The organism is Mixta sp. BE291 (assembly GCF_031457955.1).
GTDB lineage: Bacteria > Pseudomonadota > Gammaproteobacteria > Enterobacterales > Enterobacteriaceae > Mixta.
The window spans coordinates 1-56,189 of the sequence record NZ_JAVDXN010000010.1; the positions used below are offsets into that span (position 1 = coordinate 1).

Here is a 56,189-nt window from a genome sequence, read left to right on the forward strand (position 1 = left end):
TTTGAGGCATCCCTTTTCAGGCTATGTTGTCGCGTTTGGATGACTTACAGCGTTAAGTGCGTTTATGCGCCCCGCCCGCTTTACCCTTCGCCCTGGCCTCCCGTCACCTTAGCATTCGGTGTTTGAGGCGTCCTTTTTCAGGCTATGTTGTCGCGTTTGGATGAATCACAGTGCTACACATATTTCTGCGCCCCGCCCGCTTTACCCTTCGCCCTGGCCTCCCGTCACCTTAGCTTTCAGTGTTTGAGGCGTCCCTTTTCAGGCTATGCTGTCGCGTTTGGCTGATTTACAGCGTTACGCCGCTTTTAAAGATCGCCAGTTCGCGGAAATCGTTGCGCTCGTTGTTGGTGGGTTTGCCGTTCGCCACCTCCACGATATAGTCGACAAAGCGATCCAGCAACGTCTCCATCGGCGTATCCAGAACCAGCGGACCGGCATTGAAATCGATCCAGTGCGGTTTGCGTTCCGCCAGCTCGCTGTTAGTGGCGATTTTTACCGTTGGCACAAAGCCGCCGTAAGGCGTGCCGCGTCCGGTGGTAAACAACACCATATGGCAGCCTGCCCCCGCCAGCGCGCTGGTCGCGACCGCATCGTTGCCCGGCGCGCTCAGCAGGTTAAGCCCCGGCTGACGCAGACGCTCGCCATATTTCAGCACATCCACCACCTGGCTCTGCCCCGCCTTTTGCGTACAGCCCAGCGATTTCTCTTCCAGCGTGGTAATGCCGCCCGCCTTATTGCCCGGCGACGGGTTTTCATAAATAGGCTGCTGATGCGCGATAAAGTAACGTTTAAAGTCGTTGATCATCGCCACCGTTTTTTCAAACGTCGCCTCGTCACGACAGCGGCTCATCAGAATGCGTTCGGCACCAAACATCTCTGGTACTTCAGTCAGCACGGTGGTGCCGCCGTTGGCAATCATCCGATCGGAGAAGCGTCCCAACAGCGGATTAGCGGTAATACCAGAGAAGCCGTCCGAGCCGCCGCACTCCAGCCCGAATTTCAGCTCGCTTAACCGTCCCGGCTGACGTTGATCGTGGCGCATGGCTTGATAAAGCCGATGCAGCTGTTCCAGCCCCGCTTCGACTTCATCTTCCTGCTGCTGACAGATCATAAAGCTGACGCGATCGCTGTCGTAGCCGCCAAGCGTATCGCGGAACGCATCGACCTGATTGTTTTCGCAGCCCAGGCCAATCACCAGTACCGCGCCCGCATTGGGATGGCGCACCATGTTTTGCAGCATGGTGCGGGTGTTTTCATGATCCTGCCCAAGCTGCGAGCAGCCAAAGGGATGACTAAACAGATGCACGCCATCGATACCGGCGGCATCGTCGCTTTCGCGTAAAAAGCGTTGCAGGATTTGCCGCGCGATACCGTTGACGCAGCCCACGGTTGGCAGGATCCACAGCTCATTACGAATGCCGACTTCACCATTGGCGCGGCGGTAAATCTGCACTTCACGATCGGCGGCCTGCGGCGGTAGCGTGATGAAATCGGGTTGATAGTGATATTCATCCAGATCGCTGAGGTTGGTACGCGCGTTTTGTGCATGGACATGCTCGCCCGCCGCGATCGGCTGCGTGGCATGGCCGATCGGCAGGCCATATTTGGTCACATGCTCACGCACGGCGATCGGCCTCAACGCAAACTTGTGTCCACGAGCTACCGGCTGACGCAACGTGACGGTAACGTCATCCAGCGTCAGCACGCTACCTTCGTCCAGATCGCTGAGCGCAACGGCGACATTATCGCGCGGCGCTATTTTAATCGCTTGTTGCATAGCCGGTATTCCTCATTGTGGTAGTGCCGCCCGCATGCCGTGAGCGGTGATATTTTGCAGGTGTTGGGTAACGGCATCGACCAGGCCAGGCTGCTGACTGAGATCGCTCTGCCAGTGCTGTTCGTCGCTCAGCACCGCCTGCACCAGCTGTTGCAGCGAAATAGCCCCCTGCGCCTGCTGTGGCCAAAGAGTGGCAAAACGATCCAGCCACTGGGCATCATCCTGTAGGGGATAACGCTCGCCGTTGCGCTCGCCGCGGTAATAAGCGATCAGCGCCGCCAGCGCAAAGGTGATGCGCGTCGGCCAGCGGCCATTTTGCTGATATCCCGCAAGCAGCTGCGGCAGCAGACGCGTACGGAATTTGGTCATACTGTTTAACGCAATGGCGGAAAGCTGATGACGAATAAAAGGATTGCGGAAACGGCCCAGCACCGCATCGGCGAAGCGATGCAGATCGTCCGCAGGCAGATCCAGCGTGGGGATCACCTCTTCGCGCAGCATGGCGTCGATAAACTCAGCGACAGGCTTATCGTTCATCGCCTCGCCCACGGTATCCAGCCCGGAAAGCCATGCCACCGGCACCATCGCCGTATGCGCGCCGTTCAGGATCGCCACCTTTTGCTCTTTCCAGGGTTTGATATCCTCTACCAGCCGAATATTCAGTGGCAGCGACGACAGCCGCAGCTCATCGGCGACCTGTTGCGGTCCCTGAATAACGAACTGATAAAACACCTCGCCCGCCACCAGCAGCGGATCGCGGTAGCCCAGCGTGGCAAACAATGCTTCCGCCTCGGCCGCCGGATAACCGGGCACGATGCGATCCACCAGCGTGTTGCAGAAAATATTGTGCTGCTGAACCCAGGTAATAAATGCCGCAGGCAGCTGCCAGCACTCGGCGTAGCGCAGCACCAGTTCACGCAGCGCGTCGCCGTTATTATCGATCAGCTCGCAGGGCAGAATAATCCAGCCCTTGTCCGCCGCGCCGGAAAAATGCTGCCAGCGCGCCCACAGCAGCTGGGTGACTTTGCCCGGGAACGAATTGGCGGGCCGATCTTCCAGCCGATCGTCCGCGTTAAAGGCGATGCCCGCCTCGGTGGTATTCGAGAACATAAAGCGAATCTGCGCGTCCTGCGCCAGCGCGACAAATTCGTCAAACTGCCGATACGGCTGAATTTCCCGATTTATCGAGCGAATCAGGCGCGGCTCGCTCACCACCTCGCCTTCGGCATTCAGCCCGCGGATCAGCGCGGTATACAGCCCGTCTTGTTGGTTAAGCGTATAATCGACCTGACGATCGATCGGCCTGACCACCGTCACGCCTGCATCCAGATCGCTGTGGGCGTTCAGCAAATCGATCTGCCAGTCGATAAACGCCCGCAGAAAATTACCTTCGCCAAACTGGATGATGCGGGTGGGATAGCGCGCCCCAGGGAAAGTCTCGCGATTCAGTGTTTGCATAGCCTTTCCTCGGTTTACAGCTCAATGCCAAAGTAGTCGCGGGCGTTGTTGAAGCAGATGTTTTTCACCATATTGCCCAACAGATCGATATCCGCAGGCGCTTCGCCGTTTTCCACCCAACGTCCGATCATCTGGCACAGCAGACGACGGAAATATTCATGGCGCGTATAAGAGAGGAAGCTACGGCTGTCGGTTAACATGCCGACAAAGCGGCTCAGCAGGCCGATCTGCGCCAGCTGGGTCATCTGACGCTGCATACCATCCAGCTGATCGTTAAACCACCATGCGGAACCAAACTGCATCTTGCCCGGCTCGCCTTCGCCCTGGAAATTGCCCGCCATGGTCGCCAGCACTTCGTTGTCGCGCGGGTTAAGGCAGTAAAGAATGGTTTTCGGCAGCGCATTATTGCGGTTTTGCGCATCAAGCAGGCGCCCCAGCGGCTCCGCCAGCGGGCGGTCATTGATGGAGTCGAAGCCGACATCCGGCCCCAGCAGCTGTAGCTGGCGGCGGTTATTATTGCGCAGCGCGCCGATATGATATTGCTGCACCCAGCCGCGACGCGCGTACTCCGCGCCCAGCCAGACCAACACCGCGGTTTTAAACTGCGCCATTTCCTGCTCGGATGGCAGCGCGCCCTGCAGACGACGCGCCAGAATCTCATCCAGCGTGGCGTCATCCGCTTCGGCAAACAGCACTACATCCAGCGCATGATCGGATACTTTGCAGCCGTGCGCGGCAAAGTGATCCAGACGCTTGCTCAGGGCGCGGCGTAAATCATCAAAGCGGCGGATATCGGTATCCGCTACCGCGCCAAGCTTATGCATATAGTCGGCGAAGCCTTCGGCTTCGATATTAAACGCTTTGTCAGGACGCCAGCTCGGCAGTACCTTCACGCTAAAGCTTGTATCCTGCGCCAGACGCTGATGATGCTGTAAATCGTCTACCGGATCGTCGGTGGTGCCCACCATACGCACGTTCATCTGCTGCATGATGCCGCGCGCGCTAAAGTCATCCTGCGCCAGCAGCGCATTGCACTCGTCCCAGATGCGATCGGCGGTTTTTTCCGACAGCAGCACCTCAGTGATGCCAAACGGGCGGCGCAGCTCAAGGTGCGTCCAGTGATAAAGCGGATTGCCGATGGTATGCGGCACGGTGCGTGCCCAGGCGTTGAATTTTTCGCGGTCGCTGGCGTCGCCGGTACAGAGTGCTTCCGGCACGCCGTTGGCGCGCATCGCCCGCCATTTATAGTGATCGCCCTTCAGCCAGATGTCATACAGATTTTTAAAGCGGTAGTTGTCTGCAATCTGCTGCGGCGGCAGGTGGCAATGGTAATCAAAGATCGGTTGATCGGCCGCGTAGTCATGATACAGACGGCGGGCAAACTCACTATCCAGCAAAAAATCTTCGGTCATAAAACGGGACATTCCGATCTCCTTTTACATGAACGTTATCGATACGTTCACCTGATGGCAGAAAAGTTATCATACCAATTACAGCGACCGCAGCGATTATTTTGCGATATGGCTCACATATCAGACAACATCGCGCCGGTTTTCTGACGGCCAAATGCGCTGCAAGCCAGTAATCATCTGATGTTTCTGAGTTTTAAGTATCCCATATTACAAAAATGGTTTTTGTGATGGCATTCAACTTTTAAATCGGTATGACAAGTTATCGTCTGGCGGTCAGATTTTGATGAGCAGGATGTTCTCTCAAAGGTAAGGAATGGATAAAGGGTAAAGGCAGGGTTTTGCTCCCGGATGCTTTCTGTCCGCAGTCGGCTGCGGCAGACCCGCAATAAAAAACAACAGCGGCACGGCCGCAAACAGAACTGGAAGAGGTATGACATGCGTAAAATAAAAGGGCTACGCTGGTACATGATTGGTCTGGTGACCATCGGTACCGTGTTGGGTTACCTGACGCGTAACGCCATTGCCGTCGCCGCGCCCACGCTGGAAGCCCAGCTTCATATCACCACGCAGCAATATTCCTATATCGTAGCCGCCTACTCTGCCTGTTATACCGTGATGCAACCGGTAGCCGGTTATATTCTTGATATTCTCGGTACCAAAGTCGGCTATGCGGTATTTGCCATTATGTGGGCGTTATTCTGCGCCGCCACCGCGCTGGCGAACAGCTGGGGCGGCCTGGCCATTGCCCGTGCCGCCGTGGGTGCAGCCGAAGCGGCGATGATCCCCGCCGGTCTGAAAGCCAGCAGCGAATGGTTTCCGGCCAAAGAGCGTTCTATTGCGGTGGGCTACTTTAACGTCGGTTCCTCTATCGGCGCGATGATTGCGCCGCCGCTGGTGGTCTGGGCTATTGTCGCCCACAGCTGGCAAATGGCTTTTATCATTACCGGCGTGCTCAGTATGATTTGGGCGCTTTGCTGGCTGGTGTTTTATAAGCACCCTAAACAGCAGAAAAAACTGAGCGACCAGGAGCGCGACTATATTCTTGGCGGTCAGGAAGCGCACCACCAGATCGGCAACGGTAAGAAAATGAGCGCCGGTCAGATCCTGCGTAACCGCCAGTTCTGGGGCATCGCGCTGCCACGCTTCCTGGCGGAGCCCGCCTGGGGCACCTTTAACGCCTGGATCCCGCTGTTTATGTTTAAGGCGTACGGCTTTAACCTGAAAGAGATTGCGATGTTCGCCTGGATGCCGATGCTGTTTGCCGATCTGGGCTGCATTGTCGGCGGCTACCTGCCGCCGCTGTTTCAACGGCTGTTTGGCGTTAACCTGATTGTTTCACGTAAGCTGGTGGTGACCATGGGCGCGGTGCTGATGATTGCGCCCGGCACCATCGGTTTGTTTACCAGTCCTTACGTGGCGATTGGCCTGCTTTGTGTCGGCGGCTTTGCTCATCAGGCGCTCTCCGGCGCGCTGATTACGCTCTCTTCCGATGTCTTTGGTCGCAATGAAGTCGCTACCGCTAACGGGCTGACCGGCATGGCCGCCTGGACCGCCAGCACCATGTTTGCCCTTGTAGTGGGCGCGCTGGCCGATACGCTGGGCTTCAGCCCGCTGTTTGCTGCGCTGGCGGTATTCGATCTGCTGGGCGCGGTGGTTATCTGGACGGTACTGAAAAACAAACCGGCCGCCGAACTGGAGCCGACGCCAGCCGCGCCAGCCTCTGAGCCGGTACGCAGTTAATCCCGCTTAAGGCGTGCAGCATCCGCTGCGCGCCTTGCTGTTGCTTCCCTTCCTGTTTTGCTGACGGACCGCGCATTTCCTGCTTGTTACCTCTCCGGAGTCATTGGCCTTAACGCGGCTAAGTGGTATAACAACTTATGGAATATCGCAGCAGGAAACAAACCTATGGAAATCAGCGAACCACGCCGCCTTTATCAACAGCTGGCCTCAGAACTGAAAAACCGCATCGAAGCCGGACAGTATCAGGTCGGCGATAAGCTGCCTGCGGAACGCCTGATCGCGGAAGAGATGCAGGTCAGTCGCACCGTGGTGCGCGAGGCGATCATTATGCTGGAGGTAGAAGGCTACGTTGAGGTGCGCAAAGGCTCCGGCATCCATGTTATTTCCAGCCAGCAGAATCATCCCGTTATTACCAACAGCCAGCTGGAATTTGCCAACTTTGGCCCGTTTGAACTATTGCAGGCGCGTCAGCTGATTGAAAGTAACGTGGCGGAATTCGCCGCGACGCGCGTCACCCGGCAGGACATTGTGCAGCTGATGGAGATCCAACAGGAAGCGCGCAAAGAAGATCGCTTCCGCGATTCAGAATGGGATATGCGTTTTCATGTACAAATCGCCATGGCGACGCAAAACAGCGCGCTGGCGGCTATTGTTGAAAAAATGTGGCTGCACCGCACGCACAACCCTTACTGGCTGAAGCTGCATGAACATATTGACGAGCGCGCGATCGGCAGCTGGTGCAACGATCACGATATGATCCTGAAAGCGTTGATGCGCAAAGATCCCGCCGCCGCCAAACTGGCGATGTGGCAGCATCTGGAGAACACCCGACAGATGTTATTTAACGCCACTACCGACGATTTCGAGTTCAATGTCGATCGCTACATGTTTGCTGAAAACCCCGTTATTCTGCCCGATACCTCCTCTTCTCGCTAAAAAACGACGCTTTGGCTAACAAAGCGTCTAAAGTCAGCTAAGTTACTTTAGTGTCAGCCAGTGTAAAACTCCTTTCTGCCAGCCTTTTTCAACGGTAAAACTCTCAGAGAGTGGTAACTTTCCCTGTCTCATAAAGGTGGATTTTGTTACAGTTATCCGCCTTTTCTTACCCTTTCGCGGCGGGAAAGAAGAATGTATCGTTTTTTAACGGCCAAACAGGCAAAAGACGATCACCCGAGCTGCGGTAGCGGCGACTACAATTAACAAAAACTGCCTGCCTGCTCCCCCGGCCTCTTGATTGATGAGCCAGTGTTAACAATGAAGTTCAGGAACAATGAATGGATATATTAAAAGCGCTGTTGCAAGCCTTATGGCAACAAGATTTTGAGACCCTGGCCGATCCCACGTTGGTTTGGGCGATTTATGGCGTGTTGTTTATGATTCTGTTTCTGGAGAATGGCCTGCTGCCCGCCGCCTTTCTTCCCGGCGATAGCCTGCTGATTCTGGTCGGCGTACTGATCGCCAAAGGCACCATGAACTTTCCGCTTACGCTGTTTATTCTTACTACCGCCGCCAGCCTTGGCTGCTGGGTAAGCTATATTCAGGGACGATGGCTGGGCAATACGCCCACCGTGCAAAAATGGCTATCCCACCTGCCCGCGCAATATCATCAGCGCGCCCATCAGATGTTTCATCGTCACGGCCTTTCAGCGCTGTTAATTGGCCGCTTTATTGCTTTTGTTCGTACGCTGCTGCCAACTATCGCTGGCCTTTCCGGCCTGAGCAATACCCGCTTTCAGTTCTTTAACTGGGTAAGCGGCTTCCTGTGGGTATTTATTCTGACGGTCATGGGCTTTGCGCTGGGCAAAACGCCGATCTTCCGCCGCTATGAAGATGAGCTGATGTTCTGCCTGATGCTGCTGCCTCTGGTGCTACTGGTGTTTGGCCTGGTGGGATCGCTGGTGGTGCTGTGGCGTAAACGCAATGCTAATGGCAAGCAAAAAGGTCAACCATAATGCAATGGTTACAGCCTCTGTTACGCCAGCCGCTGCGCTGGCTGCTGGTGGGGTTGCTGGCGATTATCGCTTTTGCGCTGGTTCCCGCCCTGTTTCGTCATGAAAACGCCCTGCAAATCCGCGCGGCCGAACAGGGCGTCACCTTGCCGGATGGTTTTTATGTCTGGCAGTTGCTGAATGCGCAGGGCATTCAGGTGAAAAGCATTACGCCCGCGCAGGATTCGCTGGTGCTGCGTTTTGAGTCGCAGGAGCAGAGCGTGGCGGCCCAGCGCGCCCTGCTTAAAATATTGCCGCACGGTTTTGATATCGCCCAGCTGGAAAATAGCGACAGCTGGCTGAACAAGATTTCGCTGCGCCCGCAATCCGTTGGCTGACCGCGCGACGCCTCTCCTGAAACCGGCTTTCTTCAGCAACACTTTTGAGCTTTCCGCAAAGAGTGTCTATTCTTACAAAAGGTTATAAGGCGGCATGGTAGCCAGCCTTATAACGCTGCATCTTTACCGTTCACAGGGAACGGCTGAATTTAACAATGGAAGGTCATGACCGAATGAAATTTCGTACCTCGCTTTTAGTGGCTCTTTTTTCCCTTTCCGGCTTTACCCACGCCGCGGGCGTCCTCTGTCTGCAGAAAGAGAAAAATATTGAGCACGAAATTGCAATGGCTAAACAACATGATAATCAACGCCGGGTGAACGGCCTGGAGCGCGCTCTGACAGAAGTACGGGCCAGCTGCACCGATGAAAAGCTGAAAGCGGCTCATCAGGAAAACATCAACGCGAAAAAGCGGGAAGTGGCAGAGCGTGAGAAAGATTTAAAAGATGCTGAAGGTGATGGCGATAAGGAAAAAATCGCTAAACGCCAACGAAAATTACAGGAAGAGCGCGAAGAGCTGAAAGCGCTTCAGTCTGCTCCCTGGTAACCCATTTACAGCGTACATTGCCTGAGAATAAAGGAGTGTTTCATGTCAAAAGATACCACGTCAGAACACCTGCGCGCCGAGCTGAAGAATCTGGCGGATACGCTGGAAGAAGTGCTTAGCCATTCTACCGATAAATCAAAATCAGAAATGGACAAGCTACGCAGTAAAGCCCGCGCCGCACTGGATGAGTCGCGCCAGCGTCTTGGCGAAACCGGCGACCGTCTGTCGCAGACCACTCGCGAAGCGGTGAGCCACGCTGACGATTATGTGCGTGAAAACCCGTGGCACGGCGTAGGGATTGGCGCAGCCATCGGGCTGGCCATCGGCATGCTGATTTCGCGTCGTTAATTATGGCCGATTCTCAGCAGAGCCACGGCCCAGCCAAAGGGGTCATAAACATCGGACAGCGTCTCGTTACAACGCTGGTTAGCATGGTAGAAACCCGTGTGCGCCTCGCTGTGGTCGAGCTGGAAGAAGAAAAGGCCAATCTGATACAGATGCTGTTGATGATTGGTCTGACCATGCTGTTCACCGCATTTGGTCTGATGAGCCTGATGGTGCTTATTATCTGGGCGGTCGACGCGCAATATCGCCTGATGGCCATCGGCGTTACCACCGCCGTGTTGTTTGTACTGGCGCTTATTTTCGGCTTGTGGACGCTGCGTAAATCACGTAAATCCACGCTGCTGCACCATACGCGTAAAGAGCTCTCCTCTGACCGCCAGATACTGGAGGATCGCCACCCATGACGCGTGCTGACCGTGAGCAACGTAAAGCGGACCTGTTGATAAAAATTCATCAGCAGCGCCTCGATCTCTCTATGGCGCGGCGTGAATGGCTACTGGAAACTGCCCGTTACGATCGCGGTTGGATGACGCTGCTTAGCCTGCGTAGCTATCTGGCTATCGGCAGCAGCGCCCTGGCGCTCTGGTCGGTACGTAACCCCAACTTTTTAATGCGTTGGGCGAAACGGGGTATGGGCGCATGGAGCACCTGGCGGCTGATAAAATCAAACCTGCCGCGCAGGAGTTAGCGCCGCCGTGATTGCCTGCGTTATGCGCAGGCAATCAATATCAATTTTCTTGAACTTCTCTGACAGTTTATCTCGCTTACAAATCTTCCCGCCTCCACTTATTATCTTCCCCAGTTACCGAGAACAGCCGCTAACGGCTTGCAATCTCACTGTTTACTCGCTCAGGCACCTTCGCCTGAGGAAAAATCAACACCGGGGAAAACCATGAAAAAATTAGAAGATCTTGGCCTGTTAGTGGCGCGTATTTTAATGCCGATCCTGTTTATCGTTGCAGGCTGGGGCAAAATTACCGGCTATGACGGCACCGCGCAGTATATGCAGGCGATGGGCGTTCCGGCCTTTATTTTACCGTTGGTTATCTTGCTGGAACTGGGCGGCGGGCTGGCGATTCTGTTCGGCTTCCTGACGCGCTTTACCGCGTTGTTTACCGCGGTGTTTACGCTGCTGACCGCGTTTCTGTTCCACAGCAATTTCGCTGAAGAAATTAACGCCATGATGTTTATGAAAAACATGTCGATCGCGGGCGGCTTCCTGCTGCTGGGCATCACCGGTCCGGGCGCATACAGCATCGATCGCCTGCTTGGCAAAAAGTGGTAAGCGGTAGCTATACTTAACCTATCTGAGGGCGAGAAGCATTGATTCTCGCCCCTTTCATTTTGGAGGCTTTATGGGACAACTGGTTGATGGTGTCTGGCAGGATACCTGGTATGACACCAAATCGAACGGCGGCCGCTTTAAGCGCTCCGAAGCGGCGTTTCGTAACTGGGTAACCGCGGACGGCAGCGCAGGCCCAACCGGCAAAGCGGGCTTTACCGCCGAGCGCGATCGTTATCATCTTTATGTTTCGCTCGCCTGCCCGTGGGCGCATCGCACGCTGATCATGCGTCAGCTAAAAGGGCTGGAACAGATGATTTCGGTTTCGGTGGTGCATCCGCTGATGCTGGAAAACGGCTGGACCTTCGCCACCGATTTCCCGGCGGCGACCGGCGATACGCTTTATCAGCACGATTTCCTTTATCAGCTTTATCAACATGCCGATGCGGACTATAGCGGCCGGGTAACGGTGCCGGTGCTGTGGGATAAGCAGCAGCAGACCATTGTCAGCAACGAGTCTGCCGATATTATTCGCATGTTAAACTCCGCTTTCGACGCCGTTGGCGCCCGCGCGGGCGATTACTACCCTGCGGAGTTGCACGCGCAGATCGATGAGCTGAACGGCTGGATTTACGATACGGTGAATAACGGCGTGTATAAATCGGGCTTTGCCACGTCGCAGTCAGCCTATAACGAAGCGGTAGAAGCGCTGTTTCGTTCGCTGAACCGTCTGGAGCAGATCCTCGGCCAGCATCGCTGGCTGACCGGCAATCAGCTTACCGAAGCGGATTTGCGCCTGTGGACCACGCTGGTGCGCTTCGATCCAGTCTACGTTACCCATTTTAAATGCGACCGGCATCGCATCGGCGACTATCTCAATCTCAATGGTTTCTTACGCGATATCTGGCAGATGCCGGGCATTGCCGAGACCGTGGATCTGAAGCATATTCGCCATCACTACTATTGCAGCCACAAAACCATTAACCCCAGCGGCGTGATCTCCGTGGGCCCAGCCTTTGACTGGGATGAGCCGCACGGGCGTGACGAACGCTTCTCCTGATTCGTCACGCGTTACCCGATAAATGGCCTGTCGCCTGTCTGGTTACCCTTTTTTAGCCAGCAGGCGCGGGATTTCACGCAGACACCAGGCCTTGGCTTCGCCCATGCTGTCGCGACGCCAGGCCATAATAATATCAATTTCACGCGTGTTTTCCGGGCTGACCACGCGCAGGCGACCTTCGGCAATATCCTGCTCCACCAGCGGATAAGGCATGCTGGCGACGCCTAACCCTGCCAGCAGGGCGCGACGTTTATCATCTATGCTGCTAAGCGTTAAACGCTGCTGCTTATCCAGTAACTGCACCGTTAATACTGGCCTTTCCCGCGCGGTATCCGCCACCGCGATACCGCGATATTTTACCCGCGTGGTTTCAGACAGCGGCTCCGGCTCCTGATGTATAGGATGATCCGGGCTGGCGACGATCACGCTCATAAAGCTGTAAAGTTTGCGGGTGTTGATCTCGGTTGAAGCACGGAAATGCAGATCCGGCGCTACGACAATATCCGCCCGCCCTTGCTCCAGCCGCTCCCACGCGCCAGCCAGCACCTCGGTCACTAATGAGATTTGCGTATTGGCCTTTTCCGATAGCTTTTCCACCAGCGGAAACAGCAGTTCGGTTGGCACCAGCGCCTCGGCGACAATGGTCAGATGGGTTTCCCAACCGCGCGCCAGCGCTTCCGCATCGGTGGTGAGTTTATCCGCCGCTTCCAGCAACACCCGGCCGCGCTCCAGCAGCATGCGCCCCACATTAGTGAATTTGGTGCGATGACCCGAGCGATCAAACAGCACGACATCTAACTCTTCTTCCAGTTTTTGCATGGTGTAGCTCAGAGCGGAAGGCACGCGACCCAATTCATCAGCGGCGGCGGCAAAGCTGCCGCGCCGATCGATAGCGTCCATCACACGTAGTGCTTCCAAAGTCAGGGCCCGATCTTTTGCCATAGCACGTCTCTGTCAGTAATTTTGAATATGCCTGGCAGATTAACTGGCTAACAATCCGCCGTCCAGATATTTACCATAGAAACCTGACCGGTGGCCTGGCGGCATTCACCAGCGCTGAAGAGGTAATCTAACAATGATGACATCACGCACTGCGCAACAGTGTGGTCAGGCTGATTACGGCTGGCTGCAGGCGCGTTACACATTTTCCTTTGGGCACTACTTTGATCCAAAACTTCTGGGCTATGCCTCGCTGCGGGTATTGAATCAGGAGGTGCTGGCTCCCGGCGCCGCTTTCCAGCCGCGCGCTTACCCGCAGGTGGATATTCTGAACCTGATCCTGCGCGGTGAGGCGGAATACCGCGATAACGAAGGCAATTACTGTCAGGCGGGCGATGGCGATCTGCTGCTGCTGTCCACGCAGCCTGGCGTGACCTGGAGCGAGCAGAACGTCAACCGCAATGCGCCGCTGACGCGTATCCAGCTCTGGCTGGACGCCTGCCCGGAACGTGAAAATCCGCTGGTACAGCAGCTGAAGCTGGCCCAGGATCATCCGCACCAGCTGATCGCCTCGCCCGATGGCGAAGACGGCAGCCTACAGGTACGTCAGCAGGTCTGGATCCACCATATTACGCTGGAACCCGGACAAGAATGGCAGCAGCCGTTAAAAGGCTCACGCGCCTGGCTACAGTCGATTCATGGGCAGTTTCAGGCGCTGTCGGCCAATGACGAACGGGAAGAGTTAGGCTGCGGCGACGGCGCGTTTATTCGCGATGAAAGCGCTATCTGCCTGAAGGCGCAAACGCCACTGCGGGCGCTGGTGGTGGATTTGATGAGCTAGTAAAAAAGGGGCGACATCGCTGTCGCCCCTGACGGTTTATTGCAGAATAGTAAAGGCGGTGGTGACATGCTTCACGCCGCTGACCCGGCTGGCGATATCTGCCGCCGCGCTGGCTTCTTTTTGGGTAACCAGCCCCAGCAGGAACACTTCACCGTTTTCCGTGGTGACCTTCACATTAGACGATTTCACCTGATCGCTACCCAGCAGCTGAGAGCGAACTTTGGTGGTGATCCAGGTATCAGACGAGGCGGTGCCCAGCGTCACTTTCGGCCCCTGGCGGATTTCGTTATAGACTTCCGTTGCGCCATCCACGCCCATAGCGATCTGCTTCGCGCGATCCGCCACGTCAGCGCCCGGTGCCTGGCCGGTCAGCAGCACCTTGCCCTGATAGGCGGTCGCCACGATATGCGCATCTTTTTTAATTTGCTGATCTTTTGCCAGCGCGTTGCTGACACGTAGCTCCAGCGTGCCGTCATCCACCTGGGTGCCGACGGTACGCGGATCGGTTGCCGTCTTGGTCGCTACCGCCGCGCTGCCCACCACAACGGCGGCACAGCCCTGTAATAACAGGGCGGCAAAAATGATTGCCAGTGCAGATAATGCCTTCATTACATCTCCTTGTTTATTCCTGATGAGGGAACAGGGTGTTATCAATCAAATCACACAGGCAGTTCACGGTCAGCATATGCATTTCATGAATCCTGGCGCTTCTGTGTGATGGAATGCGAATCTCCACATCCTGCGGGCCCAGCAATCCAGCCAGCTCGCCGCCGTCATAACCTGTCAGAGCGATGATGGTCATATCACGCGTTACCGCCGCTTCTACCGCTTTCACGATATCGCGGCTGTTGCCGCGCGTGGAGATCGCCAGCAGCACATCGCCCGTCTGGCCCAGCGCCCGCACTTGTTTCGCATACACTTCCACGTGCAGCCGATCGTCACCAATCGCGGTCAACAGAATATTGTCCGCGCTCAGCGCCAGCGCTGGCAGGCTTGGACGCTCTGCTTCGTAACGGTTAATCATGCTGGCGGCAAAATGCTGCGCATTGGCCGCCGAGGTTCCGTTGCCGCAGCAGAGGATCTTGTTGCCGTTCAGCAGCGATTGCACCATGGTTATCGCCGCGCGCGAAATGGCGTCGGGTAACGCCTCCGCGGCGGCTATCTGCGTCTGTATACTTTCCGTAAAACAGGCTTTTATTCTTTCCAGCACACTACCACCTGGTTCTATATGTGGGCTTGAAACGCATCGGGCAGCCAGCTTAGCTGCTGCCCGGTAATCGCGACAATGTCGAAACGACAGTCTACCGTATCAAAGCTGGCGTTGCGCGCCGCCAGCCACAGCGCGGCGCTGCGTAACAGTTTCTGCTGTTTACGCCAGGTCACGCTGACTGCCGCGCCGCCAAAACGTGCGTCGCGACGATAGCGTACCTCGACAAACACCCACTGTCGCCCGTCACGCATAATTAAATCCAGTTCGCCAACGCGATATCTTACGTTGGCGGCCACAAACACCAGCCCTGCCTGCTCCAGGTGACGACGCGCGATCTGTTCATAACGCGCCCCCTGCTGCTGGCGGTTTAGCTGGCCGGGACCACCTGCCCCTGACGATACTGGCTCCATGTCAACTTCCTGTTGATAACACAATCATCCGTGGCGCTCAGCTGTCCGGTATTGCCGTCAATACGGAAACCCGGCGTCTGACGCACTTCGCTAAAGTGGTTAGCCAGCGTCCAGGCGTCAATGCCCATTGCGTACAGGCGAACCAGCGAGAAATCGTTATTAAAGCTGCGTGCGGCCTGCTGCATCAGCCCTGGATTCGCGCCTGACAGCAGCGGAATATCGCTAAACTGCAGCCCTTCCATCTCCAGACGGAAATCAGGACCGGCACCCGCCTGGAAGCTGCGCGAGCTGGCATAGAGCGCGACATTGCTGCGGCTGCTGATGCGCATGGCGATCATCGGTTTGATCAGCTGTAGCTCACTCTGCGTCGCCAGGATATACACCGCATCCACCGCGCCACCGCTGGCCTCAGCCGCTGGCGGCGTGTTGCTTTGCGGCGCCGGAATGGTTAAACCGGCAATGGTGATGCCCTGCGGCTCATTCACGGCTGGCGTGACCGGCGAGCCGCTCAGCCTGATGCCCGCACCGCTGTTGATGCCCTGCTTCAGCTCGGCAGCGGAGCCGAACCCTTGCTGTAGCACTGTGGCACCGCCCAACGTTTGCCACTCCTGCGCAAAGGCTTTGCTGACGCGGTCGCCCAGCGCGCTACGCGGCACCAGCAGCAACGGCATGCGTTTGCCCTGCTGCCAGATATGATGCGCAGCATCTCGCGCTTCGTCTTCAGGAGAAAGCGCAAAGTAGCAAAGATTCGGATGGTTCTGGATTTTTTCCGGCTCGTTAAGCGCCAGCACATTCAGCGGCGTAGAGGCGTCCGCCAGCTGTTGCACTTTGTCTTTCAATAGCGGCCCGACTACCAGCGTCGCGCCATCCTGCTGCGCCTGGGCCAGCACCTGCTGAATCGGCTGTGAACTGGTGTCATACACTTTTATCTCAGCGTTGCTGGCCGGTGCGGTGGTGACGCTGGCAGCAGGCTGGGCCGCGGCAGTCGCAGGCTGGGCGCTATCTGTCGCGTCAGCGGGCGTTGAGGCTGCGCCATCAACAGGCGCGGCGGAAGGACTCACCACCGCATCCGCGTCCTGCGACGGCTGGCTGGCGTCTGGCGTCGCGTTGTTGCTTTCGCTGTCGCCGGATAAGCCGACCGGATTTTGCGCGCTGCCAACGGCTGGCGCCGGTGCGGCGTTCAGCAGGCCGTTTTTGGCATCGTTAAAGCCTTTCTGGATGGCGCTGGCGAACACCTGCGCCTGGCCGCTCAGCGGCAGCAGCAGCGCGATTTTAGCAGTGGAGGCGGGTTGCAGATTTTGCACCACGCCAAGCGCTGTCGGTGGGGTTTTCGCCGCCGGGTTTTGCGGATAGCGCGCCTGCCAGTCGCCAATCGCTGCTTTCAGCATATCGGGATCGTTACGGTTCGCTTTGTAAACATTCAGCAGATCAAGCCAGCCCTGCAGCGTGTTTTCATCTGCATTGATCGCCAGGCTGCGCATCTGTTCCGGCGGCAGCTGGGTAAGCGTTTGCCAGGTGGCATCGATATTATCCTGATGCGCTTTATCGGCTAACAGCGGCTCCTGGGCGATCAGCATACGCACCAGATCCAGTGACGGCCGCCCCTGATTCGCGGCAATCTTCAGGCCGTAGTAGCGCAACTGTTGATCTTTTGACATGGAAGAAATATCAAGCTTCGCCAGAATCCCCTGCGCGCTGGGGAAATCCTGCGTGCCAAGCCGCAGCTGGGCAGTCAAAAGCTGAAGCTCCTGGCGCTGTACATCGCTCAGCGGCTGCGGCAGTTGGTTAATCTGCTGGTATGCCTGGGGATACTTCCCTTCGTTAAGCAGCGCACGTATCGCAAGTAATTGCCAGTCAGCCTTGTTATCATCTGGGCTTTGCTGCACCTGCTGCAGGTAGTAGCTGGATGTGCCCGTTGCTGGCCCCTGAATATTCACAGAGGGAGCCTGCGGCGTCTGGCCGGTACAGGCTGCCAGGATCAGCCCCGCCAGGAGAACAGGCACAAAGCGCCCTGCTTTTTTTCGAACGACTTTTGAAGGAAGCATACTGTATCCAGTAAGTTTTTTTCAGGATGCTCAATATTAAATCGGCAATTCGGATGAAACAATGAAACAACACGATCGGGCAGAGATTTCTGCCAGCACGCTCTACATTGTACCCACCCCGATAGGCAACCTGGGCGATATCACCCAGCGTGCGCTGACGGTGCTGGCAAGCGTCGATCTGGTGGCTGCGGAAGATACACGTCATACCGGACTGTTGCTACAACATTTCGCCATCAATGCGCGACTGTTCGCATTACACGATCATAATGAACAGCAAAAAGCGGAACTGCTGCTGACGAAACTGCAAGAGGGCCAGAGTATTGCGCTGGTTTCCGACGCCGGGACGCCGTTAATCAACGATCCCGGCTATCATCTGGTGCGCCGCTGCCGCGAAGCCGGCATCCGCGTAGTGCCGCTGCCGGGTGCCTGTGCGGCGATTGCCGCCCTGAGCGCCGCCGGTTTGCCCTCGGACCGCTTTTGCTATGAAGGCTTTTTGCCCGCCAAAAGCAAAGCGCGCTGCGATGCGCTGCGTGCCGTGGCGCAGGAGCCGCGCACGCTGATTTTTTATGAATCAACTCATCGCCTGCTCGATAGCCTGCGCGACATGGTCAGCGAACTGGGTGCGGATCGTTATGTGGTGCTGGCGCGGGAAATCACCAAAACCTGGGAATCGATTCACGGCGCGCCGGTAGCGGAGCTGCTCGCATGGATTGAAGAAGACGAAAATCGTCGCAAAGGTGAAATGGTGCTGATTGTTGAAGGCCATCATGCCGATGAAGAGGCGCTGCCGATCGAAGCACTGCGCACGCTGGCGCTGCTGCAAAAAGAGCTGCCGTTAAAGAAAGCGGCGGCGCTGACGGCGGAGATTCACGGCGTGAAGAAAAACGCGCTGTATAAGTATGCGCTTGAGCAACAGGACGCGTAATTTAACCGGCCCGGATCGTCTCCGGGCCCGTTGCCAGAATACCGCGCGTTGGTGGCATCAGCCACAACGCGCTGGTCGATGAGAACGCGGTGTTGTGGTTATCATCAGGCTTCGGCGGGCAGCAGCAGGCGCGTTGCCGAGCCGCAAACGGTAATTTTGTCCTTCACCACTTTTTTCATCGCCTCCATGCCGACGCGCATGTAGTAACGCGGATCGTTGCCCTGCGGGTTTTCAGCAAACCACGTCTTCACGGCGGCGGCGAAGGCGATCTTTAGCTCCGTAGCCACATTCACTTTGCAGACGCCAAGCTCAATGGCGCGGCGCACATATTCATCCGGCACGTCGCTGGCACCGTGCAGCACCAGCGGGACATCCACCACGTCACGAATTTCCGCCAGGCGCTGGAAATCGATTTTTGGCCGTTTGGCGTAGAGGCCGTGTGCGGTGCCGATAGCGACCGCCAGGCTATCCACGCCGGTGAGATCAACAAAACGCTTCGCCTCCTGCGGGTCGGTCAAAAAGGCGCTCTCCTCATCGACGCTCATGTCATCTTCTACCCCGCCAAGGCGGCCCAGTTCGGCCTCAACGCTACAGTCATGCAGATGACAAAAATCGACCACTGATTTTACCAGCTTAACGTTCTCTTCAAAGGGAAAATGGCTGCCATCTATCATGGCGCTGCGTACGCCCGCATGAACTTTGCAGCGAATATCCTCCAGCGACTCGTGATGATCGAGATGCAGCGCCAGCGGCATCTCGTAGCTGACAGAGTAGGCGTTGCACAGGGCGTAAATCTCTTCAAGCGCGATATGTTTGAAGGTGCCCGGCGTTCCGGCGAGGATCACCGGCGATCGCATCTCGCTGCACACTTCAAGGATCGCCTGGATCGTTTCGGCGTTGTGGATGTTAAACGCGGGGATCGCATAGCCTTTTGCCTGCGCATCCTGCAGAAGATATTTGGTTGAGATAATGCTCATGTCGCGATCCTCTTATGCCTGCCATGGATGAATAACAACGCCCTGCACCACACGATTTACCGTGCCGCTGGCGGACGGGGTATCTGGCGTATTGCCCACGCTGATGGATTGCGTCAGCGCGAACGCCTGCGCATACATCAGAAAACAGAAGGCCAGTTCGGTATCAAAGAAGTGGCGGGAAGGCGGCAGCAGGATATGTGGCCCGGCTTCAATGATGCCATCACTGTCGGCGGCGATAGCCACAACGCGCATCGCCTGCCCGTCACGGCGCAGCTCCGCCAGCAGGTCGAGATCGTACTGGCGGGTATAGGGATGGCTGGAGACGAACACCACCACCAGCGTTTCGCTATCCACCAGCGATTTCGGGCCGTGGCGGAAACCGGTAGCAGAGTCGTAAAACGCGGCCAGTTTGCCTGCCGTCAACTCCAGCACTTTCAGAGCCGATTCGCGCGCCACGCCCTGCAACCCGCCGCTGCCGAGATAGACAATCCGCTTCCAGGGCGCGTTGCCAAATATGCCGTCGCTGAAATCGCCCAGAGACGTGATGATCGCCTGGCAGCGATCGGCGACATCGCGAAAGGTGCGGCTGTTGATCGCCTGCGGCGCAAATACTGCCAGGCAGCTCGCCATCATGGTGGTAATACTGCTGGTCATGGCAAACGCGCGATCGTGCGTTTCCGCAGGCATCAGCAGCGCGCAGGCGTTATCACTGGTAACGGCGGTTTGATACAGGCTGCCCGCTTCGTTGCAGGTGATGGAAAGATGGTAACACTCCGGGACAAACTGATTGGCCAGCTCGACGGCAGCCACGCTCTCAGGGCTGTTGCCGGAGCGGGCAAACGAAACCAACAGTAGCGGCTGCGTTGGGTTCAGGTAATCCATCGGATTAGTGACCAGGTCGGTGGTCGGCACCGCGCTGAAATGTACGCCGGTATGGCGCGAGAGCCACGGCGCGATGATATCGCCGATAAACGCCGAGGTGCCCGCGCCGGTAAGCACAATGCGTAGATCGTTTTTGCGCAGCAGCGGCGTAAGAAAAGCATCAATCGCTGAGCGGCAACGATCGATATTGTTGAGCGAACGCATCCAGCTGGCGGGCTGCTGGCGGATCTCTTCTTCTGTCCAGGTGCCGGTTACGGCAGGGGAAGCGGTGTAGGTTTCTGGCATAACGCAATCCTTGGTCGGGTAAACTCCACTTCAGACACTGATGAAGGTATTACTGTCTTTCGTTTCGTTTCACTTGTTCACATAAGCGGTTGAATAAAATCTATAGAAAAGGAATTGAAACTTCAATGAAAGAAAGTGAAATAAAAAGAAAAATGAGAAGTTGCGCGGGAAATGACATTAAATCTCTAATTTATAAATAATTAATTATTACATAGTGCAGCACAGTCTACTTTTCGCAAGGAAAAGAAAGGCCTTACGGCTTAGCACCGCAGGCCAATGTTGCACATAATGAAAGTTCTACAGTGAGAGGGCCTGACCCTGAATCCAGATCCGCTGAAGATGCAGCCCGCTATCCAGCGCAATGAGGCTGGCGCGCTTGCCGACACTCAGCGATCCCAGCTGATTATCGATGCCCAGCAGCCGTGCAGGATGCAGCGATGCCATATGGATCGCCTCTTCCGGCAACACGCCCGCATGCTCCACCATGTTGCGCACGGCAGCATCAAGCGCCAGCGTGCTCCCTGCCAGCCCGCCGGAGGCGGTGCATACAATGCCACCGCGCATGGTAACCTCTTCGCCGCACAGGCTATATTGCCCGTCGGGCTGACCGGATGCCTGCATCGCATCGGTGATCAGCACCAGCCGCTCCTTTGCGCAGCTGCCGCACAGCCGCATCGCCGCGGGATGAACATGATGTCCGTCGGCGATAAGCTCCAGCCAGGCGCGTGAGTCGGTCAACCCCGCCCCCACCATGCCCGGCTCGCGATGATGTAATCCGCTCATGCCGTTATAACAATGCACCAGCCCGTTCGCGCCCGCGTCAAAAGCGGCGCGGGTTTGCACCCAGCTTGCGGCGCTGTGGCCCAGCATCACCCGCACGCCTTGCCGTCTGAGATAGCGGATCGCCTCCAGCGCGCCGGGTTTTTCCGGTGCCAGCGCCACCGTACGCAGCGTACACTGCGAAACGGCGATCAACCTGTCCAGCTCGGCAATCGCCAGCTCGCGGAACAGTTCCGGCGGATGAGCGCCTTTATTCTGTGGCGTAAAATAGGGCCCTTCCAGGTAACTGCCAAGCACCTGCGCGCCGGGCCCGCCGGAGAGGCAGCGCCGGGCGATGCGCGCCAGCGCGCTATGAATCGACGCCAGCGGCGCGGTAACGGTGGTCGCCAGCCAGCTACCCACCCCTTCACGCGCTTTGTGCATCGCCAGTCTGTCGAGCGTATCCGGCGCTTCATCCATGACGTCAACGCCTGCGCCGCCGTGAACATGCGTATCGATGTAGGCGGGACAAAGCAGCTCGGCGTCCCAGGTCGTCACGCCCGCCGGAACAGGCTCTATCGCCGCGATCAAACCCTCTTCGATGCGTAGCTGGTGGTCATCCAGCCAGCCACGTTCGGTAAGCAGACGTCGTGCGCGCAACAGCGTGCTCATATTCCTTCCTCTACGGGCGCGTCTTCGCGACAACGTCCCAGCTCATCCACCAGGCTCGTCAGGCCACGGTGACCGCACTCCAGCGCCTGCAGGCGGAACGCCTCACTGCTCAGCCCTTCCCGCTCCAGCACCATCTCCAACAGCAACTGCAAATTCGTGCCGGTAATGACTTCGCTTCCTGGTTTCTGCATTGCCAGCTGGGAAGCCACGCGAAACGGCGTACCGCCCAGTAGATCGGTCAGGAAGACAATATCGTGCTCAGCGTCCAGCTCGCGCATCGCCTGCTCCAGCTGCGCAGTCAGCCGCGCGGTGGTGGAGGTTTCTGGAAAGTCGATAGCGATAAACTGCTGCTGCTCGCCAAGAACCTGCTTCATTGCCTGTTCCAGACCGCTGGCAAACCCGCCGTGACCCGTCAAAATAATCCCTAACATTGCACACCTCGCTTTTTCACAGGAAATGACAGAATTTGCCGACCACGCCCAGCAGCACCGTCAGGCCGATCAAACGTAGCGGACTCCAGCCGCGGCGCACCAGCCAGTACATGGTCAGGGTATAAACCAGCGGCAGAAACGCAGGCATCAGCTTATCGATAACATCCGTTTGCAGTTTCACCACCGCATCGCCTGCGGTAATTTCCAGCGTGGTGTTAAGGCGTACATAGGTAGCTACCAGCGCGCCAATAACCATCATTCCGACCACTGATGCCGCATGGCCTACTTTTTTGGTATTGGCTTTAATCAAAGGAATTGCCGCCACGCCCATGCGGTAAGCATAATGCGCCAGGCCAAAACGCAGACCGAGGTGCACAATGTTGAATAACACGATAAATACCACCGCGCCAAGCAGCGATCCCTGTAGCGCGAGGCTTGCGCCGATACCCCCGCAAATCGGTAGCAGCGTTAGCCAGAACATTGCATCGCCGATACCGCCGAGCGGCGCGCCCACGGCGATTTTGGTGCTTTGAATACTGTTTACATCCTGTTTAGAGCGCTCCATCGCCAGAATGATGCCGATAACAAAGGTCACCAGAAACGGATGAGTATTAAAGAAACCCATGTGCCCTTTCATCGCGCGGGCTAAATCGCGCGGGTTGGTATGGATCTTTTTCAGCGCCGGTAGCAGACCGTACAGCCAGCCGGAAGCCTGCATACGTTCATAGTTAAAGGATGCCTGCAGCAGCATGGAACGCCAGGCCACGCGGTTGATATCCTTTTTCGTCAGCTCCGCGCCGACCTGCTGATCTTCATAGACATTTTCATTTACGCCGGTCAGCAGCGTCTCTTCCCTGTCGGAGACGTTTGGCACAACGGTTTGATCAGATGCCATCTTCGAATTCCTCTTTCTGGGCTGCAGATACGGTGGGTTCAGGTGATTTACGCAGCAGGTCGATCAGCGCCATCGCCAGCGCTGCGGCCGCAATGGCCAGTACCGGCAGCTTGAGCCAGGCGGCGGCCACGAAGCCGATAATGAAGTAAGGGATGTAGACATTCTTCATCATGATTTTCAGCAGTACGGCGAAACCAATGGCAGGCATAATGCCGCCCGCGACGCCCAGGCCATCAATCAGGCGCTCCGGCAATACATCAATCGCCGTTTTCGCATGTTCCGCGCCAAAGTAGATCGGCAAGAAGGCGCACAGGAAGTAGAAACCACCCAGCGCCAGCAAGGCCAGATAGTTAACGCGCTCAATGCCTTGCGTATCGGCATTGGCCGCCATGCGGTCGCAGCGGGACATGACGCCGGACATAATGGAGAACAGGAAAGTAATCCCCATCTGCACCGCCACGGCGAACGGGACGGCGACGCCAACGGCGACATCGGGCTTCACGCCGGTGGTAATCGCAAAGGTGGCGCCGACGATGGTGCCGATAATCACATTCGGCGGCTGCGCGCCCGCCAGCGGGGCGAGCCCCATCCAGACCAGCTCCAGCGTACCGCCGGTGAGGATCCCGGTTTGCAGATCGCCCAAAATCAGGCCGACCAGCGGCCCAAGCACCACGGGACGGTGCATATGCGTTAATCCGTTGAACATGTCGAGGCCAGCAATAAAGGCGAGGACACCCAACGCAAAAGCTTGCAACAAGCTGATTTCCATCGTGAACCCCTCAAAGCAGTTTAAAGAGATCCAGAGCGGGTTCCGTCGGAACGCCCTGAACAAAACAGGCCACCCCGGCGGCCTTCAGGCCGTTAAAAGCCGTGATATCGTCAGCGTCAACGGAAACCGTTTTGGCAACCTGCCGTTTGCCATCAACGTAATGCATATTCCCGACATTGATACGGGTAACGGGAACGCCGCCCTCCACCAGCCGCAGAAAGTCAGCGGGCGTTTTACAAACCAGCAGGATTTTTTGCCGATCGGCGGCGCGATGGATATTTTCGATAACCTTTTGCAGCGACCAGAAGCGTACGGCAATCCCTTCAGCCAGCACCATTTCCATTAGATTTTGCTGAACCGAATCTTCCGCCACCTCATCATTTGCGACCAGCACCAGATTCGCCCCGGCAAATCCGACCCACTGAACGCCGACCTGGCCATGAATCAGACGTTCATCAATACGGCTTAAGACAATGTTTGGCATAGCGTTTTCCTTTTCGTTGTTATGCGTTACAGGCGGTCATGCCCACGCAGGCGGCGTGGTACTGACGCAAAATGTCCTGAATGTGGTCGATAATCAGGTCTCGCGGCGTGGCGTTAAGCGCTCCAGCGCGCACTTTCCGGTATTGCAGCGGCAGATACTGACTAATCAGCGGCAGTGGAATCGGCTCATCGGCCAGGTTTTGCACCAGGCGCGCGAAAGCCTCGTCGATTTGGCTGTCCGGCCAGTAGTAGCGCACGCGGTCGGAGTAGCTATAGCCACGCGCCAGCCGACGCGCATGACCGTCGCCGTGGTAATGGTTTTGCCAGTATTCCGGGCGGTCGAGCATCACGCTTTCCAGTACGTGACGCAGACCGGAGCAGGCTTTGGCCGACAGCAGCTCTTCTTCTATTGCCGCCAGCGCAAACAGCGCTTCGCGCAGCGCAAAGGTAAGCGCCGGGCCAACTTTTAAAATGGCGAAGTGATCTTTTACCAGCTGGCGCAGCGCCTGCGGCGTCTGGTAATCCGTGGAGTGCGCTTCAAAGACCAGCGTGTCATACGCCTCTACCATGGCGCTCAGCGCGGTGGCTTTTTGCGGCTGGTAGTCAATAACGTTAGCGTGGTCGAATTCAACGCCCGGCTGCACCACCAGCCCAATGATGCGTGGCCAGATCGCGTTTAACCCCTGTTTCTCAAAAGCGTGGCGGTGCGCTTCCAGCGTGGCACGTGCTGCATCGGGCGTGGTCACCTGCAGCGCCGCCAGCGTTTCGTGCGCTCCGCCGGGTACCGGCACTTCGGTGCCGATGACATACACCAAATCCGATTCGCCAAAGCATTCGCCACAGGTGGCTTCAGCAATTTTCGCCAGCCGCGCCGCACGTTCAGCAACGATTTCATCGGTTAGCGGCACCGGATCGTCCGCGCACGACATGCTGCAATCGAGGTGAATTTTTTTAAAGCCCGCCGCGACATAGGCTTTAATCAGCGCATCCGCATTAGCCATAGCCTCAGCGGCCAGCAGATGCTGCCAGCGGTTAGGGCCTAAATGATCGCCGCCGAGAATAAGCAGTGACGATGGAAAGCCGAGCGAATCGGCCAGCCCGCAGACGATGCTACGAAAATCAGCGGGCGTCATGCCGGTATAGCCGCCGAACTGATCCACCTGATTAGACGTTGCCTCAATCAACAGCGGCGTGCGCTCGGCGTGGGCATGACGAATTGCTGCTTCAAGTACCAGTGGATGCGCGGAGCAAACGGCGTAAATCCCGTTGCTTTGCCCGTGCTTGTGCTGTTTCGCCATTGTTGTGAGATATTTCACTTTCCTCTCCATTCTGGATAGTCATGACCATAAACTTTCGTTTTGTTTCGCTTGATACTGCATCATGGCGTTATAAAAATAAAACGAAAGAAAATGGTTTTCCGATCCGTTTCACAAAAGAAACATAATGAAAAGGTTTATGGCGATATATACAGATTTATCCAGTGTTAGCGGGGTTGCATTCTGGTAAAAGAAAGGCCTTAATATGTAAAAAGAAATGAAACGAAAGTCTTAACCAAAGGATTTCTCATGAGCAGCAGCGACCCTTCCTCAGAAAAGCGTGTGCCTGGCACCAGCGAAAGGCGAGAGCACATTATTCAGCGGTTGCGGCAGCAGGGAAGCGTGCAGGTTAACGATCTCTCCGCCCTGTTCGGCGTTTCGACGGTGACGATTCGTAACGATCTGGCGTTTCTTGAAAAACAGGGGATCGCCGTACGCGCTTACGGTGGCGCACTGATTTGCGACAGCAATACGCCGGGCAGCGAGCCGTCCGTAGAGGATAAAAGCGCTTTGAATACCGCGGTGAAACGTAGCATTGCGCAGGCGGCGGCGGCGCTGGTTCATCCGGGGCACCGCATTATTCTCGATTCAGGCACGACCACGTATGAAATCGCCCGCCTGTTGCATCAGCATACCGATGTGATTGTTATGACGAATGGCCTGAACGTCGCCAACGCGCTGCTGGACGCTGAAGGCGTGGAGCTGCTGATGACCGGCGGCCACCTGCGGCGTCAGTCGCAGTCGTTTTACGGCGATCGGGCGGAGCAATCTTTGCAGAATTACCATTTCGATCTGCTGTTCCTGGGCGTCGATGCCATCGATCTGGAGCGCGGGGTAAGCACCCACAATGAAGACGAAGCGCGTCTTAATCGCCGGATGTGTGAAGTGGCGGAACGGATTATTGTCGTGACCGATTCCACGAAATTTAACCGCTCAAGCTTGCACAAGATTATTGATACGCAACGCATCGATATGATTATTGTTGATGACGGGATCCCGGCGGAAAGCCTCGAAGGATTGCGTAAAAGCGGGATCAAGGTGGTTTTGGTTCAGATGAAGTCGTGAAGAGTGACAGCGGCGCGTAAAACCTCTATACTGCGCGCCGAAGCTGACCAGACAGTCGCCGCTTTGTCGTCGTCCTCTTTCGGGGGGAGACGGGCAGAGGGGAGGAAAGTCCGGGCTCCATAGGGCAGGGTGCCAGGTAACGCCTGGGAGGCGCAAGCCTACGACCAGTGCAACAGAGAGCAAACCGCCGATGGCTCATTCGTGAGCACAGGTAAGGGTGAAAGGGTGCGGTAAGAGCGCACCGCGCGGCTGGTAACAGTTCGTGGCACGGTAAACTCCACCCGGAGCAAGGCCAAATAGGGGTTCACAAGGTACGGCCCGTACTGAACCCGGGTAGGCTGCTTGAGCCAGTGAGCGATTGCTGGCCTAGATGAATGACTGTCCACGACAGAACCCGGCTTAACGGTCAGCTTCACTCTTTATCAAACCCCGCTTCGGCGGGGTGATAGCGAACAGCACCAGCTATTGTTCGCCTTAAAAATAGCAGCGAGTCTCGCAAGAGACTCTCCGCTTATAGCAAATAAGCAACTACCCGCCGCGATTTAATCCTGTTAGCAAACCGAAAAAACCGACACCAATTCTTTCATTATCAAAACTCGTTTCGTTAGTATCCGGCACTTTTATCATTCCTTCTGATTTATTTTTTACTTAACGTCTTTATACGCGTCCACAAAGCGTTTTGTTGTGTGAAGCGGATGCTGGATGACTTTTTTTTGAAAGTAAATCCGGAAAAGAAATGTTATATACACCGTTTAACCCTGTAAATTTAGGGTGCTTATTAGAGCTATTAATATAAAACAGGATGCAATTTCCATGAAAATTATAAATTCCGCCGCAGCACGTAACCTTTTTGACCTTAATATTTCTACTCGTGAATTAAAAAAGCTCCAAAAATTGAGCAACGTTGGCCTCTCTAATTTGACCCTGCGGCGCTTACATAAAACGATAGCGACATCAGATAACGAAATTAAAAAAAACGCAATTAAACAACTGCTGAATAAATTAACGTATTCAAATTATAATCCTTCAGTAACAGGCGATCACAATCAGGAAAGAAAAATCCTCGAACAGCAGTCAGCTAATATCGCTTTGCAAAATAAAAAGGCTAAAGAAGAGGAGCAACAGGTTGTTCTCAGGCAGCCTGATTTCCGGCCCGTTGGCGCTAATCAAAAAGCGATCGCCGTCAAAAAATTAAATATGCTGGGGGTAAATATTACCGCATTACCCAAAAGCTATGGTGAGTTACTGTCTGCGATCAAGCGTGATTTACCAGCGGATGTTTCAACTGCGCTGGAAAAACGTTTTAAAAAGTTCAGTGATGAACGGAGCCTCAATCCAAAAAATACGCAGCGGATATTGCGACAGTTGATCAAATCCCCCGTTTGCCTGCAAAACTTCACTGAACAGTTTGGGGGAAAACATAGCACGGCATGGTCACAGACTGAAACTATTTTGTCTAATGTTCAAATTGGTCAGGACGGGCTATGTGGCAGCTTATCGTTTAAATGGTGTGGCGATAAATTTCACAGGATTAGTTTTTTTAGCGATACCGCATCGCCGGAAGGCTTAAATGAAGTTCTAACGCTAAAATTGTCTAACCCGCGCCTGATAGAGGAATATTTACTGGATCGCGGCTTACGGCCCAGATTAAGCGTGCCGGACGGAATAGATGTCCAAAATAGCATATTTAGTTTAATGATGCTGGACCCTAAAGAGGGAACAGGACACGCGATAGCTGCACAATGTTATAAGCAATCAAACGAGTACCGTTTTTTTGATCCTAATTCCGGTGAGTTTTCATTCTCCAACCCTGAAAATATGGAGCAGTTTATTATTACGTACGTTAACATCCTTTATCCAGATTTCCTGAATATCAAAACATTTCACTTTAATCGGATCGATTAGTTAATCGCGATGCTGAAAATGATGATTTTATGCTCAGTAAGCAAAAGGTCATAACCATATTCATCAAGCTATTTCTCCCGGCTCTGGGTTATAGCCGACTTAAACAGTCCAGCGCCACGCTTTTAAAGCTGGCGAAATCACTGCTGTCGCGCAGGCGCGTCATGGCGCGCTCGCGCATAAAGGTAACAAACAGATCGTAAATCGCCATCGCTTCCTCATAATCATCCTTGCTGATGGCGAGCAGGAAAATGACATAGGCGGTCTCCTCGCCCCAGACAATGCCTTGCGGCGCTAACACGGTATAGACCACGCTTTTTTTCGCCAGCAGCCCCAGCGAGTGTGGCAGCGCTATCCCCTCGCCCAGCATGGTGCTGAGGATCGCCTCGCGCTCTTCAACCGAGGGATAAAAGGTCTCATCCACAAATCCTTCCTGCTCCAGCTGCTGACACAGCAGGCGGAACAGCTGCGCCTGCTCCATTGGCCGATCGATAATGCAGAAATGACGCTGGTCGAAAAAGCGCTCCAGCATATAGGGTTTGGTGCGATCCACCAGCACCTGTTTCCCCAGCTGTTCCAGCTGATAATCAGTAGGAAAAGGCGACATCACGACAATCGGCTTGCCCTTCTCGCTGAGCCGCACGGTGGAGATCACAAAATCCTCTTCAATGCTCTGCTGCATCTCATACTCACGCAGCGAAATAATGCGCGTCACCACAATTTGTGGATACTTACGCAGCAGCATGGCCTGAATCATGCGTACGGTTGAATTGCCGGTATCGCACACCAGCATCACCTGCGGATGACGCTGATAGCCTACATTATAATGGCGCTCCAGCCCAACGCCGATATGCAGCACCAGAAAACCGATTTCGTTTTCGCTGATCACATACGGCGTATATTTACTCCAGCTGGAAACCGCCGCCAGCGTCACGTCATAGGCCATGGGATAGTGTTGTTTGATATTGGTCAGCAGCGGATTGGGAATGGTGATCTGATAGCGGACGCGGGTGATCATGGTTTTAATATGCGTCAGCAAGTCGGCGCGCAGCTGCTGGTCGTTTTGCAGATTATAGTTGTAGTGCGTATTGATATAGCTAAGGATATAGTCCACCAGCGAATCGCCGTCGTCAGCGCTGATAGCGCTGGGCGCGATCTCTTCTACCCGCCGGGCGGCGATGTTGAGCCGCAGCCAGGCCTCTTCCGCGGGGGCAATCACTTTGCCGGTAATCGGCCGCATCAGATTGATGATATGGCGCGCCGCCGCCTGCACATCGCTGTCTACTTCGTCGGCGCTGAAATCGGAGAGCGGATAGCCTTCGCTGATACGGCGTACCGCAACGGCGCAGTAGAGGCGTAAATAAAGCTCGCCCTCGTCGGTCATGCGGATATTGAAGCGCGCGAAACACTGTAATAGCAGCGGCTGCAGCGTCAGCAACATGCCGCTATTGAGCGCTTCCATCTGCAACAGTGGGTTTTCACTGTTTTCCTGCGCAATCTGATAAAGCAGATCGGTCAGGCAGGTGCGGATCGCCATCTCGCTGCCGAACAGCTTCATGCCGTAACGCGGACGCGCCTCAATAGTGAGCTGATAGCGGCTGAGCCACTCCCTGACCTCCGCCATATCGCTTTGCAGCGTGGCGCGGCTGACAAACCACTCTTCCGCCAGGTCTTCCAGCTTGATCGCCCAGGCCGACGTCAGGAAACGCGTCAACAGATAGTGAATACGCTCCGTTGAGGTGCGGGGAATACGCAAATGTGCCGGAGACTGCTGCGTCAGGCGCTGATAGCGCGCCGAATCCAGGATGCGCAGCTGATAGCCTTCGCCGCGACACAGCACAAACAGCGCGCCGTGCTCGGCCAGCATCTCGTTAAGCATATTAATGTCGGTGCGCACGGTGCGCGTCGAAACCGCAAAACGCCGCGCCAGCTCATCCTGCGGCAGCGTCTCTTTTTGCAAAGTATCAAATAGCTGAGCCAGTCGCTGGTTTGGAAATCTCACGGCATCTCCCCGGTTGGCAGCGCATCGGCGCGGCAAATTAATTCGCTATCATGGCACAATCACCATCTGAGACGGCGCGCCAATCGCGGTGTAATCATCGCTAAAACGCAGCTTTCCGCTGTCGCTGTCGATATAAAATCGCGTGATGTTGTCGCTGCGTTGATTAAGGATATAAAGGGTTTTGCCATCTTCAGATAGCGTCAGCGTGCGCGGATAGTCGCCGCGCGTCCAGACATGTTCAATCGGCGTCAACGTCCCGCTAGTTTCAATCTGGAAATGACCAATGCTGTTATGCAGGCGATTCAGCACATACAGATGCTTGCCGCGCCGATCTATCGCCAGGCCGGATGCAAAGCTGGTGCCTTTATAACCCGGCGGCAGAGAAGAGACGGTTGCGCCCTCGGTCAGCGTCCCCTGCTGCGCATTCAGACGATACCAGGTAAGGGTCGACGCCTCTTCATTGATCAGCCACAGCCCTTTGCCGTCTGGCGCAAAAACAAAATGGCGTGGCCCTGCGCCCGCAGAGGAGGCGGCCAGCCACGGCGGCGTATTTGGCGTCAGCTTGCCCTGCTCGAGGCGATACTGATAAAGACGATCTAACCCTAAGTCGGTGCTGAACACATAGCGCCCCTGCGGATCGCTGGCGATCATATGGGCATGCGGCCCGTCATGATCGCTGCTGGCAAAGCTGCCCTCAACGGCGGCCTGCGGCTGGGCGGCGCCCGGCGCGCCCTGATGCTGATGCCAATCGCTGGCCTGCTCCAGCCCGCCGTCTGTGCGCACCGGCAGCACGGCAACGGAACCGCTGACATAATTAGCCACCAGCAAATGTTTGCCATCAGGCGTCAGCGCAAGATAAACCGGCCCGCTGCCAACAGAGCTGACCTGATTGATCGCCGTCAGGCTGCCATCCTGCGCCAGGCGGTAAGCGGCGATCGTCCCTGGGTCGCTTTCACTGGCGACATACAGCACGTTTTTCTGCGCGTTCACCGTCAGCTGCGCGGCGTTATGCAGATTACTCACCAACGTTTTATCATGCAGCGAGCCATCCGGGGCGATCCTGAAACGATAAACGCCCTCACCGTGCGGCTGGTAAGTGCCGACAAAGGCAAAAGAAGCCGCCGCAGCCAGCGGCGCAACGCCAAACAACGCGACAGACAAGGCGGTAATCAGCTGTTTTCGCATAGTGTTATCCCGTAGTAAATTGCCGTTACGCCGCTTTGCCGCGACGTTAGCCCACCAGCTTTTTGGTTATCGCCAGCAGTGTTTTGACATCCTCCGGCCGCGTATCGCCAGAGGCTTTATCGATAATGGAACTGTAAATATGCGGAATGATTTTACTGACGCCCGCGTCCAGCGCGATCTGTAAGATCGCTTCATAGTTATCCAGATCGATACCGCCGGTCGGCTCCAGCCAGAAATCGTGTTCGGCGCAGGCCTGCGCCACTACGGTAAACTCTTCCCGCGCTTGCAGGCCGCCCATGGGAAAATATTTAATTGAGCTGCCGCCCATATCTTTCAACATGGCAATCGCAGTTTCAACCGGCACGATCGCATCTGCTGCCTGCGCGCTTAACGGTCCGGTGGAAATTTTCACCTTGCCCGGCGTGCCGGTGGGTGAGACCAGACCGTTGACTACGGTTTGCTGCTGCCCCAGCAGGGCGCGGCTGGTGGCGACGCCGGTAAACACCTGGTTGACGTGCTGCGGCTGCACTTCACGGGCGATCTCGCTGACCATCGCCGACTGACGCGGATCGCCCGCGCCCAGGCCAACGGAAAGCGCGTTATCAATCAGCGCAGCGTACTGACGCATATCTTCGACGGCGCTTGCCACGCTGGCGTAGTTTTTCGATAGTACGCCAACCAGCACATGGCCTTCAGCCGCCTGCCAGATCGCCTGCGCGTTATCTTTTGATCCTGCCAGTACGTTCAGGCAAACCCGGTTATGGTAAAAATCAGGCGTCAGCGTCATGCGTGTTTCTCTCCTGTAAGCAAAGCTTTGATGCTAAGAAAAATGGTGTTCAACTGCTCCGGCGTTACGCTGCGCACATCCGCTTCTACGATGCCTTCATTGGCTTTGTAACCACGGAAATAGATAGCGATCGCGCCGTTTTTCAGCGCCTGTACCAGCTCGCCGGTGGTCTGACCGATAGCCGCTTCGTCAAAATGGATCTCCGCGCGGGCAATATCGCGTCCGGCGGCGTCCCAGACCACACGGGCGTTAACGCCATTCAGGCCGTTAAGATGGTCGATAAAGGGCGTCATTTTTTCCACCATCTGCGCCCCGCTCTCTTTCTCGCGCGTCAGATAGTTTTCAATCGCCTGCGTCAGGCCGAGAATGCCCTCTTTACCCACCTTCATCGCGCGGCCGATACCGGACGACTGGCGTTTAACCCACTCAACGTACTGATGTTTGCCGACCACCAGACCGCTGGTCGGCCCTTCAATCGCCTTAGCGCCGCTGTAGATCACCAGATCGGCACCGCACTGGTAGTAACGCTGCAAATCTTCTTCCGCGGCGGCATCGACAATTAACGGCACCTGGTGTTTACGCGCCACCACCGCCGCCTGCTCAACGCTCAGATGGCTTTTCTGCACACAATGATGCGATTTTATATAGAGAATCGCCGCCGTTTGCGGCGTTATCGCCGCAGATAGCTGCTCCGGCGTACATTCATTGGCATATCCCGCTTCCACCAGACGGCCGCCGCCCAGTGTCACCATGGTGCCCACCGGCGCGCCAAAGTTCACGTTATGCCCTTTCGGCAGCACAATTTCATGCGGCACGGTCAGCGGCGCGGCGTGTAAATTATCCAGCAGCCAGGCATTATCTTTAACAATCACCGCCGCTACCGACTGCGCCATACCGGCGGAGGCGCAGGAGACCACCAGCGCATTTTCTGCGCCAAGCAGTTTCGCAATATAGGCGCCGGTTTTATCCACCAAATCTTTCATTTCAAAATAGTGGTTCAGGCCATATTTCACCGTATCCACCACGTCCGCCGCAGGCGTAGAGACGCCAAGAATCGTCATGCGCCCGGAAGCGTTGATCACCTGTTTCAGGTGATATTTTTCATAGATCGAAGACATTTTTTGCTTTCCCTTCCTCGGTAACATTCCACTGCCCGGCAACCACCGCCGCCAGCGGGATAAAATGCCGCTGGCCCTGTACGGTTTCACCCTCTGAATCGCGCTGCAAACGCTCCTCATTGCTCAGCGTAAACAGCGTAAGATCGGCATCAAAACCTGGCTCCAGCCGCCCTTTATGCGCCAGACGCAGCCCATCAGCCGCTTTCCAGGTCACGCAGTCGATAATCTGCGGCAGCGTCATACCGAGACTGAAGAACTTCGACATCACGTGCGCCAGGTTCTTGACCGGCCCTTCGATGCGGTTACGGCAGTAGATGTCGGAGCTGATGGTATCGGGCAGAATGCCCTGGGCGATGGCGCGCCGCGCCACCTCAAAACTGAAGCTGGCGCTGCCGTGGCCGACATCCAGCCGCACGCCGCGCTGCAACGCGTTTTTCACCGCCAGTCGCAGTTCGCCTTCCGGCGTCAAAATACGGTTCGGTTTGCCGTTATAGCAGTGGGTAATGATGTCGCCTGCGGTCAGCTGTGCGGCGATCTCATCCAGATGCGGCGGGTTATTGCCGATATGCACCATCAACGGCAGGCCGTGGTTCTCTTGCTGAATCTCTTTTGCCAGCTGCAACGGACGGATGCCGTTCTCCCCCACGACGCTGCTGCTGATGCGCGCCTTAAGCCCGATGATAAAATCGGGCAGGCGCTGCAATGCTGCGCTGACGGCGGGCTTATCAATTTGGCTCAGATCGGCCAGCTCATTTTGCGTAGTGATGCCGGTGCGGGCGATATTCAGCAGCGCATAAACCTGGGTTTGCGCCTTACGCGTGAGCTGATGGAGATCGTCAACGTCAGTCGCGCCGGTGCTGCCCGCATCCACCACGGTGGTAACGCCGGTGGCGACGCCAATGTTGTCCGCCTCATCATGATAAATCGGTGATTTGGGATAGCAGTGAACGTGTGAATCAATCCAGCCTGCGCTGAGGTAAACGGTGCCATCCAGTCGCCGTTCCTGTTTTGCGCTGCCTGATACCTGCCCAACCGCAGCGATTTTCCCATCCTGAATGGCGATATCAACCAGCCGTTCATCAACCAGTCGGGCACGGCGAATAATCAGATCGAACATAACAACTCCTTTGACGGGCCAGCCTCTGGGGCAGGCCCGTTACGGTTTACAGCGCTACCGGGAAGATCGCGCCCAGCACCATTGCTCCCAGAATCGCACCGCCGGTGATCGGTTTATTCCACAGGTAAAACACCAGCGCGCCGACAAGCGATCCCAGGCCGATAGGAATCGATGCGCCCATCGCCGAGAGGATAATCAACGGGCCGAGGAAGCGCCCGGAGGTGTTGCCCGCGCCCATCATCACGTCTGCGCCGTAGGTGGAATCGCTCTGGTTGATGGTGAATTTACGCGCCAGAATAATCACGTAGCCAATCGCCAGGCCGATAATCAGGCCGGTGACCAGTGAGGCGGCAAAATTAGCCACCGGAAAGATAATGCCTGCGCCCAGCAGCAGCGCCGGAACGCCCAGCCCAACGCCGGTTTGAATCGCGCCGCCGATATCCAGAATGCCGACCAGCGAGCCTTCGATAATGCGCGCAAACAGGAAGCTGGCGCCAAAGGCGGCTACCGCGCCATAGGCACCGGTTTCCATTCCGGCGCGCAGCATGGAGACAAAGGCCACTTCGTTAAAGGCGCCGATGCCGTACAGGTAATACATATGCGTCCCGGCGAATACCCCGGCGGAAAGCAGGCCAACAAAGATCGGGAAGGACCAGTCGGCGTACCAAAATCCACTTTTCGTCTCGTTCATCGTATGCTCCCGCTTATTTTCCGCTCAGGCCGTTGTGAATCATCTCAAGCCAGCCCGGCACGCCCAGCTGGAAAGATTCCAGCAGTTTCATGTCGAAGCCGCGGAAGAAACCGCTCAACACAAACAGCAGCACAATGGAGACCATCATCACTTTGGTGACTTTGTTCCAGCCGCTCTCTTCCACGCCTTTACCGATCAAAATACCCAGCACCAGGCCCGGTACGGCGTTGCCCATGATCAGCTGCGCCAGGCCGCCGAAAATCGTCGCCCAAAAGCCCGATTTTTTACCGGCATCGATCGCCGCCAGCCAGAAAATCACCGGCATCACGGTGTTAACCAGCAGGTTAGCGGCCGGCACCAGCACCTTCACCGCCGTAACCTGTAGCGCTTCCGGTACCGCCGAGGCGGTTGAGTTCAAAAAGGCCACCACAAACATGCCGATAAGACCGCAGGCGATCGCCATTTTTTTCGGATCGTGCAGCGTTTCGGCGACGTTACGGTTTTTGATCATTAACGCTGCCGCGCCCCAGTTAGGGATAATGCGGTGGTCAACGTCCTGGGTAAAAGAACCGGCGGCCACGGAAGAGGCCCAGGCGTTAAAAAAGAAGCCGAGGCCAAAAGAGAAGTGAGAAGCGGGATCGCCTTCACAGGAGTTAAGTTCGCCCAGTGTTCGAAATGCGCCCATGCCTTGAGAGGTTGGCGCATGGAACATACGTGCGGCACCTGCGCCGACGCCCACGCCTACCAGCCCGCCAATCACCAGCGACTTAAGCAAAATAATTAAAAACATCAGTCTTTCCTTATGTCTTATCGCCTAACGTTTTTATTACACGACGGTAAAATCCACCTTGTCGGTATCAATCACGGTCACGTTGACGGTAATGTCCAGCTCTACGCTGTAATTCCGTCGTTCACGCGGCAGAAAGAAAAACAGAAACCTCTCTTTTCTGACGCTCTGCTGCGCACGAATAACCTTTACGTCCTGTGGCTCGATGCGTAGCAAGACTTTCTGAGTGGATTGCAGCACCTTGTGCTGCACATGGCTGAGCGCATCGGCAAAGGCTCTGCTTTGCGTATCGCCTTTGCCGCTGACCTGAACGGAGGTGGTGTATTGCTGTTTCATACTTAGCTGCCGTACTTTTTATTCCAGGCCAGCACCAGCTTCTCGCCCAATTCCTCTTTATCCATAAAACCAAATCCCAGTACGTTGGCGCCTTCGTTAATGGCCGTTACGCCTTCATCAATCGAGCGCATACCGTGTTTGGCCTTATAGCCATATTTGTTTTGCGCCGTAATCGCGCCCGCGCCGCCGCTGCCGCAAAAAGAGATGCCGAAATCAGCGTTTTCCGCTTTCATGACATCGCCCAGCTTCATATCCGCCGCCACGCCAGGCACCACTACCGCGCGTCCGCCCGCTTTTTCAATGCCGGCCGCGACTTTTTGTCCTTTACCTAAACGATCGCCAATCACTACGGTTACCATGTTGCGTTCCTTCTGTTGAGTTTGCTTACTGCGGGCGGGCGCTGGCCTGCCGCTGATTAATTTGATTTCGCTACTTCAAAATGCACTGAAAGCAGCCATGCCTCTTCACGCGGCAGGTTGCCAAACAGATCGACCACCTGCTGCGCCAGCCGCATTGATTCAGGCGAGATATCCTCAAACAGTTCGGCCTCCACCTCCGGCAGCGGCTCGCCGGTTAATGAACGCAGCGCCATCGCGCGTACGTGGGAGGCCAACATTTGCTGCTGCACCGCATTGGGATAAATAGCCTCTGCCGCAAAGAGCTGGTCTATCTGTTGCTTTACCCGCTCGGCCAGCGCGTCGATCTCTGCGTCGCTAACCGAATTTTGCACCGCACTGTTATTCACCTTTCCCACTCCTGATTGCCTGAATGTCCATTTATTCGTGTTGAAAACAAAGTAGCGCTATCCCCACAGGGTTTGTAGCCCGACTTTTTCCGCCACAAAGTGGAAATAACCGCGCGTTCGCTGCGCGAGGTCGCAAAAAAGTTATTTTGCGCGTAATAAGCGGCAAAGGACGCCATTTGATTCGGCGATTAGCCAGCATTTACGCATAAACGCGCAAATAAACCGGGAAAATCCCAGCCAAAAGTAAATGATTTTTGATCAACAATAAGAAAAGGTTATGAATATCTATAGAGGGAAGGAGGCGGAGGCGGTGAATAAAATGCTGAGAGAAAAATAATAAGGTTGTTCAGAAAAAGAGATAAAAAAAACCGGGCACGCTAAGGCGCCCGGTGATTATATTTTGCCGTTATTGCCCGGCGATACTCATTTCCGGCAGCAGCACGGAACCGCACTGAATATTACTGCGCGTTTCAATATCGTCGCCAACGGTGACAATATTACGCCACATATCTTTTAAATTACCGGCAATGGTAATTTCGCTTACCGGATACTGAATTTCACCGTTTTCTACCCAGAAGCCTGCCGCGCCGCGTGAATAGTCGCCGGTGATGCCGCTTACGCCCTGGCCCATCAGCTCAGTCACCACCAGCCCTTTGCCCATCTGCTTAAGCAGGTCGTCAAAGCTGCTGCCCTGACCGGCAATGCGCCAGTTATGAATGCCGCCAGCGTGACCGGTGCTTTGCAGGCCCAGCTTACGCGCGGCGTAGCTGGTCAGCAGCCAGGTTTGCAGCACGCCCGCTTTAACGATTTCACGATCCTGGGTGCGCACGCCTTCGCTGTCGAACGGCGTGGAGGCCAGCCCTTTCAGCAGGTGCGGTTTTTCTTCAATGGTCAGCCATTCCGGCAGGATCTGGGTGCCCAGCGCATCCAGCAGGAAGGTGGATTTGCGATAAACGCTGCCGCCGCTGATGGCCCCCACCAGATGACCAAACAGGCCGGTAGCGACTTCCGATGCAAAGATCACCGGCGCTTTCATCGTTGGCAGCTTGCGCGGCGCCAGGCGTGACAGCGTACGCCGTGCGCACTCTTGTCCAACCCACTCCGGCGACTGCAGGTCGTCTAAAGCGCGGCCGATGGTATAGGCATAATCACGCTCCATATCGCCTTCCGCTTCCGCGATCACGCAGCTGGAGAGCGAATGACGGCTGGAACTGTAGCTTTGCAGCATGCCGTGGCTGTTGCCGAACACTTTGATGCCGACGTGGCTGTTAAAGCTGCCGCCTTCGGTATTGGTAATACGCGTATCCGCCTGTAGCGAAGCCTGCTCGGCACGCGCCGCCAGCTCGATCGCTTTGTCCGGATCGATCTCCCACGGATGGAACAGATCGAGATCCGGCGCGTCAAAGGCCAGCAGCTCGCGATCGGCCATCCCGGCAAAAGGATCGGGTGAGGTGTAACGGGCGATATCTACCGCCGCCTGCACGGTGCGCTTGATCGCGTCACTGCTCAGATCGGTGGACGAGGCGCTGCCCTTGCGGTTTTGATAATAAACAGTAATACCCAGCGCGCCATCGCTGTTGAACTCAACGTTTTCTACCTCACCATAACGGGTACTGACGCCAATACCCGTGGTTTTACTGACCGCTACCTCAGCGCCGTCGGTACTTGCTTTCGCCAGCTCCAGCGCCTGGGCGACTGCCTGCTCCAGCACTTTACGTTGTTCTGCAACCTGAGTGAGTATTTTCATTGATCTACCATAATATGATGAGTACGGTCTGCCTCTGCTGGCCGCAGCCATTACAAGGCAACGCGCGAGTTGTATCCTTATCTGGAGTCTAACAGAGTCAGAGAACAATTTCGCAGTAGCCGCGTAACCTGATAGCATTAGCCTCTTTTTCAGGAGCCTGATAATGACGAAACACCCCGAAGAGTGGCTCGACGACGTACCCGATAATCAAGAAGAAGAAGATGAAGAGATTATCTGGGTCAGTAAGAGTGAGATTAAACGTGATGCCGAGGAGCTAAAACGCCTGGGCGCGGAGATGGTTGAGCTGGGGAAAAACTCCCTTGATCGCCTGCCGCTGGATGAAGAGCTGCGCGACGCGATCGAGCTGGCGCAGCGCATTAAAAAAGAGGGCCGCCGCCGTCAGCTACAGCTGATTGGCAAACTGCTGCGCGCGCGCGATCCCGATCCGATCTACCAGGCGCTGGATAAGCTGAAAAACCGGCATAATCAGCAGGTTGCGCTGTTCCACAAGCTGGAAGCGATGCGCGATCGTCTGGTGGAACAGGGCGATGATGCGATGGCTGAGGTGCTGAACCTCTATCCCCATGCCGACCGCCAGCAGCTGCGCAGCATGATCCGCAATGCGCAAAAAGAAAAGGCCGCCAACAAGCCGCCGAAGTCCTATCGCCAGATCTTCCAGTATCTGCGCGAACTGGCTGAAACCGCTTAAGTTGTTGCCTGCAGTAACCGCGCTACGCTCTCTAACCTGAGCGTAGCGCGGGCTTTTCACGTCCGCCGCGCTTGCGCGCGCCATCAAGCGTTACTTCGCTAAGCGATCCAGCAGTTTCTGATGAATCCCACCAAAACCGCCGTTACTCATCACCAGGATGGTATCGCCCGGATGCGCATGTTTGGCAATCAGCTCCACCAGCGCATCGATATCGGCGCTCCAGAACGCGGGCTGAATACAGGCATCCGCCACTTCCGCTACCTGCCAGGGGATATGGTGCGGCTGGAACAGAAACACCTCATCGGCACGGGCAAGCGCTGGCGCAAGATCGTCTTTGCTGACGCCCAGCTTCATGGTGTTGGAGCGCGGCTCCAGTACGGCAAGAATGCGGGCGGTGCCGCCCACTTTGCTGCGCAGCGCAGCCAGCGTCGCCACTATCGCGGTAGGATGATGGGCAAAGTCGTCGTAGACGTTAATGCCGTTGGCCTCGCCGCGCAGCTCGAGGCGGCGGCGCGCATTGATAAACGCATCCAGCGCGCGTCCGGCATCGTCCGGTTTCACGCCAACGTGACGCGCGGCGGCAATCGCCATCAGGCCGTTATGCATGTTGTGTTCGCCCACCAGCGACCAGTTCACTTCCGCGACGCGTTCGCCATCCAGCCAGGCTTCCCAGCGAGAGGCGTCCGGCGTCAGTTTTTTCGCCTGCCAGTGGCCGTTTTCGCCGACCGTTTCCTGCTCGCTCCAGCAGCCCATCGCCATTACCTGTTTCAGGTTGGTATCGTGCTCCGGCAGCAGAATTTTGCCCTGCCCCGGCACGATACGCACCAGATGATGGAACTGTTTCTGAATGGCGCGCAGGTCGTCAAAAATATCGGCGTGATCGAATTCGAGGTTATTCAGAATCAACGTGCGCGGGCAATAATGCACAAACTTGGAGCGTTTATCGAAAAAGGCGCAGTCATACTCGTCAGCTTCGATCACGAAGAATGGGCTTTTTCCTAAAGTTGCGGATACTGAGAAATTTCCCGGCACGCCACCGATAACAAACCCCGGTTCCAGCCCGCAGGCCTGTAAAATCCACGCTGTCATGCCTGCGGTGGTGGTTTTACCATGGGTGCCCGCCACGGCGATCACCCAACGGTCGCGCAGGACAAAATCATGCAGCCACTGCGGCCCTGACATATAGGGAATATTGCGCTCCAGCACCGCTTCCACACAGGCGTTGCCGCGCGTCATCGCATTGCCGATAATCACTAAATCAGGCGTCGGATCGAGCTGACTGGCATCGTAACCCTGAATCAAATCAATGCCTTGATTCTCCAGCAGCACGCTCATGGGCGGATAAACGTTGGCGTCAGAGCCGGTAACTTCATGGCCCATCGCACGCGCCAGCATCGCCAGCCCGCCCATAAAAGTGCCACAGATACCAAGGATATGAATACGCATAAAAGATCCGTTTTCGAAAAGTTTCGGGGCACAGTGTAGCGCCGAGCGGCGCGGGAAGAAACGGATTTGACCTATGGTCTTTGCGCTTCATTCCGTTAAACTGCGATGGCATACGTTGCAGCTTTGTACCCTATGCTGCCACTCCATCGTAGATTCAGGGATTGTGTTATGAAAACATTAGGCGAATTCATCGTCGAGAAGCAACACGACTTTCCGCATGCCACAGGTGAACTGACGGCGCTGATCTCCGCTATTAAGCTCGGCGCTAAAATTATCCACCGCGATATTAATAAAGCCGGGCTGGTTGATATTCTGGGCGCCAGCGGCGTGGAAAACGTTCAGGGCGAGCAGCAGATGAAGCTCGACCTGTTCGCTAATGAAAAACTGAAAGCGGCGTTAAAAGCGCGCGGCATCGTAGCCGGTATCGCATCGGAAGAAGAGGACGAAATCGTTATCTTCGAAGGCGTGGAAAACGGTAAATACGTGGTGTTAATGGACCCGCTGGATGGCTCGTCGAATATCGATGTTAACGTCTCGGTCGGCACGATTTTCTCTATTTATCGCCGCGTGACGCCGCCTGGCACGCCGGTTACCGAAGCAGACTTTATGCAGCCGGGTAATAAGCAGGTTGCTGCTGGTTATGTGGTTTATGGCTCATCAACCATGCTGGTTTACACCACCGGCTGCGGCGTTCATGCCTTTACTTACGATCCGTCGCTGGGAGTATTCTGCCTGAGCCAGGAACGCATGATGTTCCCGGAGCAGGGCTACACCTACTCCATTAACGAAGGCAACTATATTCGTTTCCCGCAGGGCGTGAAGAAATACCTGAAGTTCTGTCAGGAAGAGGATAAAGCGACGCATCGTCCTTATACCTCGCGCTATATCGGCTCGCTGGTGGCGGATTTCCACCGCAACCTGCTGAAGGGCGGCATCTACCTTTATCCTAGCACCGCCAGCCATCCTACCGGTAAGCTGCGCCTGCTGTATGAGTGCAACCCGATGGCCTTTCTCGCCGAGCAGGCTGGCGGCAAAGCCAGCGACGGGGAAAACCGTATCCTCGATCTGCAGCCGGAAGCGTTGCATCAGCGTTGCCCGTTCTTTGTCGGCAATAACGCGATGGTCGATGACGTAGAGCGCTTTATTCGCGAATACCCGGACAATCATCAGGCTTAAGCGATAAACGAGGCTGCCCGCGCTGCTGGCGGCCTTTTTTGCCTACAGAAAGTGCTGCCCTGAAAACCGAAAAAGCCAAATCCTTGTTATAGTGACTTTTCTTTGTTGCCTGCTCAGGGAGCGTCCAATGACGGCTTTTGCCTCAATAGTTATTTTGCTGGTTCTTGGTGGATTGAGTTTATTGGTTCATAACACCGCCGTGACGATCTCTGTCGCCGCGCTGCTGGTGATTAAATTAACGCCGCTGGCGCAATTCTTTCCCTATATAGAAAAACAGGGGCTGACCCTCGGGATCATTATTCTGACCATTGGCGTGCTGTCGCCGCTGGTTAGCGGCTCGCTGCCGGTCAGTACGCTGCTGAAATCTTTTCTCGATTGGAAATCGCTGCTGGCAATTGCCGTCGGCATCCTGGTTTCCTGGCTGGGCGGGCGCGGCGTGGCGTTGATGAGCAGCCAGCCCACCATTGTCGGCGGCCTGTTGATCGGCACCATTATCGGCGTTTCCCTGTTTCGCGGCGTGCCGGTCGGCCCGCTGATCGCCGCCGGACTGGTTTCGCTGTTTATTTTCAATAAATAACCACGGCTGGAGCATTCCGAAAGCGGAAAAAGGGGGCATACTTTCATTGTCAGTTGGCTATAATAGCCGTCACTCAACTTATGACGAATGAAGGAAAGCGAGATGAGTTTGAACCTGGTTCCTGCCGGTAAAGACCTGCCAGAAGATATCTATGTCGTTATCGAGATCCCGGCGAATGCCGATCCGATCAAATATGAAGTCGATAAAGAGTCTGGCGCGCTGTTTGTTGACCGCTTTATGTCAACGGCCATGTTCTATCCGTGCAACTACGGTTATATCAACCACACGCTGTCCCTGGACGGTGACCCGGTTGACGTTCTGGTGCCGACGCCGTATCCGCTGCAGCCGGGTTCAGTAATTCGCTGCCGTCCGGTTGGCGTACTGAAAATGACCGACGAATCGGGCGAAGATGCGAAGCTGGTTGCCGTACCGCACACCAAGCTTTCTAAAGAATACGATCACATTAAAGATGTGAACGATCTGCCGGAACTGCTGCGCGCCCAGATTACCCATTTCTTTGAGCACTACAAAGATCTGGAAAAAGGCAAGTGGGTGAAAGTTGACGGTTGGGATAACGCAGAAGCGGCGAAAGAAGAGATCCGTACCTCTTTCGAACGTGCAGCGAAGAAGTAATGCCCATCGGGTGAGCGGTTTCTCACCATGATGACCAAAAAACACCGCCTCTAAAGGGCGGTGTTTTTTTTATGGGCCGCGTTGAGCATCTCCTGGCGGCCAAAGGCCGTTTGCGCTCAATCTGACTGAGCCTGTCTCTGCTGACGGTTTTTTGACGGCATTAGCAGAATTTGATGATTAAATGGCCCTATTGTTGGGGCTGGAGCAGGACTAATTAAATTATTCTGATGCTTAATTCCTACTACAGGCAGTCGTTAACGATGCCTTTGCAAGGAAGATTCACCCTTAACGACGCAGATTATTCACCGTTAATGTTCTACGGAGTGGGAACGTTTATGGCTTTCTCTGGCCGCGGTGCTTATAAAAACCGGGGTGGCTGCGCAATAATTCCTAACGAAGGGCCTATACCGCCGGGAAAATACTGGGTTGTTGATCGTCCGAGTGGCGGCGGTTTCGGATCATGGGCACATGCAGTAGTTAAAGATACATTTAATAAAAATAAGGCCACCTCCAAAGGAGGTGGCCTTTTATTCACCTGATGACGCCTCATCCCGTTGCAGCCAGTCGCCGCTGGGGATATGAGTCAATCCTGCTACCGAACGTTGATAAACATACAGCCAGGCGCTGCCGTACGGCGTCTGAATCAGCTGGCGTTTATACTCCCCGCCGCGGGTTCGAAGCGCGTCCAACTCACCTAACGTACTGGCATCAATCCGATAAACTTCACCATACACGGAGCCTTCACCCGGCACGACGCCCGGGTAAAGGCCTATGTTGTAAAGATCGTAGCCGACGATCTGATGATCGCCGAGCCACTGCGCGTTAGTCATCCAGTGACTGTTTCCCTGTTTGCGCCGTAAACTGCCATAGACAATTATTCGCATTGCTAAAACTCAAACTGATAGAGCAAATCGAGTGCCTGGTCAACGCCGGACACCGCTTCTAAATAAAGCTTAGGCATCAGGCGATAACGCAACGTTAACGTCGCCAGTGAATCGAAGATACCTACACCATATTTTACTTGTAGACCCGGCAGCACATAACCGCTGACCTGCACCTGCTGGCTATCGCCAACACCGGCGGTGTCAAGGGCCAGATTGCTAACGCCAAAGGTCTCGCCGATTTTACCCACAATTTGACCACTTTGCGCAACCCCTAAACCAACAAGGGCAGAAGTCAGTGCGTTACTGTCGCCGTCAGCGTCCAGTCCCTGCCCGCGCAACAGGTAAGAGAGCGCCTCCTGCTGCGACATCGCCGGATCGGAGAAAATTTCCGCTTTCGGCTCGTCCGCCAGCCCGGTGACGCGCAACCCGGCGGTGACATCATCTTCGGTCGCTTCCGGATTACGAATCGCTTCCAGATTGATATAAGGCTGATCCGGCGGACCGGCGAACTGCAGCTCGCCTTTACGCACCAGCAGATCCTGCCCGTAGGCATGGAAGCGGCCGGACGGAATATTGATCTGACCATTCAGCCCCAGGCCGCGCTTATCCTGTACCAGCTTGAGATCGCCGTTCAGCTTCGCCTTCAGGCCAAAGGCGCTGAGGCGCACATCATCGCCGACATGAATAATCAGGTTGCTGTTGATTGGGATAGCCGCCGTTTGCGGCGCGATCGGTTGCAGGTTTTCATCCAGCAGCACCTCGTCAGAAGAGACGCCAGCCGCGCTCTCAGGCACTTCCTGAACCGTAATCCGCGCCCATGGCACATCCACCTTACCATCCAGCGTAAAGGCAGCGGGCGAAGCATCGAATGTCAGATCGGGCGAGACATCCATCCGCACCATCGGCGGAACGGTGACGCGTACGCGATCGCCGCGAGCGGCAATATGCGCGCGCCAGTTATCCAGCTGGCTCCAGTCGGCGTTGCCATCAAGGTTAATCTGCCCGCGTGCAGTTTGGATCAGGCCTTCCAGCGTTGAGCTCATGCCGTTAAACACCATGCTCAGGTTGGCGCTGGTGAGGTCAACCGGCATAAAGCTGCCTTCCACATCGACATTACGCAAACCCAACTGACCATAAACCAACGGCTTTTGCAGATCCCCACCAAGACGCAGGTTGCTGTTAAGCATTCCGGCGACCTGCTCGCCGCGCATTAGCGCCGGGTTGAGCAGCGCCAGCGACAGGTTGTTGATGTTGATATTACCGGAGAGCGTGCGCCGGTTTTGCGGATCGCTTACCTGTACCTTACCGTCAAACTGCCCGTTATTGGCAATGCGCAGCAGCCACTCCAGCTGCGCCTGGCCGTCGCGCAGGGCGGCATTGAGGTTCAGGGTATCGAAGGCGATGGGCAGCGCGTTGCCCTGCACATCCTGGGTAACCTTAACGCCATTGCCTTTCAGCGCTACTCGTCCGGTAGGCAGCGCGCCGTCGCTGTGCCAGCTCACATCGGCATCGCCGTTGAATACGCCCACCAGCTGCGTCTCTGCTGGCAGGAAAGGCTTGATCATTGCCAGATCGAAGCGATTTAGCGTTACGCGCGCATGGCCGTCCGGCCCCGCCTCAATCGGCTGCGGCACGCACAGCTGCGCATTCGGATTGCGCCAGCAGTGCGCGCCAATGGTCGCGGTTTGTTGCGCGTTGTGATAATCGATAGCGATGGCGCGGGTTAAACGCCATTCACCGACCGGCGTATCGAAGAAGGTGTTATTCAGCGTGCCCTGCCAGCGCTGCTGCTGGCGATCGAAACTGCCGTTTAATGCCAGCTGGCCGGAGACCGGATCGCCGTTAACATTAAGCTTCAGCTGGTGTTTCTGCTCGTTGCCGTCGGCATTGAGCGTCAGCTGATTAATCGCCAGCGCCGCCTGCTTCAGACGATCAACCCGCAGCTGTAGCTTACCGGCGACCTGGTCGCTGGATTTCACGTCGCCATCCAGCCGTACGCGCGCGATGGTCAGCTCCTGCCAGCGCAGGTTAGTGGCGGTGACATCAGCCAGCAGCTGCGGCGCCTGTAGCGTGCCACGCGCTTTGATGGTGCCTTTCGCCACGCCGCCAAGGCCGGGCAGCGCATTATCCAGATGCGGCGCATCAATGTTGGCGTCCAGGTTAAGCGCATCGCCCAGCTCACCTTTCAGATCAACATTGTTGCGCCCCAGCACCAGCTTAATGCCGGGAATATTCCACTGATTGTAGCTGTTGCCATACAGCGTGCCCTGTGCGGAAACCGCATTCTGCCTTACCTTGCCGCGTAACTGCAGCTCCGGTACGCGCATCTGCCAGCTGCCGCCGTACAGGCTGCCGCGCGTGGTGATTTTACCCTCCAGCGTGGCGGGCCAGTCGGGATAGTCCCGCGCGGTGTTGATGCCGTTCAGCGTCAGTTCGCTGCGCCAGCTAATCGCCTTGCTCCAGTCCACCAGCCCGCTGAGATCGGCATGGCCCTGCAACGCTGATAAACGCAGTTTATCGAGGCTGAACTGTTCAACGTTGCCCTTGCCATCCAGCGCCAGATCGGCAGGCGGAATCGCCTCCCCTTTCAACGCGGTACGCAGCGACATCACATAGTCGGTGGCCTTGCCGCTGAAGCTGAAATCCAGGTTATCTGCCTGATATTGCGTTGCGCCGCTTAGCGGCCAGCGCAGCTGCGGGCTGGTCAGTTTTAACTGTAACGGCAGGCCAACGGTAGCCAGCTCGGTTTGTCCGCTGAGCTGCGCATTGAGCGGGCCGGAGAGATTAACGCTCAGCTGTAACTGCTGACGCATGGCACCGCCAAGCGTCATTTTGATCTTCTCGCCCTTCAGCGGCTCGACGTTTAACGCGCCGTTCAGATTAAGGTCTACCGGCCAGTCGCCGGCCAGCTGCGCCTGCCCGCTGGCGTTAAGCTGCCCCTGCGGCGAATCGATATCCAGCGTTTGCAGCTGTAACAGGCGATCCTGCGTTTTTGCCTTGAGCAGCAACCGGTTTATCGCCAGATCGGTATCGCCGGTGATGCGTAGCTGCTCGCCGACGATCTCCTGCACCTCAATATCCAGCGGCAGACGGAAATCGGGCATCGCGGGCAGCAGCGGCTGTTCGAACATCGCCTTCAGCGTTTCGCCCAGCGGCTTCTCTTGCGGCTGCGGCTGCTGAACCTTCGGCTGCACCACCTGTTCATCGGCAACCTGCGCCGCCTTCGGCAGCGCGATCAGCAGGCTTTGAATACGCGTTGGGGTTAGGGTAAGCGCCCGCTCCTGCCAGTGCAGACCGGTGGAGAAATCGAGCAGGGAAACCGCCGTATTATCAATTTTGAGATTGATATTGTGCAGGCTGAGATGACGCAGCGTAATCGGATATGGCGTGCTGATTTCCCCGCTGCCGCTCTCTTCTTCCGGCGGCGGCGCGCTGGCAGGCGTCATTTCGCTGCTGTCGACCACCACGTTAAGATCTTTCAGCCCCAGGTCGTTCACGCAGAACGCGGAATTTTTCAGGCAGCCCAGCTGCACCGCCAGATGAAACTCACCGGCGTTTACCGTGACGCCAGGCATTTCATACTTCACGCCTTTTAGCGTCAGATTACGCCAGCCGCCGTCCACCTGCTGGATAGATAGCCCCGGCACCCAGCGCGCAGCGCCGTTCAACAACAGATGCAGGCCGGGCGTGGTGCCAACCAGCAGCAACAGGCCGCCCAACAGCACCGCTAAAAAGATCAAAATGCCAATCAGGACCTTTTTCCATAGCTTCATAATTCAGGCCCCAGTCCGATGTAAAACTGCAATCCGTGTTCCTCTTTATCGCCAATCGGCCGCGCCAGATCGAACTTAATGGGTCCGACCGGTGAAGCCCAACGTACGCCGATACCGGCGCCGGTTTTAAAGTTGCTTTGCTTGATATCATTCACCGCTTCGCCGGAATCCACGAATACCGCGCCCCACCACTTGCCGGTCACGTTGTATTGATACTCCAGCGAGCCGGTCGCCAGTTTCGACGCACCGGTGAGTTTGTCGTCATCATCGCGCGGCGAGATGCCTTTATATTTGTAACCGCGAATGCTGCGATCGCCACCGGCGAAAAAGCGCAGATCCGGCGGGACTTTTTCAAAGTCGTTGGTTTCAATCCAGCCGAGGTTGCCGCGCACCACAAAGCGATGCCGATCCGCCAGCGTGCGGATCCAGACGTTTTGCGCCTGTAACACCAGGAAATCGACATCCGAACCCCAGGTGGTATCAGAAATATCTACCGAATAGCGTTGCGAGTCGCCCCAGGTGGGCATTAACCCGCCGCGCGAGCGGGTACGGTTAACGCTGACGCCAGGATAGATCAGCATAGTGGTATTGGTTACGTTCGCCTGGGTAAAGTGATCCAGGCTCCAGCGCAGGTTAATGGCTTTCTGCCAGCCGGAGCTGTTATCCCAGTAGCGCGACAGCGCCAGCGTGGTGGAATCCGCTTTGGTATCGTTCAGATCGGTACGTTTCAGGCCGCCCTGAATCAAATAATATTGTTCCAGCGGATTTTTCAGCAGCGGCACCTTATAGCTAAAATCAAGCTGCTGCTCCGGGGCGGAGATGTTGGCGCTGGTAGCCAGACTGTGCCCGCGCGAGTTCACCCACGGCTTACGCCAGGTGGTTTTCAGACGCGGCCCGACATCGGTTGAGTAGCCGATCCCGGTTTCGATAGTATTTTCAGTGCGCGGCGAAACCACGCCGCTCAGCGGCAGAATTTTATCCGGCGTGGTTTTATCAAATTCCGGCGCGACCACCACTGAATTAAACCAGCCGGTCGCTGATAAGCGTCGGTTTAGCTCGGCCAGGTCGCGCGAGCTGTAATAATCGCCCTCGTGGAACGGCACCAGGTTTTGCAGATATTCATCGCGAATCTGCGAGCCTTCAAAGGTGACGTCGCCAAAGCGATAGCGTTTACCGCTGTCATAATCGAGATCCCAGAACGCTTCACGTCGCTTAACGGAGACGCCCAACTGACTTTTCTTAAAGTCGCCGTCAAAATAGCCGTTGCGCAGCGCCAGGTTGGTAAAGCCCTTTTTAAAGCTTTCATATTTACCATGGTTAAGAATGGTGCCGTTTTCAGGCCGCCCCTCTTTTACCCACTGCTGATACTCTGCGTCATTACGCGCATCGCCGCGCAGAATAATCGTGCTGCCAGCAATTTTTACCGGCTCGCCTGCTGAAACGCGCGCAATCAGTACCGGCCTGCCGCCGTTTGCCGGTGCGGGACGGCTTTCAAAATCGATATCGGGTTCGTAATAACCCAGCGCGTGCAGCCCCTCTTCGATAGCGGTTTTAACGCGCGCGCGGAAACGACCGTCGGCGGTGACTTCGTCGGTATCGATCGTAGAGAGCCGCGCCCTGACGTTTTTTTGTAGATCCCCGGTTAACCCTTCAAGCTGTAAGCGAAGGCTTGCGGCCTGCGCGCCAGGCGCGGCCACCAGCAAACAAGCAATACAATAGAGATGAAATCGTGGCACGCTTACTCCTGTTAATGTTGCCGAATCCCCCCTTTTCCCGGGGATAAATAACATCGCGAACCAACAGGCGCTAATGGCGACGTCGAGTTTGGTTAACAGCATAGCTTTCATCCTGCCGTTGCGGCTATGCGTTCGACAGATAAAAAAGTGAAGTTAAAGCAAATTTGGCCGTTATTGTCGATAAAGCCGCGCTGCGTTACAACCAACAATGCTGATTCCGTGCGCGATGACGGTGCATATTACTGTTTTTCCGCGCGGTAAATGTCCGTCTATTTATTAAACAAGCGGGCGCAGTAACAGCGCTGGCGGGCTGAGCAGAGCTACTGCTATAATCTCAGCGGTCGCTTCTGCGGCTATTATCATCCCTTTCTGCCCCGACCTGCGTGTCGAACCGGCGCAGACATTTTTGGCACGGATAGCTCAGCATAACGGAAAGTCGCAGTGATGCCGCATCGCGCGTTGCCCAGGCCAAAAATGACAAGTATCAAAAACCAACGGAATCTTTATGTTAGATAGCTTGCTTGTCATACTCGTGTTGATTGCAATCAGCGCCTTCTTTTCTTTGTCAGAAATCTCGCTGGCCGCCGCGCGTAAAATTAAACTCAAACTGCTGGCCGATGATGGCAATATCAACGCGCAGCGCGTGTTGAAAATGCAGGAAACGCCAGGGATGTTTTTTACCGTGGTGCAAATTGGCCTGAACGCCGTCGCCATTCTTGGCGGTATCGTCGGCGACTCTGCTTTCTCTCCCTCATTTAAAACGCTGTTCGATGGCCTGGTTTCGCCTGAGCTGGCGGAGCAGCTGAGCTTTATCTGTTCTTTCACCCTGGTGACCAGCCTGTTTATTCTGTTTGCCGACCTGACGCCAAAACGTATCGGGATGATCTCGCCGGAAGCGATCGCGCTACGCATTATTAATCCGATGCGCTTCTGCCTGCTGCTGTTCCGCCCGATGGTCTGGTTCTTTAACGGCATGGCAAATATGATTTTCCGCCTGTTTAAAATCCCGATGGTGCGTAAAGACGATATCACCTCTGATGATATTTATGCGGTGGTGGAGGCGGGTGCGCTGGCGGGCGTGCTGCGCAAGCAGGAGCATGAACTGATTGAGAATGTGTTCGAGCTGGAATCACGTACGGTGCCCTCTTCGATGACCTCGCGTGAAAACATTATCTGGTTCGATCTGCATGAAGAAGAGAGCAGCCTGAAAGAGAAGATTGCGCTGCATCCGCACTCAAAGTTTTTGGTCTGTAATGGCGATATTGACCATATCGTCGGCTACGTCGATTCAAAAGAGCTGCTGCTGCGCGTGCTGGGTAATCAGAGCATGGCGCTGAACAGCGGTTTGCAGATTCGCTCGGCGCTGATTGTGCCGGATACCCTGACGCTTTCCGAGGCGCTGGAAAGCTTCAAAACCGCCGGGGAAGATTTCGCGGTGATCATGAACGAATATGCGCTGGTGGTCGGTATTATTACGCTGAACGACGTGATGACCACGCTGATGGGCGACCTGGTCGGCCAGGGGCTGGAAGAGCAGATCGTTGCGCGTGATGAAAACTCATGGCTGGTAGAGGGCGGCACGCCTATTGATGACGTGATGCGCGTGTTGGATATTAATGAGTTCCCGCAGTCCGGCAATTATGAAACCATCGGCGGTTTTATGATGTATATGCTGCGCAAAATTCCAAAACGTACCGATTTTGTTAAGTTCGCGGGCTATAAGTTCGAAGTGGTCGATATTGACAGTTATCGCATCGATCAGCTGTTGGTTACGCGTATTGATGAGCGCCCGGCAAGCCTGACGATAAGTAAAGAAGTGGAAGAGTAAGAAAGGCTGCATATCGGGTCTGGCGGTTTAGCTGATTGCCGCCGCCAGACAGCACAAGGGCGCGTTAATCGCGCCCTTTTCGTTTACTGATATTCGGCCTGCAGTCGAAGCACCTGGCGGTTCACTTCCGACATCACGCTAAAATGCTGTTTATCCTTAACGCGCGGCACGAGGATTTTGCCTTTATCGAACTCGAACGCGCCGACATCCTTGATATAAATCCTTCCTTTAAACAGTGTTTTAACGTATTTCGCGATCTGGAAAGGATTGTAACGCTGAAAAATTTTCATCTTGCTTTAAACTCCTAAAAATTAATACGCTTCGCCGTTGCCAAAATCGGTACGAGCTCATGAAGCGCAAAGTGCCGATAGAACTATAGAACATCGTCCGTTTCCTGTGTTCCTAAAATTAATCTTTTTTACTGATTTTACAGATCATTACAGGACACTCTGTTAATACCCTCATATAAGACAGTATAAACCTACTGCCAAAACGAATTTGTGCAGTCTACCGCAAAGCTGGCAGGTCAATGAGACAGCAGCATAATGGCTGCTTATTATTGCAAAAACATGACCGGGTGGTCTGATCAGCTGCTGATGTGGAGAAAATAATGAAACCTGCCTCGCTCGCCCTTGTATTCAGCCTGCTGCTGCCTTTTACCAGCAGCGCCCACGACTTCGTCAACGGCCAGCGCGTTGCGCCGGTAGGCATCAGTGATAAAGGAGAACTTAACTATCAACAGGATAAGTTTAGCTATCGGGCGTGGAATAGCGCGCAGCTGCCTGGTAAAGTGCGCGTGCTGCAACATATTGCCGGGCGTTCATCGGCAAAAGAGAAAAACGCCGCGCTGGTGGAGGCGATAAAGCAGGCGCATCTGCCGCAGGAACGCTATCAAACCACCACCATCGTCAATACGGATGACGCCATTCCCGGTACCGGCATGTTTGTACGCAGCAGCATTGAAAGTAATAAGAAACAGTATCCCTGGTCGCAGTTTATTGTTGACAGTAACGGCGCGGCGAAAAGCGCCTGGCAGCTGGAAGATGGCGGCTCCGCCGTGGTGGTATTGGATAAAACGGGTCGGGTACGCTTTGCCAAAGATGGCGCGCTGACGGCGCAAGAGACGCAGCAGGTTATCGCCCTGCTGCATCAGTTGCTTAAATAAAGCCGATTTAAAAAATAGAAACGCGGAAGCCTGGATTTAAGAAAGATTCGCGCGCCGTATAATCCAGCGGGCGTCCTTTCCAGTCATGAACGTGGGCACCTGCGGCTAAAGCGACCGCATGACCGGCGGCAGTATCCCAGCTGTTGGTCGGCCCGAAGCGCGGATAGAGCTGCGCCTTGCCTTCCGCCACCAGGCAAAATTTAAGCGAAGAGCCAATCGCCACCGTTTGATGCTCGCCCAGCTGATGCAGATATTCCGTTAGCTCATCGCCATCCTGATGAGAGCGGCTGACAACCACCAGCGGCGGGCGCGCATCGCGAATTTTAATCTGCGTTTTCTGCCCGCCCTCTTCTTTCCACGCTTTACCTTCCGCAGCGGAATACATCACTCCCAGCACCGGCGCATAGACTACGCCAAGCACCGGTTTGCCCTGATCGATCAGCGCGATGTTCACGGTGAACTCGCCGTTACGCTTAATAAACTCTTTGGTGCCGTCCAGCGGATCGACCAGCCAGTAGCGCGACCAGTGCTGACGCACCTCAAAGGCGGGCGGATCTTCTTCCGACACCACCGGCACGTCAGGCGTAAGCTGCTGCAACCCGCGCATAATGATGCCGTGCGCGGCAATATCAGCAGTGGTTACAGGGGAATCGTCAGTTTTGTGAGAAACGTCGAGCGGCGCCTCGCCATCGTAAACGTTCATAATGGCGTCGCCCGCTTCGCGCGCCAGCTGGCAGATTTGCTCTAACATTTTTCACCTCTTTGTCGATGACCGAAGTAAGCCAGACTACAACGCCGTGACTTACGATGATTGATCATGCTGTTTAATCATAGCAGCTGGCGCTCAGATGCCACGGTAAGCGGCTGCCAGCCGTTCGCGTTTGCGGATTGTTTAGTTATCAATAGCATAATTCACGCCTTACTGTCATTACCTGCCCCAGCACGCGCATTTTCTCTTCTGGCCGCCTGTTTTGGATAAAGCATTATTTATCGGTTATGGCTCACAAATTCGTGCGATGAAATGTAACGTTTGCCGGTTAATTTGAGAAGTTTGTAGCGCTTACTTTTCAGGAGGAAAAATGATTAAGGGTACTGCGCTTTTGGTGATGGCAACGGCTTCGCTTCCGATCTGCGCTGCGACGGTGGATTTTCGCATTATGGAAACCACCGATCTGCACAGCAATATGATGGATTTCGATTACTACAAAGATAAACCCAGCGATAAATTCGGCCTGGTACGTACCGCGACGCTGATTGCGGCGGCACGCGCGGAGGTCAAAAACAGCGTGCTGGTCGATAACGGCGACGTCATCCAGGGTAGCCCGCTGGGCGATTATATGGCCGCGAAGGGGCTGAAACAGGGTGAGACGCATCCGGTTTACCAGGCGATGAATACGCTGGATTACCGCGTCGGCAATTTGGGCAACCATGAATTTAACTACGGGCTGGATTATCTGCAGAAGGCGCTGGCAGGCGCGCATTTTCCCTATATCAACGCCAACATTATCGATGCGGCCACCGGCAAACCGCGCTTTACGCCCTGGCTGATCAAGCCGGAAAAGGTCACCGGACGCGACGGGAAAACCTACACGCTTAATGTCGGCTATATCGGCTTTGTGCCTCCGCAGATTATGGTCTGGGATCGGGTGAATCTACAGGGAAAAGTCACGGTTGATGATATAACCGAAACCGCCCGGCGCTGGGTGCCGGTGATGCGTCAGCAAGGCGCAGATGTGGTGATTGCCGTGGCGCACTCTGGTTTATCGAGCGAGCCTTATCATGCGCTGGCTGAAAACTCGGTGTGGTATCTCAGCAAGGTGCCGGGCATTGACGCAATTATGTTTGGTCATGCGCATGCCGTCTTCCCAGGCGCTGAGTTTGCCGCCATTCCTGGCGCAGATATCAAACAAGGTACGCTCAACGGCGTGCCTGCGGTGATGCCGGGCATGTGGGGCGATCACCTGGGCGTGGTGGATCTCACGCTTAATAACGATCAGGGTAAGTGGAAAGTTACGCAGGCGCGCGCCGAAGCGCGCCCCATCTATGATAAGACGGCGCAAAAGTCGCTGGCGCAGGAGGAAAGCTCGCTGGTTAAGGTGCTGGCCGACGCGCATCGCGCCACGCGGGATTTTGTCGCGCAGCCCATCGGTAAATCGGCAGACGTGATGTACAGCTATCTGTCGCTGGTGCAGGACGATCCCACCGTGCAAATCGTCAATAATGCGCAGCGCGCTTACGTTGAGCATTTCATTCAGGGCGATCCCGATTTAGCGACTATTCCGGTGCTGTCTGCCGCCGCGCCTTTTAAAGCGGGCGGACGTAAAAACGATCCGGCCAGCTATGTGGAAGTGGAAAAGGGCCAGCTCACGTTTCGTAACGCCGCCGACCTTTACCTTTATCCCAATACGCTGGTGGCGATGAAAGTAAACGGCGAACAGGTAAAACAGTGGCTGGAATGCTCTGCCGGTCAGTTTAATCAGATTGATCCGCAACAGCGACAGCCGCAGCCGCTGATTAACTGGAACTACCGCACCTATAATTTTGACGTGATTGATGGCGTCAATTATCAGATCGATGTGACGCAGCCTGCGCGCTATGACGAAGAGTGTCAGCTTATTCATCCACAGGCCTCGCGCATTAAAAACCTCACCTGGCAGGGGAAACCGATTAAACCCGACGCGACCTTCCTGGTGGCGACCAATAACTATCGCGCCTGGGGCGGTAAGTTTGCCGGTACTGGAGAAAAATATGTCGCTTTCTCCTCACCGGATGAGAATCGCTCGATCGTTTCGGCCTGGATTAGCGCGCAAACCAAGGCCGAAGGTGAGGTGCATCCGCAGGCGGATAATAACTGGCGGCTGGCGCCCATTGAAAGCGCGGTTCCGCTGGATATTCGCTTTGAAACGTCTCCCTCGTCAAAAGCGGCAGATTTTATTGCCCATTATGGCCGTTATCCGCTGAGCTATATCAGTCAGGATGAAAATGGTTTTGCCATT

55 protein-coding genes and 1 other RNA gene (1 of these 56 running past the window's edge) are annotated in these 56,189 nt (G+C 55.6%); 23 read left to right on the forward strand and 33 right to left on the reverse strand.

Going from position 1 to position 56,189, the window contains the following annotated elements:
• Positions 1–286: 286 nt before the first annotated feature.
• Genes J2X14_RS18240 through uxaC form a run of 3 tightly spaced genes read right to left on the reverse strand, consistent with a single transcriptional unit; the run spans position 287 to position 4,659 of the window.
• Entirely contained in the window at positions 287–1,777 is a 1,491-nt protein-coding gene (locus J2X14_RS18240; protein WP_352412595.1) for a UxaA family hydrolase, read from the reverse strand.
• Positions 1,778–1,789: 12 nt separating this feature from the next.
• Complete coding sequence (locus J2X14_RS18245; RefSeq protein ID WP_352412596.1) at positions 1,790–3,235, reverse strand: tagaturonate reductase; 1,446 nt, start codon at positions 3,233–3,235, stop codon at positions 1,790–1,792.
• Positions 3,236–3,249: 14 nt separating this feature from the next.
• Positions 3,250–4,659, reverse strand: coding sequence for a glucuronate isomerase (gene uxaC / locus J2X14_RS18250; RefSeq protein WP_352412597.1), 1,410 nt, complete (start codon positions 4,657–4,659; stop codon positions 3,250–3,252).
• A 423-nt stretch (positions 4,660–5,082) separates the two neighbouring features.
• Between uxaC and J2X14_RS18255 the strand changes: the two genes are divergently transcribed.
• The 10 genes from J2X14_RS18255 (at position 5,083) to J2X14_RS18300 (ending at position 11,945) form a co-directional block, all read left to right on the forward strand.
• Positions 5,083–6,387, forward strand: coding sequence for an MFS transporter (locus J2X14_RS18255; protein ID WP_352412598.1), 1,305 nt, complete (start codon positions 5,083–5,085; stop codon positions 6,385–6,387).
• 165 nt (positions 6,388–6,552) lie between these two features.
• Positions 6,553–7,323: a transcriptional regulator ExuR gene (gene exuR, locus J2X14_RS18260; RefSeq protein WP_352412599.1), complete on the forward strand. Its 771-nt coding sequence runs from the start codon at positions 6,553–6,555 to the stop codon at positions 7,321–7,323.
• A gap of 338 nt (positions 7,324–7,661) precedes the next feature.
• Positions 7,662–8,339 (forward strand): DedA family protein, encoded by a 678-nt coding sequence (locus J2X14_RS18265; RefSeq protein WP_352412600.1) that lies wholly within the window; start codon positions 7,662–7,664, stop codon positions 8,337–8,339.
• Complete coding sequence (gene mzrA / locus J2X14_RS18270; RefSeq protein WP_352412601.1) at positions 8,339–8,713, forward strand: EnvZ/OmpR regulon moderator MzrA; 375 nt, start codon at positions 8,339–8,341, stop codon at positions 8,711–8,713. The genes J2X14_RS18265 and mzrA overlap by 1 nt, the downstream gene beginning before the upstream one ends.
• Before the next feature lie 173 nt (positions 8,714–8,886).
• Complete coding sequence (locus tag J2X14_RS18275) at positions 8,887–9,258, forward strand: DUF1090 domain-containing protein (protein WP_352412602.1); 372 nt, start codon at positions 8,887–8,889, stop codon at positions 9,256–9,258.
• A 42-nt stretch (positions 9,259–9,300) separates the two neighbouring features.
• The gene (locus J2X14_RS18280) at positions 9,301–9,606 is read left to right on the forward strand and encodes an ElaB/YgaM/YqjD family protein (RefSeq protein WP_352412603.1); all 306 of its coding nucleotides are present in this window, start codon (positions 9,301–9,303) and stop codon (positions 9,604–9,606) included.
• A 2-nt stretch (positions 9,607–9,608) separates the two neighbouring features.
• The gene (locus tag J2X14_RS18285) at positions 9,609–10,007 is read left to right on the forward strand and encodes a phage holin family protein (protein WP_352412604.1); all 399 of its coding nucleotides are present in this window, start codon (positions 9,609–9,611) and stop codon (positions 10,005–10,007) included.
• Positions 10,004–10,291, forward strand: a complete 288-nt coding sequence (locus J2X14_RS18290) for a YqjK-like family protein (RefSeq protein ID WP_352412605.1) — start codon at positions 10,004–10,006, stop codon at positions 10,289–10,291. Before J2X14_RS18285 ends, J2X14_RS18290 begins: the two co-directional genes overlap by 4 nt.
• Before the next feature lie 204 nt (positions 10,292–10,495).
• Positions 10,496–10,888 carry a DoxX family protein gene (locus J2X14_RS18295; protein WP_352412606.1) on the forward strand — a complete coding sequence of 131 codons (393 nt, stop codon included), beginning with the start codon at positions 10,496–10,498 and terminating at the stop codon, positions 10,886–10,888.
• Between the two features lie 70 nt (positions 10,889–10,958).
• Positions 10,959–11,945: a glutathione S-transferase family protein gene (locus J2X14_RS18300; protein ID WP_352412607.1), complete on the forward strand. Its 987-nt coding sequence runs from the start codon at positions 10,959–10,961 to the stop codon at positions 11,943–11,945.
• A gap of 42 nt (positions 11,946–11,987) precedes the next feature.
• Here the strand turns inward: J2X14_RS18300 and J2X14_RS18305 are convergent, their stop codons facing one another.
• Positions 11,988–12,887 carry a LysR family transcriptional regulator gene (locus J2X14_RS18305; protein ID WP_352412608.1) on the reverse strand — a complete coding sequence of 300 codons (900 nt, stop codon included), beginning with the start codon at positions 12,885–12,887 and terminating at the stop codon, positions 11,988–11,990.
• A gap of 133 nt (positions 12,888–13,020) precedes the next feature.
• On the opposite strand from J2X14_RS18305, the gene J2X14_RS18310 reads away from it, so the two are divergent.
• Positions 13,021–13,725: a pirin family protein gene (locus J2X14_RS18310; RefSeq protein ID WP_352412609.1), complete on the forward strand. Its 705-nt coding sequence runs from the start codon at positions 13,021–13,023 to the stop codon at positions 13,723–13,725.
• A gap of 36 nt (positions 13,726–13,761) precedes the next feature.
• On the opposite strand, the gene dolP is transcribed toward J2X14_RS18310, so the two are convergent.
• Genes dolP through J2X14_RS18330 form a run of 4 tightly spaced genes read right to left on the reverse strand, consistent with a single transcriptional unit; the run spans position 13,762 to position 17,390 of the window.
• Complete coding sequence (dolP, locus tag J2X14_RS18315; protein WP_352412610.1) at positions 13,762–14,334, reverse strand: division/outer membrane stress-associated lipid-binding lipoprotein; 573 nt, start codon at positions 14,332–14,334, stop codon at positions 13,762–13,764.
• A 13-nt stretch (positions 14,335–14,347) separates the two neighbouring features.
• Positions 14,348–14,935: a DnaA initiator-associating protein DiaA gene (gene diaA, locus J2X14_RS18320; protein WP_352412611.1), complete on the reverse strand. Its 588-nt coding sequence runs from the start codon at positions 14,933–14,935 to the stop codon at positions 14,348–14,350.
• A 14-nt stretch (positions 14,936–14,949) separates the two neighbouring features.
• Positions 14,950–15,345: a YraN family protein gene (locus tag J2X14_RS18325; protein WP_352412612.1), complete on the reverse strand. Its 396-nt coding sequence runs from the start codon at positions 15,343–15,345 to the stop codon at positions 14,950–14,952.
• A complete protein-coding gene (locus tag J2X14_RS18330; RefSeq protein WP_352412613.1) occupies positions 15,303–17,390 on the reverse strand; it encodes a penicillin-binding protein activator in 2,088 nt (695 codons plus the stop codon). The genes J2X14_RS18325 and J2X14_RS18330 overlap by 43 nt, the downstream gene beginning before the upstream one ends.
• A 61-nt stretch (positions 17,391–17,451) precedes the next feature.
• Here J2X14_RS18330 and rsmI point away from each other — a divergent pair, with 61 nt between their 5' ends.
• Entirely contained in the window at positions 17,452–18,315 is an 864-nt protein-coding gene (rsmI, locus tag J2X14_RS18335; protein ID WP_352412614.1) for a 16S rRNA (cytidine(1402)-2'-O)-methyltransferase, read from the forward strand.
• 104 nt (positions 18,316–18,419) lie between these two features.
• Here the strand turns inward: rsmI and kbaY are convergent, their stop codons facing one another.
• The 8 genes from kbaY to kbaZ form a co-directional block, all read right to left on the reverse strand.
• Positions 18,420–19,292 (reverse strand): tagatose-bisphosphate aldolase subunit KbaY, encoded by an 873-nt coding sequence (kbaY, locus tag J2X14_RS18340; protein ID WP_352412615.1) that lies wholly within the window; start codon positions 19,290–19,292, stop codon positions 18,420–18,422.
• 12 nt (positions 19,293–19,304) lie between these two features.
• Positions 19,305–20,459, reverse strand: a complete 1,155-nt coding sequence (locus J2X14_RS18345) for an SIS domain-containing protein (protein WP_352412616.1) — start codon at positions 20,457–20,459, stop codon at positions 19,305–19,307.
• Between the two features lie 297 nt (positions 20,460–20,756).
• A complete protein-coding gene (gene nagA / locus J2X14_RS18350; protein ID WP_352412617.1) occupies positions 20,757–21,890 on the reverse strand; it encodes an N-acetylglucosamine-6-phosphate deacetylase in 1,134 nt (377 codons plus the stop codon).
• Positions 21,887–22,321 (reverse strand): PTS galactosamine/N-acetylgalactosamine transporter subunit IIA, encoded by a 435-nt coding sequence (agaF, locus tag J2X14_RS18355; RefSeq protein WP_352412618.1) that lies wholly within the window; start codon positions 22,319–22,321, stop codon positions 21,887–21,889. The genes nagA and agaF overlap by 4 nt, the downstream gene beginning before the upstream one ends.
• 16 nt (positions 22,322–22,337) lie before the next feature.
• Positions 22,338–23,216, reverse strand: a complete 879-nt coding sequence (agaE, locus tag J2X14_RS18360; RefSeq protein ID WP_352412619.1) for a PTS N-acetylgalactosamine transporter subunit IID — start codon at positions 23,214–23,216, stop codon at positions 22,338–22,340.
• Entirely contained in the window at positions 23,206–23,985 is a 780-nt protein-coding gene (agaW, locus tag J2X14_RS18365) for a PTS N-acetylgalactosamine transporter subunit IIC (RefSeq protein ID WP_352412620.1), read from the reverse strand. The genes agaE and agaW overlap by 11 nt, the downstream gene beginning before the upstream one ends.
• A 10-nt stretch (positions 23,986–23,995) precedes the next feature.
• Entirely contained in the window at positions 23,996–24,469 is a 474-nt protein-coding gene (gene agaV / locus J2X14_RS18370) for a PTS N-acetylgalactosamine transporter subunit IIB (RefSeq protein ID WP_352412621.1), read from the reverse strand.
• Positions 24,470–24,488: 19 nt separating this feature from the next.
• Entirely contained in the window at positions 24,489–25,796 is a 1,308-nt protein-coding gene (gene kbaZ / locus J2X14_RS18375; protein ID WP_352412622.1) for a tagatose-bisphosphate aldolase subunit KbaZ, read from the reverse strand.
• A 237-nt stretch (positions 25,797–26,033) separates the two neighbouring features.
• On the opposite strand from kbaZ, the gene J2X14_RS18380 reads away from it, so the two are divergent.
• The 3 genes from J2X14_RS18380 to J2X14_RS18390 all read left to right on the forward strand — a co-directional run bounded on the left by J2X14_RS18380 (position 26,034) and on the right by J2X14_RS18390 (position 28,754).
• Entirely contained in the window at positions 26,034–26,849 is an 816-nt protein-coding gene (locus tag J2X14_RS18380) for a DeoR family transcriptional regulator (RefSeq protein ID WP_352412623.1), read from the forward strand.
• 39 nt (positions 26,850–26,888) lie between these two features.
• An RNA gene (rnpB, locus tag J2X14_RS18385) (RNase P RNA component class A) lies at positions 26,889–27,267 on the forward strand.
• 395 nt (positions 27,268–27,662) lie between these two features.
• The gene (locus tag J2X14_RS18390; protein WP_352412624.1) at positions 27,663–28,754 is read left to right on the forward strand and encodes a YopT-type cysteine protease domain-containing protein; all 1,092 of its coding nucleotides are present in this window, start codon (positions 27,663–27,665) and stop codon (positions 28,752–28,754) included.
• Positions 28,755–28,842: 88 nt separating this feature from the next.
• Here the strand turns inward: J2X14_RS18390 and J2X14_RS18395 are convergent, their stop codons facing one another.
• From J2X14_RS18395 to pmbA, 11 genes are all read right to left on the reverse strand, one after another.
• Positions 28,843–30,753 carry a BglG family transcription antiterminator gene (locus J2X14_RS18395; RefSeq protein ID WP_352412625.1) on the reverse strand — a complete coding sequence of 637 codons (1,911 nt, stop codon included), beginning with the start codon at positions 30,751–30,753 and terminating at the stop codon, positions 28,843–28,845.
• Between the two features lie 48 nt (positions 30,754–30,801).
• Entirely contained in the window at positions 30,802–31,938 is a 1,137-nt protein-coding gene (locus tag J2X14_RS18400; RefSeq protein WP_352412626.1) for a lactonase family protein, read from the reverse strand.
• Positions 31,939–31,984: 46 nt separating this feature from the next.
• Positions 31,985–32,725, reverse strand: a complete 741-nt coding sequence (dagF, locus tag J2X14_RS18405) for a 2-dehydro-3-deoxy-phosphogluconate aldolase (protein ID WP_352412627.1) — start codon at positions 32,723–32,725, stop codon at positions 31,985–31,987.
• A complete protein-coding gene (locus tag J2X14_RS18410) occupies positions 32,722–33,843 on the reverse strand; it encodes a DgaE family pyridoxal phosphate-dependent ammonia lyase (RefSeq protein WP_352412628.1) in 1,122 nt (373 codons plus the stop codon). The genes dagF and J2X14_RS18410 overlap by 4 nt, the downstream gene beginning before the upstream one ends.
• Positions 33,827–34,960 carry an amidohydrolase/deacetylase family metallohydrolase gene (locus J2X14_RS18415; RefSeq protein WP_352412629.1) on the reverse strand — a complete coding sequence of 378 codons (1,134 nt, stop codon included), beginning with the start codon at positions 34,958–34,960 and terminating at the stop codon, positions 33,827–33,829. Before J2X14_RS18415 ends, J2X14_RS18410 begins: the two co-directional genes overlap by 17 nt.
• A gap of 46 nt (positions 34,961–35,006) precedes the next feature.
• The gene (locus tag J2X14_RS18420) at positions 35,007–35,651 is read right to left on the reverse strand and encodes a DUF4310 family protein (RefSeq protein WP_352412630.1); all 645 of its coding nucleotides are present in this window, start codon (positions 35,649–35,651) and stop codon (positions 35,007–35,009) included.
• A 13-nt stretch (positions 35,652–35,664) separates the two neighbouring features.
• Positions 35,665–36,441, reverse strand: coding sequence for a DUF4311 domain-containing protein (locus J2X14_RS18425; protein ID WP_352412631.1), 777 nt, complete (start codon positions 36,439–36,441; stop codon positions 35,665–35,667).
• A 36-nt stretch (positions 36,442–36,477) separates the two neighbouring features.
• On the reverse strand, positions 36,478–36,774 hold the full coding sequence (locus tag J2X14_RS18430) for a DUF4312 family protein (protein WP_352412632.1): 297 nt from the start codon (positions 36,772–36,774) through the stop codon (positions 36,478–36,480).
• 2 nt (positions 36,775–36,776) lie between these two features.
• Positions 36,777–37,133, reverse strand: a complete 357-nt coding sequence (locus tag J2X14_RS18435; protein WP_085069919.1) for an SFCGS family glycine-rich protein — start codon at positions 37,131–37,133, stop codon at positions 36,777–36,779.
• Between the two features lie 56 nt (positions 37,134–37,189).
• Positions 37,190–37,519 (reverse strand): glycine dehydrogenase, encoded by a 330-nt coding sequence (locus J2X14_RS18440; protein ID WP_352412633.1) that lies wholly within the window; start codon positions 37,517–37,519, stop codon positions 37,190–37,192.
• Positions 37,520–37,925: 406 nt separating this feature from the next.
• On the reverse strand, positions 37,926–39,266 hold the full coding sequence (gene pmbA / locus J2X14_RS18445; protein WP_352412634.1) for a metalloprotease PmbA: 1,341 nt from the start codon (positions 39,264–39,266) through the stop codon (positions 37,926–37,928).
• A gap of 163 nt (positions 39,267–39,429) precedes the next feature.
• Between pmbA and yjgA the strand changes: the two genes are divergently transcribed.
• Positions 39,430–39,975, forward strand: a complete 546-nt coding sequence (gene yjgA / locus J2X14_RS18450) for a ribosome biogenesis factor YjgA (protein ID WP_352412635.1) — start codon at positions 39,430–39,432, stop codon at positions 39,973–39,975.
• Between the two features lie 90 nt (positions 39,976–40,065).
• On the opposite strand, the gene mpl is transcribed toward yjgA, so the two are convergent.
• Positions 40,066–41,421 carry a UDP-N-acetylmuramate:L-alanyl-gamma-D-glutamyl-meso-diaminopimelate ligase gene (gene mpl, locus J2X14_RS18455; protein ID WP_352412636.1) on the reverse strand — a complete coding sequence of 452 codons (1,356 nt, stop codon included), beginning with the start codon at positions 41,419–41,421 and terminating at the stop codon, positions 40,066–40,068.
• 168 nt (positions 41,422–41,589) lie between these two features.
• Here mpl and fbp point away from each other — a divergent pair, with 168 nt between their 5' ends.
• The 4 genes from fbp (at position 41,590) to J2X14_RS18475 (ending at position 44,346) form a co-directional block, all read left to right on the forward strand.
• Positions 41,590–42,597: a class 1 fructose-bisphosphatase gene (gene fbp / locus J2X14_RS18460; RefSeq protein WP_352412637.1), complete on the forward strand. Its 1,008-nt coding sequence runs from the start codon at positions 41,590–41,592 to the stop codon at positions 42,595–42,597.
• A gap of 127 nt (positions 42,598–42,724) precedes the next feature.
• Positions 42,725–43,174: a DUF441 domain-containing protein gene (locus tag J2X14_RS18465; protein WP_352412638.1), complete on the forward strand. Its 450-nt coding sequence runs from the start codon at positions 42,725–42,727 to the stop codon at positions 43,172–43,174.
• A gap of 102 nt (positions 43,175–43,276) precedes the next feature.
• A complete protein-coding gene (ppa, locus tag J2X14_RS18470; protein ID WP_352412639.1) occupies positions 43,277–43,807 on the forward strand; it encodes an inorganic diphosphatase in 531 nt (176 codons plus the stop codon).
• A 335-nt stretch (positions 43,808–44,142) separates the two neighbouring features.
• Positions 44,143–44,346, forward strand: a complete 204-nt coding sequence (locus tag J2X14_RS18475; protein WP_352412686.1) for a tlde1 domain-containing protein — start codon at positions 44,143–44,145, stop codon at positions 44,344–44,346.
• Here the strand turns inward: J2X14_RS18475 and J2X14_RS18480 are convergent.
• From J2X14_RS18480 to tamA, 3 genes are read right to left on the reverse strand one after another with little or no spacing between them, the layout of a single operon-like run.
• Positions 44,335–44,691 carry a gamma-glutamylcyclotransferase family protein gene (locus tag J2X14_RS18480; RefSeq protein ID WP_352412640.1) on the reverse strand — a complete coding sequence of 119 codons (357 nt, stop codon included), beginning with the start codon at positions 44,689–44,691 and terminating at the stop codon, positions 44,335–44,337. The two genes, J2X14_RS18475 and J2X14_RS18480, sit on opposite strands and share 12 nt — an antisense overlap.
• Positions 44,692–44,693: 2 nt before the next feature.
• A complete protein-coding gene (gene tamB, locus J2X14_RS18485; RefSeq protein WP_352412641.1) occupies positions 44,694–48,464 on the reverse strand; it encodes an autotransporter assembly complex protein TamB in 3,771 nt (1,256 codons plus the stop codon).
• Positions 48,461–50,200: an autotransporter assembly complex protein TamA gene (gene tamA, locus J2X14_RS18490; RefSeq protein WP_352412642.1), complete on the reverse strand. Its 1,740-nt coding sequence runs from the start codon at positions 50,198–50,200 to the stop codon at positions 48,461–48,463. Before tamA ends, tamB begins: the two co-directional genes overlap by 4 nt.
• 505 nt (positions 50,201–50,705) lie before the next feature.
• Here tamA and paeA point away from each other — a divergent pair.
• Entirely contained in the window at positions 50,706–52,028 is a 1,323-nt protein-coding gene (gene paeA, locus J2X14_RS18495; protein WP_249892368.1) for a polyamine export protein PaeA, read from the forward strand.
• Between the two features lie 83 nt (positions 52,029–52,111).
• On the opposite strand, the gene J2X14_RS18500 is transcribed toward paeA, so the two are convergent.
• Positions 52,112–52,318: a DUF1107 domain-containing protein gene (locus J2X14_RS18500; RefSeq protein WP_085069893.1), complete on the reverse strand. Its 207-nt coding sequence runs from the start codon at positions 52,316–52,318 to the stop codon at positions 52,112–52,114.
• A gap of 320 nt (positions 52,319–52,638) precedes the next feature.
• On the opposite strand from J2X14_RS18500, the gene J2X14_RS18505 reads away from it, so the two are divergent.
• The gene (locus J2X14_RS18505; protein WP_352412643.1) at positions 52,639–53,193 is read left to right on the forward strand and encodes a YtfJ family protein; all 555 of its coding nucleotides are present in this window, start codon (positions 52,639–52,641) and stop codon (positions 53,191–53,193) included.
• A 7-nt stretch (positions 53,194–53,200) separates the two neighbouring features.
• On the opposite strand, the gene cysQ is transcribed toward J2X14_RS18505, so the two are convergent.
• Positions 53,201–53,944: a 3'(2'),5'-bisphosphate nucleotidase CysQ gene (gene cysQ / locus J2X14_RS18510; RefSeq protein WP_352412644.1), complete on the reverse strand. Its 744-nt coding sequence runs from the start codon at positions 53,942–53,944 to the stop codon at positions 53,201–53,203.
• A gap of 328 nt (positions 53,945–54,272) precedes the next feature.
• On the opposite strand from cysQ, the gene J2X14_RS18515 reads away from it, so the two are divergent.
• A protein-coding gene (locus tag J2X14_RS18515; protein WP_352412645.1) for a bifunctional 2',3'-cyclic-nucleotide 2'-phosphodiesterase/3'-nucleotidase crosses the window boundary here: on the forward strand, positions 54,273–56,189 show its 5' portion. It continues 24 nt past the right edge of the window; only the first 1,917 of its 1,941 coding nucleotides appear in the window; its start codon is at positions 54,273–54,275; its stop codon lies off the right edge, out of view.

What these genes read in the sequence shown, in the direction of transcription:
- J2X14_RS18240 (WP_352412595.1), bottom strand. Translation starts at nt 1,777, where the DNA reads ATGCAACAAGCGATTAAAATAGCGCCGCGCGATAATGTCGCCGTTGCG.
- J2X14_RS18245 (WP_352412596.1), bottom strand. Translation starts at nt 3,235, where the DNA reads ATGCAAACACTGAATCGCGAGACTTTCCCTGGGGCGCGCTATCCCACC.
- uxaC (WP_352412597.1), bottom strand. Translation starts at nt 4,659, where the DNA reads ATGTCCCGTTTTATGACCGAAGATTTTTTGCTGGATAGTGAGTTTGCC.
- J2X14_RS18255 (WP_352412598.1), top strand. Translation starts at nt 5,083, where the DNA reads ATGCGTAAAATAAAAGGGCTACGCTGGTACATGATTGGTCTGGTGACC.
- exuR (WP_352412599.1), top strand. Translation starts at nt 6,553, where the DNA reads ATGGAAATCAGCGAACCACGCCGCCTTTATCAACAGCTGGCCTCAGAA.
- J2X14_RS18265 (WP_352412600.1), top strand. Translation starts at nt 7,662, where the DNA reads ATGGATATATTAAAAGCGCTGTTGCAAGCCTTATGGCAACAAGATTTT.
- mzrA (WP_352412601.1), top strand. Translation starts at nt 8,339, where the DNA reads ATGCAATGGTTACAGCCTCTGTTACGCCAGCCGCTGCGCTGGCTGCTG.
- J2X14_RS18275 (WP_352412602.1), top strand. Translation starts at nt 8,887, where the DNA reads ATGAAATTTCGTACCTCGCTTTTAGTGGCTCTTTTTTCCCTTTCCGGC.
- J2X14_RS18280 (WP_352412603.1), top strand. Translation starts at nt 9,301, where the DNA reads ATGTCAAAAGATACCACGTCAGAACACCTGCGCGCCGAGCTGAAGAAT.
- J2X14_RS18285 (WP_352412604.1), top strand. Translation starts at nt 9,609, where the DNA reads ATGGCCGATTCTCAGCAGAGCCACGGCCCAGCCAAAGGGGTCATAAAC.
- J2X14_RS18290 (WP_352412605.1), top strand. Translation starts at nt 10,004, where the DNA reads ATGACGCGTGCTGACCGTGAGCAACGTAAAGCGGACCTGTTGATAAAA.
- J2X14_RS18295 (WP_352412606.1), top strand. Translation starts at nt 10,496, where the DNA reads ATGAAAAAATTAGAAGATCTTGGCCTGTTAGTGGCGCGTATTTTAATG.
- J2X14_RS18300 (WP_352412607.1), top strand. Translation starts at nt 10,959, where the DNA reads ATGGGACAACTGGTTGATGGTGTCTGGCAGGATACCTGGTATGACACC.
- J2X14_RS18305 (WP_352412608.1), bottom strand. Translation starts at nt 12,887, where the DNA reads ATGGCAAAAGATCGGGCCCTGACTTTGGAAGCACTACGTGTGATGGAC.
- J2X14_RS18310 (WP_352412609.1), top strand. Translation starts at nt 13,021, where the DNA reads ATGATGACATCACGCACTGCGCAACAGTGTGGTCAGGCTGATTACGGC.
- dolP (WP_352412610.1), bottom strand. Translation starts at nt 14,334, where the DNA reads ATGAAGGCATTATCTGCACTGGCAATCATTTTTGCCGCCCTGTTATTA.
- J2X14_RS18325 (WP_352412612.1), bottom strand. Translation starts at nt 15,345, where the DNA reads ATGGAGCCAGTATCGTCAGGGGCAGGTGGTCCCGGCCAGCTAAACCGC.
- J2X14_RS18330 (WP_352412613.1), bottom strand. Translation starts at nt 17,390, where the DNA reads ATGCTTCCTTCAAAAGTCGTTCGAAAAAAAGCAGGGCGCTTTGTGCCT.
- rsmI (WP_352412614.1), top strand. Translation starts at nt 17,452, where the DNA reads ATGAAACAACACGATCGGGCAGAGATTTCTGCCAGCACGCTCTACATT.
- kbaY (WP_352412615.1), bottom strand. Translation starts at nt 19,292, where the DNA reads ATGAGCATTATCTCAACCAAATATCTTCTGCAGGATGCGCAGGCAAAA.
- J2X14_RS18345 (WP_352412616.1), bottom strand. Translation starts at nt 20,459, where the DNA reads ATGCCAGAAACCTACACCGCTTCCCCTGCCGTAACCGGCACCTGGACA.
- nagA (WP_352412617.1), bottom strand. Translation starts at nt 21,890, where the DNA reads ATGAGCACGCTGTTGCGCGCACGACGTCTGCTTACCGAACGTGGCTGG.
- agaF (WP_352412618.1), bottom strand. Translation starts at nt 22,321, where the DNA reads ATGTTAGGGATTATTTTGACGGGTCACGGCGGGTTTGCCAGCGGTCTG.
- agaE (WP_352412619.1), bottom strand. Translation starts at nt 23,216, where the DNA reads ATGGCATCTGATCAAACCGTTGTGCCAAACGTCTCCGACAGGGAAGAG.
- agaW (WP_352412620.1), bottom strand. Translation starts at nt 23,985, where the DNA reads ATGGAAATCAGCTTGTTGCAAGCTTTTGCGTTGGGTGTCCTCGCCTTT.
- agaV (WP_352412621.1), bottom strand. Translation starts at nt 24,469, where the DNA reads ATGCCAAACATTGTCTTAAGCCGTATTGATGAACGTCTGATTCATGGC.
- kbaZ (WP_352412622.1), bottom strand. Translation starts at nt 25,796, where the DNA reads ATGGAGAGGAAAGTGAAATATCTCACAACAATGGCGAAACAGCACAAG.
- J2X14_RS18380 (WP_352412623.1), top strand. Translation starts at nt 26,034, where the DNA reads ATGAGCAGCAGCGACCCTTCCTCAGAAAAGCGTGTGCCTGGCACCAGC.
- J2X14_RS18390 (WP_352412624.1), top strand. Translation starts at nt 27,663, where the DNA reads ATGAAAATTATAAATTCCGCCGCAGCACGTAACCTTTTTGACCTTAAT.
- J2X14_RS18400 (WP_352412626.1), bottom strand. Translation starts at nt 31,938, where the DNA reads ATGCGAAAACAGCTGATTACCGCCTTGTCTGTCGCGTTGTTTGGCGTT.
- dagF (WP_352412627.1), bottom strand. Translation starts at nt 32,725, where the DNA reads ATGACGCTGACGCCTGATTTTTACCATAACCGGGTTTGCCTGAACGTA.
- J2X14_RS18410 (WP_352412628.1), bottom strand. Translation starts at nt 33,843, where the DNA reads ATGTCTTCGATCTATGAAAAATATCACCTGAAACAGGTGATCAACGCT.
- J2X14_RS18415 (WP_352412629.1), bottom strand. Translation starts at nt 34,960, where the DNA reads ATGTTCGATCTGATTATTCGCCGTGCCCGACTGGTTGATGAACGGCTG.
- J2X14_RS18420 (WP_352412630.1), bottom strand. Translation starts at nt 35,651, where the DNA reads ATGAACGAGACGAAAAGTGGATTTTGGTACGCCGACTGGTCCTTCCCG.
- J2X14_RS18425 (WP_352412631.1), bottom strand. Translation starts at nt 36,441, where the DNA reads ATGTTTTTAATTATTTTGCTTAAGTCGCTGGTGATTGGCGGGCTGGTA.
- J2X14_RS18430 (WP_352412632.1), bottom strand. Translation starts at nt 36,774, where the DNA reads ATGAAACAGCAATACACCACCTCCGTTCAGGTCAGCGGCAAAGGCGAT.
- J2X14_RS18435 (WP_085069919.1), bottom strand. Translation starts at nt 37,133, where the DNA reads ATGGTAACCGTAGTGATTGGCGATCGTTTAGGTAAAGGACAAAAAGTC.
- pmbA (WP_352412634.1), bottom strand. Translation starts at nt 39,266, where the DNA reads ATGAAAATACTCACTCAGGTTGCAGAACAACGTAAAGTGCTGGAGCAG.
- yjgA (WP_352412635.1), top strand. Translation starts at nt 39,430, where the DNA reads ATGACGAAACACCCCGAAGAGTGGCTCGACGACGTACCCGATAATCAA.
- mpl (WP_352412636.1), bottom strand. Translation starts at nt 41,421, where the DNA reads ATGCGTATTCATATCCTTGGTATCTGTGGCACTTTTATGGGCGGGCTG.
- fbp (WP_352412637.1), top strand. Translation starts at nt 41,590, where the DNA reads ATGAAAACATTAGGCGAATTCATCGTCGAGAAGCAACACGACTTTCCG.
- J2X14_RS18465 (WP_352412638.1), top strand. Translation starts at nt 42,725, where the DNA reads ATGACGGCTTTTGCCTCAATAGTTATTTTGCTGGTTCTTGGTGGATTG.
- ppa (WP_352412639.1), top strand. Translation starts at nt 43,277, where the DNA reads ATGAGTTTGAACCTGGTTCCTGCCGGTAAAGACCTGCCAGAAGATATC.
- J2X14_RS18475 (WP_352412686.1), top strand. Translation starts at nt 44,143, where the DNA reads ATGGCTTTCTCTGGCCGCGGTGCTTATAAAAACCGGGGTGGCTGCGCA.
- J2X14_RS18480 (WP_352412640.1), bottom strand. Translation starts at nt 44,691, where the DNA reads ATGCGAATAATTGTCTATGGCAGTTTACGGCGCAAACAGGGAAACAGT.
- tamB (WP_352412641.1), bottom strand. Translation starts at nt 48,464, where the DNA reads ATGAAGCTATGGAAAAAGGTCCTGATTGGCATTTTGATCTTTTTAGCG.
- paeA (WP_249892368.1), top strand. Translation starts at nt 50,706, where the DNA reads ATGTTAGATAGCTTGCTTGTCATACTCGTGTTGATTGCAATCAGCGCC.
- J2X14_RS18500 (WP_085069893.1), bottom strand. Translation starts at nt 52,318, where the DNA reads ATGAAAATTTTTCAGCGTTACAATCCTTTCCAGATCGCGAAATACGTT.
- J2X14_RS18505 (WP_352412643.1), top strand. Translation starts at nt 52,639, where the DNA reads ATGAAACCTGCCTCGCTCGCCCTTGTATTCAGCCTGCTGCTGCCTTTT.
- cysQ (WP_352412644.1), bottom strand. Translation starts at nt 53,944, where the DNA reads ATGTTAGAGCAAATCTGCCAGCTGGCGCGCGAAGCGGGCGACGCCATT.